Below are 56,736 nucleotides of genomic sequence, written 5' to 3'. Positions count from 1 at the left end.
AGCTGCTCGAGCACGAGCAGCAGCGGCTCGGCGTCGGCCGGGTGCAGACCGGCCGAGGGCTCGTCGAGCACGTAGATCACCCCGAACAGGCCAGAGCGCAGTTGGGTGGCGATGCGCAGCCGCTGCATCTCGCCCGGCGAGAGCGTGGGGGTCGAGCGGCCGAGGGCCAGATAGCCGAGGCCCAGTTCGAGCAGTACATCGATGCGGCGCAGCAGATCCCCGGCCAGGGTGACGGCCACCTCTGACACAGAGTCGCCCGACACAATCGGCCGCAGAACATCGGCCAGAGCCTTCATCGGCAGGGCGTTGAGCTCGGCGATCGAGTGACCGGCCACGGTGACGGCGAGGGCTTCCGGCTTCAGGCCACTGCCACCGCAGTCGGGGCACGGGCCGGTATCGACGTAGCGCAACACCCGCTGCCGCACGTTCGGGCTCTTGCTGTCGGCGAGGGTGTGCAGTACGAAACTCTTGGCGCTCCAGAACCGGCCCTGGTAGGGCTTGGCGATGCGGTCGCGCTGCGGCACGACCTCGACCACCGGCTGTTCCTCGGTAAACAGAATCCAGTCCCGGTCGGCTCTGGACAGGTCCTGCCAGGGCAGGTCGATGTCGTAGCCGAGCACCGCGACGATGTCCCGCAGGTTCTTGCCCTGCCAGGCACCGGGCCAGGCCGCGATGGCGCCGTCGCGAATGCTGAGGGTGGGATCGAGCACCATCGATGCTTCACTGACCGTGTGCGCCATACCCAGACCGTGGCAGCGCGGGCAGGCACCCATCGCGGTGTTCGGTGAAAAGGAGTCGGATTCGAGGCGACCGGCAGCATCCGCTGGATATATGCCGGCACGGGAATACATCATGCGGAGCGAGTTAGACAGCGTGGTGACCGTGCCGACGCTCGAACGGGAACTCGGTGTACCGCGTCGTTGCTGCAGGGCGACCGCCGGGGGCAGGCCGGTGATCTCATCGACGTGCGGGGTATGCCCTTGTTGAATGAGCCGACGGGCGTAGGGCGCTACCGACTCAAAGAAACGGCGCTGAGCCTCGGCAAAGATGGTGCCGAAGGCGAGCGAGGATTTGCCGGAGCCCGAAACGCCGGTGAAGGCCACGATGGCGTCCCGGGGCACATCGACGTTCACATTGCGCAGGTTGTTCTCGCGGGCACCGCGCACCCGCACGAAACCCTCGGATTGATTTTCACTAAGCATCCGAGCAAGTGTAGTTCGCTCGATTGGGAACCGCGCTGGTCAGATCGAGGTGGCGTCCTCGACCTGACCGACGAGCTCTTCGATGATGTCCTCCAGAAAGAGCACACCGGTCACGGTGCCGTTTGCGTCGAAGGACGTCGCTACGTGCGCTCCGAGGCGTCGCATCGACGCGAGCGCGTCTTCCAGCTCGCTGTCACACGACACGGATGCGAGACGACGCAGCCGTTTGCTCGGTACCGGCTGGGTGAAGGTGTCGCCGCTGGTGAGATCCATGACGTCCTTGAGGTGCAGGTAGCCGGTCGGCTGATCGTCGTCGTCGGTGAGGATGTACCGCGAGAATCCGTGCTGGCTGACGGCCCGCTGAATGTCGGCCGGTGAGGCCGTGGAGGGCAGGCAGACCATCGATTCGATCGGCACCTGCACGTCGGACACCTTTTTCGCCGTGAACTCGAACGCGGCTGTGAGCGTGCCGGAGGCATCCTGCAGCATGCCCTCGCGGGTGGACTGCTCCACGATGCTGGCGACCTCGTCGAGGGTGAACGCGCTCGTCGCCTCGTTTTTGGGCTCGACCTTGCACAGGCGCAGCACACCGTTGGCTAGCCAGTTCAGGCTGAAGATGATCGGGTTGAACACCCGAGCCACGAACACGAGTGGCGGCGCCAGAATGAGGGCGGCCTTTTCGGGAACGGAGAACGAGATGTTCTTCGGAATCATTTCGCCGAAGACAACGTGCAGAAAGGTCACCAGAATCAGCGCAAAGCTGAAGGCGATCGTGCTGATCATGCCCTCGGAGAGGCCGGTGCCCGCGAGCGGGTATTCGAGCAGACCGTGAATGGCCGGCTCGGAGACGTTCAGAATGAGCAGGGAGCACACCGTGATACCCAGCTGGCTGGTGGCGAGCATGAGTGTGGCGTGTTCCATGGCCCACAGGGTGGTCTTGGCGGCCTTGCTGCCCTGGGCGGCGAGCGGTTCAATCTGGGAGCGCCGGGCGGAGATGACGGCGAATTCGGCGCCGACGAAGAACGCGTTCACCACCAACAGGACGACGAGCCAGATCAGTCCGGGCAAGTACGCGGTTAAATCGGCGCTACTCATGGATCAGATCTTTCTGAATTTTATTGACGATGCGGTCGTGCGGGGTGGCGAGGCTCGGATCGGTCTCGGGGTCGACGGGCGTGTAGCGGACGCGGTGAACGCGTACGCCGTCAACGCGGTCGATGCGCAGCACGCCGCCCTCGATGGCGACCTCGTCACCGAGTTCGGGAATGCGATCGAGCTGATCGGCGAGGAATCCGCCGACCGTGTCGTAGTCGCCGTCGGTCGGGACGGTGACGCCGGCCCGGTCGAACAGCTCGTCGGGGCGCCAGGCCGCGTCGAACACGACCGACCGGCCGGAGCGGATGACGCCGGCCCTGGCCCGGTCATGCTCGTCTTCCAACTCGCCGACGAGTTCTTCGAGGGTGACGATGCCGGCGGTTCCGCCGTATTCATCGGCGACCACGGCAATCTGGAACCCCTGCTGGCGCAGAGCGGCGAGCAGGGAATCTACGCCCATGGTCTCGGGAACGCGCAGGGCCTCCACTTTCAGGTCAGCTGCCGTCACCGTGGCCCGCTCATCCAGTGCAACGGCGAAGGCCTGTTTCACGTGCAATACGCCGACGATGTCATCGGCGTTCCTGTCGATCACGGGGAACCGTGAGTAGCCGGTGCTGGTCGCAAGACGCACAACGGCCTCGGCCGTGTCGGTGACATGAACAGAGGCCATGCGCACCCTCGGCGTCATGACATCGGCAGCAGAATGGTCGGAGAACCGCAGGGTGCGGTGCAGCATGGCGGCGTGGTCGTCGTCCAGCACCCCCTCGAGGGCTGAGCGGCGCACCAGAAAGCTCAGCTCTTCGGCGCTACGGGCGCCGGAGAGCTCTTCTTTCGGCTCGATGCCGAACCGGCGAATGATCGCGTTGGCCGTGTTGTTGAACAGCAGAATGACGGGTTTGAACACGGCCGTGAACACGGTTTGGGCCGGCACGACGATTTTCGCGGTTGCCAACGGCACGGCCAGGGCGAAGTTCTTTGGAACGAGCTCGCCGACCACCATGGAGAACAGCGTCGCGAGCGAGATCGCGATTATCGTTCCCAGCAGCGGCACGATGCCGGCCGGTACGCCCGCACTTGTCAGCGGCCCGCTGAGCAGGGATCGAATGGCCGGTTCGAAGGTGAATCCGGTCAGCAGCGTGGTGAGGGTGATGCCCAGTTGGGCGCTCGACAGGTGCGTCGAGGTGATCTTGAGCGCCTTAATAGTCGGACCGAGTCGCTTTTCGCCGCGATCGCGGCGAGCTTCGAGCTCATTGCGGTCGAGCGTAACCAAGGCGAACTCGGAGGCTACGAAAATTCCCGTTCCGACGGTGAGTAGGAGTCCTACGCCCACCATGATCCACTCATACATGTTGTGCTCCTCTCAGATCGAGAGGCATGTCGGTGGTGGCGGGCGAGGGTTTATGCGAGGGAGGGTCTTCCATTGTGCGTCTAAACCTATAGGCAGATGCTGACAAAACGCCGGTTCGCCGCGTTTCGGCCGTGACAGGGCCTGGGTGCTGGGGCGGTCACCTCGGGCCCGGCCAGCCGGGAATTCAACGCGACGAGCACCCCGCCGGCCAGCGGAACGGCGTAGTGGGCGATTAGCATCTCGGGTATATTCGGCGCGAGGAATATAACCCGGTCGCCCGGCGTGATACGCGAGCGGATGGCGTGGGCCAGCTCCTCGGCGGCCTGCGCGAACTCCAGGTAGCTCTAGCGCCGAGCGCCGTAAACGATCGCATCCTTGTTTGGGAATACTTCGGCGCTGCGCTGGAGAAATCGCATCGGTGTGAGCGGTGAATCGTTGCGCGAGCTGGTCTTGGTATCAATCACGCGGGACTCCTGTGTCCGGAAAGATGCACCGAAGTGGGGCTAGTGGAAGGCGCTGACCCCGGTGAGGTCACGGCCGATGAGCAGCGACTGGATGCTCTCGGTGCCCTCATAGGTGTGGATTGACTCGATGTCAGCGAGGTGCCGAATAACGTGGTTTTCGAGCAGGATGCCGTTGCCACCGAGCATGTCGCGGGCTAGCGACGCGAGCGAGCGCGCCGCCCGGGTGTTGTGGAATTTTGCCAGGCTGGCCTGGATCGGGCGCAGCGTTCCGGCCGCGTCGAGTTCGGCCAGGCGCATGCAGTGCAACTGCATCGAGGTGAGTTCGGAGAGCATGAGAGTGAGGCGTTCTTGCACGATCTGAAAACCGGCGATCGGCTTACCGAACTGCACCCGCTGCTGGGCATAGTTGAGGGCGGCTTCGAACACCGCAGTGGCGTGTCCGAGAGCCGACCAGGCCACACCGAGCCGGGTCGCGAACAGTACGACAGCGGTGTCCTTGAAGGTGTGGGTGCCCGGCAGGACGGCGTCCAGCGGAATGCGCACGTCGGTCAGCGTGATGCGGGCCTGGTGCACGGCCCGCAGGGAGCCCTTACCGAGCATCGTCTCACCGTGGTAGCCCGGCAGGGACTGATCGACCAGAAATCCGCGCACGTTGCCGTCGTCGTCGCGGGCCCAGACCACGGTCACGTCGCCGACCGAGCCATTGCCGATCCACTTCTTCTCGCCGTTGATCACCCACTCGTCACCGTCTCGGTGGGCGGTGGTCTCCAAGGCCACCGAATCCGAGCCGTGGTCCGGTTCGGTCAGGGCGAAGGCACCGAGCTTTTCGGCCCGGGCCAGCGGCACCAGCCAGGTGGCCTTCTGCTCGTCGCTGCCGAACATGGCGATGCTGCGCAGGGCGAGCCCGCCCTGCACAGCCACGACGGTGCCCATCGAACCATCGCCGCGGGAGATTTCCATGTTGACCAGGCCCGCCGCGAGCGGAGACATGGGAGTGAGGCCCGGACCTTCGACGCCGTCCGTGAGCAGGTCAAGCGCGCCGAGGCGGCGAGCCAGGTGCAGCGGGTACTCCGCTTTGTCCCAGGCTTCGCTCAGCTCGTCGAGCGTCTCCACCGCAAAGGTACGTGCCCTGCCCCAGAAGGCCCGATCCGCCTCGGGAACATCGGCGAAGACGCCGTAATAGTCGGTGTCAAGCGGGGCGGACACATCGTAATCGGGCATCATTGCCTTTCGCAGCAGCGGGTGTGACTACAGTTCTACCTGACACTGAGTTTCAGGTCAAGTGACACTTAGTGTCACATGCCGCCCGATTGGTACCGGCCCGCGATCGCCCGGGCGACGTCGTCGGGCAGGGCGGAGGCCGGAAACACCGCGACCAGCAGCTCGCTGTCCGGGGTGGCCGCGGCCACGCCTCCGGGGGCAAAGCGAGTGCGTACCGCCTGCAGGTGGGCGGCCAGTCCTGCCGAATCCAGCATCCGTTCTGTTCCGGCAGCGCGAATCATGCGGCGCAGCTCATAATTGTGCGTGGCCGTCACTGCCGCAGCGAATTGAATGGCCAGCACCGGGTCGACCTGCGGCAGCCGTCGCCGCAGATAGGCCGAAAAGGTCTTCTCATAGCGCGACACCATGACCGTTTCCCGGTCGCGCAGAACGGATGTCTGGCGCACCACCCGGTCGCGCACCCGCACGACCTCGAGGCGCTCCCGAAATCGCTCGAAAACAAGCGCGGCAGCGTCGCACACGGCCAGCCACGGGTCATCGTGTTCGCGGGTGAAATACTCGCCGATCTGCTCGAGCAGCTCATCATGATCGGCGAAGATCACGTCGTCCTTCGACCGGAACTGTCGAAAAAAGGTGCTGCGGGACACCCCGGCGGCGGCGGCGATCTGGGCCGCGCTGGTGGCCTCGTATCCCTGGGTGTGGAACAGGCCGACGGCGATGTCGGCGACGGCGACGCGGCTGCGGGCATCCGCTTGCCGGGAGCCGGAAACCGGGGCGAGGGCGGTGAGTGCGGCTGGTGCAGACGGATCAGACATGGTCTGGCGAAATTAGCACGGAACGGTGGGCGGCCGCCGCGCCGCCGCGAGAAGACGGTCGGGGCCCGGGCCCGGAACGCGGGAGACGGTGGATGGACATACCGGCGTATGCACAAGGTTTCCATAAGGCCCGCACAGCACTCTTGCAGCGTTCGTCCATCCTGAAGAGATAGGTACGTCATGAGCAGGTTCGAAGGTAAGGGAATCGTTCGCAGCAACTGCAATTCCAGCGGAATGCGAGGTAATCCACCTTTCCAGGACAGTGCAAGACCCAAGCGGGTTCTCGGCAAGCCCATGCGCATACTCGCCGCCGGCATGGCTGCCGTGCTCTACACCGGACTCGGCCTGTCGGCCGCCCTCCCGGCCCAGGCCGCCGTCGCCCCGGTCGGCCAGGGATTCGCCGTGACGGCCTCTGACCTCGCCTACATTCTCAAGCAGATCAAGATTGCTGAAGCCCACGTGGCCAACACCACTTCGACCACCGGCCCCTGTGGCGCCCTGGTCGGAACGGGCCCCAACCAAATCGCCAGCCCGTTGCTCTCGCTCGGCCTGCGTACCGTCGACGGTTCCTGCAACAACCTGCAGCCCGGCCAGGATCAGTTCGGCGCCGCCGACCAGGTCTTCCCGCGCCTGGCGACGCCGGTCTTCTCCGCAGCGGATGTCACTCCCTCCGGCTTCGGACCGCCGAACCCGACCTCCTACGCCCAGAAAAAGGGCCTCGTCTTCGACTCGGAGCCGCGCACGGTCAGCAATTTGATCGTCGATCAGACCTCGACCAACCCGGCCGCCATCGCTGCCGCCGGAAACCCGGTGCGGACCCAGGGCAATGAGGGCGTTGTGGCCTGCACGACCGACCCGAGCCCGGACGTGCCGTTCGGCGTTCCCGCCGGCTGTATCCCCTCCCACGAGACGCTGTTCATGCCGAATGTGACGACCGACGTCGGCCTCTCGCCGCCATACAACTCCCTGTTCACCCTGTTCGGCCAGTTCTTCGACCATGGCATTGACCAGACGGTCAAGGGCGGCGGCACCGTCTTCGTGCCCTTGCAGGCCGATGACCCGCTGGTCGCCGGGCCGGACCACGTGTTCGGCAACGCTGACGACCTCGACCCGAACCTGCGCTTCATGGTGCTGACCCGCGGCCAGAACCAGCCCGGAGCCGACGGCGTCGCGGGCGATAACCCGTCCACCCCGGCCGATGAGAGCGCCGACGACATTCGGGATGCCCTCAACACCAACTCGCCTTGGATCGACCAGAGCCAGACCTACTCCTCGCACGCCTCGCACCAGGTATTTCTGCGCGAGTACGTCACCGAGGGAAATCGACCGGTTGCCACCGGCAAGCTGCTCGGCGGACCGGCCGGACCCACAGCTGGCGGTATGGCCACCTGGGCGACCGCCAAGGCCCAGGCCGCGAACGTGCTCGGACTCCTGCTCGTCGACCAGAACGTCACCAACATTCCGATGTTGGCAGTGGATGCCTACGGCAAGTTCATCCCGGGACCGCTGCGCGGAATGCCGCAGTATGCCACCGCGACCGGCCTGGTCGAGGGTGACCCGGCGAACCCCGTGGCCGTTCCGAGCAACGTCCTGTACTTCAACACCCCGTTCCTCACCGACATCGCGCACAACGCGGAGCCGAAAGCCGGACTGACCCCGGACGGTAACTCGACTGCATCCGCTGACTTCGCCAGCCAGCCGGCCGGAACCTACGACGATGAAATGCTCAACGCGCACTTCATCGCCGGAGACGGTCGCGTCAACGAGAACATCGGCCTGACCGCCATTCACCAGGTCTTCCACTCGGAGCACGACCGCCTGGTGGACGATATCGAGAACACCCTGACCAACGACACTTCTGCCAAGGGCGTTGCGGCCCTGGCCGAGTGGAAGCTGGCCAGCGGAGCCGCCGGCTGGAACGGTGAACGCCTGTTCCAGGCGGCCCGTTTCGTCACCGAGATGGAGTATCAGCACCTCGTGTTCGAGGAATTCGCGCGCAAGGTGCAGCCTGGTATCAACCCGTTCGAACCGTTCGCGTTCACCCAGACCGAGATCAACCCGGCGGTCAAGGCGGAGTTCGCCCACGCCGTGTACCGCTTCGGTCACTCCATGCTGACCGAGACGATTTCGCGTCGCAACGAGGACAAGCCCGGCGTTGACGGCCTGTTCGGTACTGGTGATGACGTTCTGGGCAGCCAGAACAACATCTCTCTGCTCGACGGGTTCCTCAACCCGCCTGCGTATACCGACGGCGGACCGGAGGGACAATTAACCTCGGAGCAAGCCGCCGGCAGCATCATCATGGGCATGAGTGACCAGGTTGGTAACGAGCTCGACGAATTCGTCACCGATACCCTGCGCAACAACCTGCTGGGACTACCGCTCGACCTGGCAGCGATCAACATGACCCGTGCGCGTTCTGAGGGCGTGCCGCGGTTGAACGTGTTCCGCCGCGACCTGTTCAACAGGACCAACGACGGGGCGCTCAAGCCCTACACGAACTGGATCGACTTCGGAGAGAACCTCAAGCACCCGGAATCGCTGATCAACTTCGTGGCCGCCTACGGTCAGTACCCCACCATCACGGGCGCGACCACGCTCGACGGCAAGCGCGACGCCGCACGACTGATCGTGAGCCCGGACGCCCTGGCCGGGGAGTTCTCTCCGGATGGCGCCATGGACTTCATGAACAGCACGGGAGCGTGGGCCAACTCGGGCACGCACTCGATCACCGGTCTCGACGAGGTCGACCTCTGGGTCGGCGGACTCGCAGAGATGACCACGCCGTTCGGTGGCCTGCTCGGCACGACGTTCAACTACGTGTTCGAGAACCAGATGACCGACCTGCAAAACGGTGACCGGCTGTACTACCTGGCCCGCACGCCCGGCATGAACCTGCGCACCCAGCTGGAGGGCAACTCGTTTGCTGAATTGATGATGCGCAACACGAACGCGCATTCGCTCAAAGCGGATCCCTTCGCCACGGCCGACTGCAAGTTCGAGCTGAAGAACCTGGCTGGAACCGTCGCAGGCTTCGCGGCTTCAGGCAACACCGTCGCCAACGACCCGCAGTCCGAGTGTGACGAGACAGCGCTGCTGATTCGCATGCCCGACGGCACGATCAAGTACCGTGCCCGCAACACGGTCGACCCGACCGGCATCAACGGCCAGGCGGTCTACAACGGCACCGCCCAAGTGGATCGGGTATTCGGCGGCAACGACAACGACACCTTTTGGGGTGGCCTCGGCAACGACGTCATCGAGGGTGGTGGCGGAGCCGACGTGGCTCTCGGCGGTGAAGGTGACGACATCATCACCGACCTTGCCGGAGACGACGTGCCCAAGGGTGGCCCCGGTAACGACGCGATCGACGCTGGTCCCGGACTCGACATCATCATGGGTGGCGAGGGCAAGGACTTCACCAACGGTGGAGCCAATGCCAACGAAACCTTCGGCGGCGCCGACGACGACTTCATCATTCTCGGTGAAAGCCTCGACGCGGCCTTCGGTGACGGTGGCGACGACTGGGAAGAGGGCGGCAACCAACCCGACCTCATGATCGGAGACAGTAGCAATCTGTTCTTCCTGGACGACTCACAGAAGCCCGGTCACGACTTCATGATCGGCCAGGGCGGCGATGACGACTACGACATGGAGGGTGGCGACGACATTGGCGTTGCCGGTCCGGGAATCGAAAAGAACGCTGGCGGGTCCGGCTACGACTGGTCGACCGGCCAGGGTGACCCGCAGGCGCAGGACGCCGATCTGGCCCTGCCGATCGCGCCCCTCGACATTCTGCAGGTCGGTGTGCGCGACAAGTTCAATGAAGTCGAGGCACTTTCCGGCTGGAAGCTGAATGACATCCTGCGTGGTGACGACATTGTTCCCGGTGCTGTGGGTGGCGGCGGCTTCATCGGCTGTGACGTTCTGGACCAGGCCGGAGTTGACCGCATTGCGGGCTTCGACGCGCTGATTCCGGAATTCACGACCACGCTGGCATCCGTTGTCGCACTGTCGGCACAGGGTGACTGCCCGATCCTGACCGGCCCGAACGTCTGGGGCGCCGGCAACGTGCTCCTCGGCGGCGGCGGAAGCGACCTGATCGAGGGACGAGGAGCCGACGACATCATCGACGGTGACGCGTACCTCAGCCTTCGACTGAGCGTTCGGACCAACCCGAACGATCCGGCGACGGAGATCGGCAGTGCCAGCATCAACGGCACGAACCAGAGTGCAATGACCAGCCAGTACCTCTCCGACGGCGCCGGTGGGCTCACCGGGCCGACGCTGCAGGAAGCTGTCTTCGCCGGCGCGGTCAACCCGGGCAACATCGTGGCTGTCCGCGAGATCCTGTACGGATCTGGCGGAACCGACACGGCGCAGTTCTCAGGACTGACCAGCGATTACGAAGTCACCACCACCGGCGGCGACGGCACGCTCGGGTCTGCCGGATCGACCACAACGGTGCACGACAACCGCGGTACCGACGGTACAGACACCCTGCGCAACATCGAACGCCTGCAGTTCAGCGACACCGTGGCTCCGGGAACCCCGACCATCGGTGCTGCCATTGCCGGCAACGGGCAGGCAACCGTGGACTGGACCGCGTCGCCGACCGGCATCGCCACCAGCTTCTCGGTGAAGGTGCTCGACGCGTTCGGAGACCAATTCGGTGCACTCCGCACCGCAGCCGGAACCGCGTTCAACCTGGTTGTCACCGGGCTGAACAACGGCTCCAGCTACACCTTCCAGGTATCGGCGACCAATGCGGAGGGGACGAGCGCATTCTCGGCACCGTCCAACGCGGTGACTCCGTCGGCACCGGTGGTGCAGGTGGTCGCCGATGCTCCGACGATCGGAACCCCGGTCGCCGGTAACGCCCAGGTGGCCGTGAACTGGACGGCCCCGACGCCGGTGGCCAACCAGGCGACAATCACGGGCTACCGGGTTCGCACCTACGAAGGAACGAGCGCCACGGTGTTCCGAACCTCGCTGGTCGCTGACGTCTCTACCGTCACGATTACCGCTCTGACCAACGGAACCGGGTACACCTTCGACGTCGCCGCGATCAACGCGGTCGGCACCGGAGCGGCCTCGGCCCGGTCAGTGGTAGTCACCCCGACCGCCCCGGTGGTGCAGGTGGTAGCTGGAGCTCCCGTGATCGGAACCCCGGTTGCCGGTAACGCATCGGCGACAGTGAACTGGGCCGCCCCGGCACCGGTGGCCAACCAGGCACCGATCACGGGCTACCGGGTGCGCACCTTCGTCGGAACGGGAGCAACGGCTGTTGCCACCGCGACGGTGGCCAACGTCACCAGCACGGTGATCGGGTCGCTGACCAACGGAACCGGGTACACCTTCGATGTCGCCGCGATGAACGCGGTCGGCACCGGAGCGGCTTCCGCTCGTTCGGTCGCGGTCACACCGCGCACGGAGTTCGTGCTCCCCACGGTGATCGCACGCACGCCGGCCTCCGGTGCTCGCTCGGTCAGCCAGACCGGCAATCTGACGGCAACGTTCAGTGAACCTGTCGCTGGGGTCAGCGGAACGACGTTCGTGCTGCGGCTCGGTACCACGGTGGTTCCGGCGCTGGTTTCGTACAATGCCACGACTCGGGTCGCGACGTTGAACCCGAGTGCGACTTTGCTCGCCGACCGCAGCTACACGGCTACTCTGTCGGGCATTCGGGACGCGGCCGGCAACACGATGGCGACAAGTACCTGGTCGTTCATCACCGGCCCGGCTCCGACGATCACCACGAGAACTCCCGCTTCGGGAGCCACCGGGGTGCGCCGGAACGCCAACGTGCTCGCGACCTTCAGCGAAGACATCACCGGAGTCAGCGCGACCACGGTTCAGATCACCCGGGTCTCCACCGGCGCGGTTGTCACATCGGCGGCGGCGTTCAACGCCACCACCAACGTGTTGACGATCAACCCCTCGGTGACCCTGACCTCCAATGTTCAATACCGGGTGACCATCACCGGTGGTACCACGAGCGTTCGAGATCTGATCGGAAACCCCCTGGTGACGAGTACGTGGACCTTCACGACCGGCACCGTGCTCTAAGAACGACCTGATCCGCTTCACCCGGCCGGCGACTGAATCCAGTCGCCGGCCGGTCCCACCACTACAGCTGAACAGCACAAAGCCTTGAGGAGAGAAATGACATCACGCAGGGAAGTTCTCCAGCTCGGCGCCTTCGGTGCGCTTGGTCTGGCCAGCATGGAAGGGAATGACAATGACGTTCCGATCGTGCCGCTGCCCACTCAAAGCCAGCTCGCCCCCGCGAATATGCCGGTGCCCTACGCCGGCGTCTTTCGCCGCCCGCCGGTGCTGGCCCCGTACCAAACCGGTTTCGACGAGGGTGACCCCGACCGCCCATTCGCCCGGTACGCACTCACCCAAAAACTTGGCCAGGCGCAGTTTGTGCCGGGCCTGTCGACCACGATCGCCGGCTACAACGGCATCTTCCCAGGGCCGACCATTCGGGCTAGGCAGGGCACCCGGTGCGAGGTGCGCATTCGCAACGCACTGCCGGCCAAAGGCCTGCTGCATCCCAGCGCCTTCCGTACCGTGACCCACCTGCACGGCTCGGCGTCGCTGCCGCAGTACGACGGCTATGCGAACGACTCGACGGCGCCCGGCAACGTCAAGACCTACCGATATCCGAACTGGCAGAATGCCCGCACTTTGTGGTACCACGACCATAATCAGCACCTCACCGCCCAGAACGTCTATTCGGGACTGGCCGCGTTCTACCCCCTGACCGACCGCTATGAGAGTGCGCAACTCCCCCAGGGGGAGTTCGACGTACCGCTGATGATCTCCGACGCCATGTTTAACGCCGACGGATCGCTTGGATACAACGACCGGCTGCACAGCGGCCTCTACGGCGACATCATTCTGGTCAACGGGGTGCCGTGGCCGACCATGAAGGTCAAGCCACGCATCTACCGCTTTCGCGTGCTGGTCGCCTCCATTTCGCGGTCCTATCGCCCAACCTTGTCGACCGGCGACCCGGTCTACATCGTCGCGACTGATGGCGGGATGGTGCCCATCGTGCAGCCCGTCGCCTCCTGGCGCCACGGCACGGCAGAGCGGTACGAGATCCTGATCGACTTTCGCAAGTATCGGGTCGGGCAAAAGATCGGCCTGCTGAATCTGAGCAACAAGAACAACGTCAACTTCGTCAACACCAACAAGATCATGCAGTTCGAGGTCGGTGCTGATTCCGGGTCGAACCTGGGCGGCATCACGTCGATTCCGGCAACGCTCGATGACGGCGGCTCTGTCAACCCGCACCAGGGCGGGATCGCCACGATGAGCCTCACCCCTGCCATGGCCAAAGTCAAACGCAGCCTCAAGGTGGAGAAGGTGAATGGCGTCTGGAAGATCAATGGCACGACCTGGGACGACGTCGTGGCTTCCCGCTTCACCCAGTTGTTCGCGAACCCGCAGCCTTACGATGTCGAGCAGTGGACCATCACCAACGGCTCCGGCGGTTGGTTCCACCCGGTGCACATTCACCTGATCGATGCCAAGATCGTCGGCCGAAACACCAACGGCGGCAAGCCGTTCGTCTGGGAAAACGGGCCGAAGGACGTCTTCTACGTCGGCGAGAACGAGTCGATCACGGCGCTCATGCAGTTCGACACCGGGCCGGAGGCCGGCGGCCGCTACATGATTCACTGCCACAACCTGGTGCACGAGGACCATGACATGATGGCGCAATTCGCGGTGGGAGACTCCCGGGTGAACGACCCGATCTACTCCGATCCCGCCTATTGGGACACGATGCCGATGAATGCCTACCCGCCGGTGTACCTGCCGGGGCTGCCAGCCGGCACCTGATGGTTCACGCGACCCGTCCGACCTCGGCGGTGCGGCTGCTCGCTCTGCTCAACGCTGGTTTACTGGCGGCTGGAGTGCTGAGTGGCTGCACGGCTTGGGCCTCGGCCCCGCCTGGCACGACCAGCACCTCGACTAGGCCAGCCGCGGCATCCGCTTCACGCAGCGAAATTGGCAATGGCCGACCCCTGGTCAACTACGACGGACCACTGGTGCAACGCCGGGTCGTACTCGCGATACATACGAAAGCGGATGCCGATCTGCCCACGTTGCGCGCCGGCGTGGACCAGCATGCCGACGGTGCCAACCTCAGGCTCGCCGAGATTTCCCCGGATGTGTTGCCGGCCGGGGTGCTGGAGCAGGCCGTGCCCCAGCTGACCCTGCTGCTGCCGGCGGGGTCGACCGAAGACGACGCGCGCGGCCTTATCGATGCATCGACGGCCACCCAACCCGCGCAGTACTTCGTGCTGACCGTTCTGGTGCACGATCTCGTCTTCGAGGTGGACGCGACCGACCCGGGGGCGTTGGCCGATGCTATTGCGCGTGAAGGCATCCTCTCTGATGCTCTGGGAAACTACGAGACCACGGCTGGCGCCGACACCTTGGGCGTGAGCTACCTCGGGACACTGTTGGGCGACGAAATGGTGGACTCCGTGCGCAGCGCGATGGCACGCCCGGCCGGCACCACACCCCGGCGGGTGGCTGTCCTGGCCGGCACTCCCGGCGGGGCGGGCGTTGACATCGCCGCCGAACCGATCCCACAGCCGGTGGTCTTGGCTGGCGGAACCTCGCATGAGGTGGTGAGCGATGCGCCGGTGGCCGGGGCCGAGGTTGACTCGACACCGTTGGGACCGTGGCTGGCCTACTGGATCGGACTCGCGGTGGTGCTGGGCGTGACGGTGCTGCTCGCCGGTTGGAGTCTGGTGCAGCGGCGGCGCGGGCTTCGGGCTAGCGCGTTCGAACCGGAACGACCCGATCCAGAGTAGCCATGACGGAGGTACCACCGCCCACCCAGGAGCGCACTTCGAGGGTGCCGCCGGCGACCTCGATGGTGTCGCGCATGATGCGCAGACCCATGTGATTCTCGGGTGCGTCCGCGGCCATGTCGAAGCCGCAGCCGTTGTCATGGATGAGCAGGATGGTGCGATCGGTATCTTGCATGAGCGTCAGCTCGACGGTGCCGGCCTTGGCATGCTTAAGGGTGTTGGCGAGCACCTCGCGGGCCACCCGATAGAACATCGCCGAGCGGTCCCGGTCGAGATCGCAGTCGGGGGGAATATGCAGTTTGACCTCGATGTCGTGCTCGAGCAGCGGGGCGGCCAGCCGGGTGAGGGCGGCCGGCAGTCCGAGTTCGGCCAGATCGGGTGGGTAGAGCTCGGTCGTCATAGCGCGCAGGGTGCGCACGTTTTTTTGCAGGATGGCCTTGGCCTGGCCGAAGAGCGCCCGATTCTCGGGGGTGGAATGCATTTCCTCGGCTTCGAGGGCGTAGGACAGGCCGGCCAGATCTTGAATGACTTCGTCGTGCAGATCACGGGCAATGCGCTGGCGTTCCAGGTCGGAGGCGTCGATCGCGTGCTGCAGGAGGCGGCGTTTCGTTGACTGGTGACCCTGGATGCGCCGGGCCAGCTGGATCGCCGGCACGAGCTGGGCCATTTGAAGGGCTCCAAGGGACAGCAGGAAGGTGGGAATCAGCCCGACCACGAGTGCGTTTTGCTCGTCACGGACCCCGTCGTCATTGAAGTACGCCTCCAAAATTACGACCTGACCGTTGGCCGCCGTGGTGCGCACGTGCACCTCGACCAATTCGCCGGCCTGGGATTCGTGCGCGTTCTCGGCGCCGTCCTGCACGCCGAGGTTTGCATGCCCCTTGCCTCCGGCCAGGAGTTCAGGGGCAAAGCTCGGCAGGTCGAAGACCTGGCCGACCAATGCCGGGAAGTCGGAGTACACGATTCGCCCCCCGGAATCCCAGACCTTGATGCGCACAATCGATCCGTCGGAGATGCGGGGAGCCAGGCGGTCGTCCAGCCGACGGGTCGATCCGGGCAACCCCGCGAGGAGGTCGTCGGTAATGAGCGGTCCGATGGAATAGTCGGCGAGGCGTTGAGCCTGTTGGATGGCGTTGTCCATGGCGTTGCTCATGGATTCAGCGCGAACCCAGAGTGCGGCCGGCACGGCGATGATCATCATGGCGATGACGCCGACGGTGATGAACCGACCCACCGCCGACCGCACCTCGGAACGTTCGTCCGACCGGGTTCGGTCGAGGCGGCTGGGCTTCGCCGCCGAGTTAGACATGCTGGGCGGGAACCAAGCCCAGTCGAGTGGCGATCACGACGGCCTCCAGTTGTGAGTGTGCGCCGAGCTTGCCGAGGATGGACTTGACGTAACCCCGGCAGGTGTTCTCCGAGATGCCGAGGGTCTTGGAGTTGGCCCGAACGTCGGAACCCTCTCCCATGAGGCGGAGCACGGCGAGCTCGCGCTTGGTCAGCTCGGGAAACGGAATCTCATCGTTGTGCTGTCGGCGTCGGGCGCTGAGCAGGCTCACGAGCGACGGATGCACGATGAATCCGCCAATCCGAGCGTGCCGGAGGGTATCGAGCACCGTGGCGAGCGAACCGTCCTTGGGCAGGAAGGCGCAGACGCCGATCGCCGCGGCCTGTTCGAGGGCCTCGAGGGCCGGGTCGCCGGTGAGGATGACGATGCGGGTCTGCGGGGCGCGCGCCAGGATGGCCGCGGCCGCGACGAGCCCACTGCCGTCGGGTAGGTGATAGTCCATGACGACGACGTCGGGGCGCAGCTCCAGACACGCGGCGATACCGCTTGCGACGTCGTTGGCTGATCCGACGCTGCACAGGTCAGGCTCGCGGTTGAGGGAATCGGTGAGCAGTTCAGCGAAGGTCCTGTGATCGTCGACGATGAGAATGCGAATCTGGGCGGGCGGCGGCGGTTGAACGGCCGTTCCCTGGAAGTAAGGTTCGAGGGGGGACATTTGCGTGGTCATCTGCGGAGACCTCTCTGCCCTGTCCCGAGCTGTGTTAGCTCGATAGACGAAACCAGCATCTGCAGAACCTGAAATTCCGTCGAGTCCCGCTGTTTTTGTCCCCCATGTGATACTACCCGGGAATCAGGCGCGAGCGACGGCGCGGCGCAGGAATGACGTGATGACATCAGTGGCCTCTCGGAGGGAATCCGGGACCGGCTCTGGTCGCGGAAGTGTGCTCGTGCGGGGGTGAGAATCGGGTGCTGGCACTCCCAGGTGTTCGTGCAGCACGAGAAAAGCCGAGAGCACGTCGGCAAGGTCGCCGTCTTCGGTGGCCGTCGCGTGCAGCAGACGCAGCTGGGCTGAGCGCAGAATCTGGCCGGGTGCGCAGCCCAGTTCGCTCTGCATGGCATGGCGGCACCGGTCATAGGCCTGCAGGCCCTGGGCGTGGCACCCGGCAGCCTCCAGCCCGAGGATGAGGGCCGTCCAGGCTCGTTCATTGAGCGGGTCATTGGCAATCGCGAGGTTGGCGAGATCGACGGAATCGTCGATCCGGTGCAGAGCAGCGGCGGTTTCGGACGCCAGAACGCGGGCGACGGTCAGCCGGGACTCGTGCAGGTCCCGCGCCTCCGATGCCCACGCTGCGACCAGTTCATCGCAGAGCAGTGGGGCTTGGGCGAGGTCGAGGGCGCGAAGTAAGAAGGGGTAAGCCAGCTCGGGATTGGTTTTCTGGGCTCGTTGCAGCAGATCGTCGAACTGTTCAAGGTCGACATCGACCAGGTCGCGGTCCAACACATAGCCGCCGGTCGTCGTCTGCAACGGCCCGAACTTTCCCGCACCGGGCTGCAGGTGGCGGCGCAGCACGCTGACATAACTTTCCAGGGTGGGCAGGGCTTCGGCTGGAGGGTTTGCTCCCCAGAGCAATTCGATCAGGTGGTCTTTCGACACCGGGAGGCCAACGTGTACGAGAAGAATCTCCAGGATCTGGCGTGGTTTCGGTCCGCCGAGTTCGTGGGCGTGCAGAACAACGGGGCCGCATCGAATGGTCAGGTTGCCGAAGAGTTGAACGCTGAGGTGTGCGACGGGCGCGCTGGCTGGCTGCACTCGGGTTTCCGATTCCATTGTCATAACGACCTCCACTGTTGGAATGCGACAATGATGCCTGTTTGCCCAAGCCGGGGTAAGCCGCGGGTGGACTAGGAAATTACCCCCAATTTCGGGGATCATTTCAGGAGTTGGTATGATGCCCGGTTCCGAGGGACAGGCTGGCCCCCTGAGGCCCGTCCAGGACGAGGGCAATGACCTGATTGGGGATTTCGAAAACGAGGGTCGCTTGAACGGATGCTCCGCTCTGCTCCGCCGGGTCGACCCAGAGCGCGGTGGACCGCGCGCCGAGTCCGGACAGGGAGTAGTCGGCGGCGCGAAAGGCGAGGCCGGAGGCATCCGTTTCGGTCAGTTCGAGCAGAATGCGCACGCGGTGGGCCCCGGGCTGCACCGGGCTGGAGAGCAGATCGGCGGCGGTCGCCGGCACCCAGCCATCGGTTTCGAGCGGGATGATCGCGCTGATGCGGGCGAGTCCGCCGGGCACGGCGGCCGTATCGCCGAACGGGGTGCTCGGCTTCGTACCGGTGAGCAGCAGCACGCCAGCCAGGGCAGCCATCACGAGCCAGGCGATGGCCAATGGGATCAGAATTTTGCGGCGGCGTTGGAACAGGGTGCGAGGCGAGGGACGCCTGTGCCGTGTGGTGCCCGGATGCTTCTCCCCGTCGTCGGGACGCACCAGACGCAGCGTTACATTCGCGGGAGTCATGTGCGGAATTCTGACCGCGGGACCATGGGAAAACCCTGCTCCGGTCTGGTTTGTCGCGGATGGGCTGGCGTGGGCGCGCCCGTCAAGGACGGCATCGAGGTGCTCGGCTACGAGCACTGGAGCGCCCTCGACAACTACGAGTGCGCGAGCGGATTCCGGCCGACATTAGGGCTCATCGAGGTCGACCACGAGACGTTCGTTCGCACGCCCAAGCCGAGCCTGGCCTGGCTGGCTGGGTCGCGCGGGCGAACGGGCTGGAGTAGCGAAGGTCCTTCGCGACCGGTCGTTCACAACTGCTCGCGGCGCCAGCGATCCGGGCACCGGCGACCCCGGAAGCGGCGACCGTGGGAGTGCCCGGTGGGCATCCGCTTGTCGAAAATGACCGTCATCAGAGCACCCGCGGCGGTAGATAGACCGAGCTGCCCAGACGGGTGAACTCGGCCGACTTCTCGGCCATTCCCGCCTCGATGGCCTCGAGACTGGTGAGGCCGTTCTCTTCGGCGTACACCCGAACATCCGCTGAAATACGCATGGAACAGAACTTGGGACCGCACATGCTGCAGAAGTGGGCGGCCTTGGCGGGGCCGGCCGGCAGCGTCTCGTCGTGAAAGCTCTGCGCGGTGTCCGGGTCGAGCGAGAGCGCGAACTGGTCGGTCCAACGAAATTCGAACCGGGCCCGACTGAGGGCGTCGTCGCGTTCCTGGGCGCGCGGATGCTGTTTGCCCAGGTCGGCGGAGTGCGCGGCGATCTTGTAGGTGATCACGCCGGTTTTCACGTCGTCGCGGTTGGGCAGGCCGAGGTGTTCCTTGGGCGTGACGTAGCAGAGCATGGCGGTGCCGGCCTGGGCGATGATGGCCGCGCCGATCGCGCTCGTGATGTGGTCGTAGGCCGGAGCGATGTCGGTGGCGAGCGGGCCGAGCGTGTAGAACGGGGCCTCCTCGCAGAGTTCCTCCTCGAGCGCCACGTTTTCAACGATCTTGTGCATCGGAACGTGGCCGGGGCCCTCGATCATCACCTGCACTCCGTAGGACTTCGCGACCTTCGTCAGCTCACCGAGGGTGCGCAGCTCCGCGAACTGGGCCTCGTCGTTCGCGTCGGCGATCGAGCCGGGGCGCAGGCCGTCGCCGAGCGAGAAGGTCACGTCGTAGCGGCGCAGAATCTCGCACAGCTCCACGAAGTGGGTGTAGAGAAAACTCTCCTGGTGGTGCGCGAGGCACCAGGCGGCCATGATCGAGCCGCCGCGCGAGACGATTCCGGTCACCCGGTTGGCGGTCAGCGGCACGTAGCGCAGCAGCACGCCGGCGTGCACGGTCATGTAGTCGACGCCCTGCTCGCACTGCTCGATCACGGTGTCGCGGTAGATCTCCCAGGTGAGTAGCGACGGGTCGCCGTTGACCTTTTCAACGGCCTGGTAGAGCGGAACGGTGCCCACCGGAATGGGCGAGTTGCGCATGATCCACTCCCGAGTGAGGTGAATGTCCTTGCCGGTGGAGAGATCCATCAGGGTGTCGGCGCCCCAGCGGGCCGCCCAGACCATCTTCTCGACCTCTTCGGCGATCGACGAGGTCACCGCCGAGTTGCCGATGTTCGCGTTGATCTTCACGGTGAAGGCCTTGCCGATGATCATCGGCTCGCTCTCCGGATGCTTGTGGTTGGCCGGAATGACGGCCCGGCCGCGCGCCACCTCGTCGCGGACGAGCTCGACCGAGACGCCCTCGCGCGCGGCGATGTAGGCCATCTCCGGCGTGACAATGCCGGCGCGGGCCCAGACCAGCTGGGTGGCAGCGCCATCGATGGGCAGCGGATGCTCCCACCCGGCCCGAGTCTGCGGCAGCCCCGTCTCGAGATCGATGGTGGCCGTCTCGTCGGTGTACGGGCCGGACGTGTCGTACAGGTCGAAGTGTTCGCCGTTGCTGAGGTTCACCCGGCGAACGGGAACTTCGAGTCCGGGCCAGTCCTTTACCGGTTCGTAGCGTTTGCTGCTGCCCTGGATCGGGCCGGTCGTGACCGTTTTTGACATGGTTGTTTCATCAATTGTGCGCATTGGTTTCGAACTTCCTACGCCGGCATTACCCGGACAGGTTCAACGGTCGACGGCCCTGGCCGTCCTCTCAGCTCGCTGGTGCGCGCTCCCGTGGTTGGTGTGTCTTCTGACTCCTTCACCCTAGCGCTGGTTGCGCGCTCGGGTCCTACCGGGGTCGCGGTCACCGCGCCCGTTGGGGGCCATCGCTCCGGGCATCGCTGGCGCTATGACCGGGAACTGGCGCCCGAGTCTGCGGGTGCCAGGCATAGCTGGCGCTGGGCATCCGCTTAGCGAGCGAGGGCGGCCAGCTCGACGCGGGTCGAGGCACCGACCTTGCGCAGCAGGTTGGCCACGTGAAACTTCACTGTGTTCTCGCTGATGGTCAGGGCCTGTGCGATGGCCTTGTTGCGCGCCCCAGAGGCGACGAGTTCGAGCACGCCGCGTTCGCGTGGGCTGAGGCCCCAGGCCGCGGCGGTGGTGACGGATGCCGTGGGCGCGTCGAGCGGCAGCGACACGGCCATCTCGGAGCCCCAGCCGGCGGTGGCCTCCACGTTGAGGGTGCCGCTGAGCGCGACGACGCGGGCGGCGAGCTGGCGCACGCTCGGAACCTCGGCATCGAGGTTGCCCGGACCGTCGTCCCGAATGCGGATGAGCAGGTTACTTCCGTCGCAGTCCCACTGCACGCGCACCCGCGCGACCCCGGCCTGTTCGACGAGGGCGAGTACGGCGCCGCGCACGATGGCGCGGGCTTCGTGGGCGACCTCGCCGGGCAATGCCCGACCGTTCACCGGCGGCTCGATGAACTGCACGTCGAGGTCGCCGAAGCGCACGAGCGGGCGCAGGTCGTTCCTTAGGCGTTCGAAGGCGCGGGCGACGGGTTCCTCGGTGAGACTGCGATCGAGGTCGCTCACCGCGCGCAGGGCGACCATCGCAGCGGCGGCGAGTTCGGTGGCCTTCTGTCGGGCGGCGGTGTCACTCGTGCTGCCGGAGCGCAGCACAGCGAGCAGGGATTCCAGCGTGGTGGCGTGTGCGTCGGTGAGGTCGGCGATGAGTTTGGAACGTTCGGCGGCTGCGCTGCGCGCTGTTTGAACCGGGGAGTTTGCGGGGAGCGTCGAGCGTTTTGCGGTCGTGGCGGATGACGCGGCCGGTTCGGCTGCTCCGGTACCAGCATCAGACCGGAGGGCGGCGGCCGTGCTGCCCGCAGCGGCCTCAGTGGCGGTGGCGCGCACGCCGGGGTTAGATGGAGCGGAAGTCATGCCCCCAGCCTACCCGGGCCATCCTCGGAGCCCACCCAGAGCCATCCGTTTGGGTAGGAAAACCGCTCGTTTGGCGGGCAGCATTCCCACTCGAAGGAGTGGAACATTGAATCATGACCGAAACGACAACCACCCCACTGGCAGCGGATGCCCTCGGCCTCATTTTCGCCGAAAACGGCCGCGTCGTCGAGGCGCTGCAATCGGCATCCGCTTCAGTACTGGATGAGGCGGCAACCCTGCTCGCCGCGGCACCCCGGGTATTTGTGCTCGGTGCTGGCCGCTCCGGGCTGGCACTGAAGATGACCGCGATGCGACTCATGCACCTCGGCCTCGACGTGCACGTGGTGGGCGAGGTGACCAGCCCGGCGATTGTGTCGGGTGACGTGCTGCTGGTGGCGAGCGGATCCGGAACGACGGGCGCCATTGTGCGTGCCGCCGAGACGGCTCACGGCGTGGGGGCGAGCATTCTCGCGCTGACCACGGCGCCCGAGTCGCCGCTCGGGCGGCTCGCCGCGGTGACCGTGGTCATTCCCGCGGCTGCCAAGCAGGACCACGCCGGGCAGGTGTCGGCCCAGTATTCGGGCGGCCTGTTCGAGCAGTCGGTGTTGTTCGTCGGCGACGCCCTGTTTCACACGCTCTGGAAGGCGAGCGGTTCCACGGCCGAACAGCTCTGGCCGCGTCACGCCAACCTCGAATAGAGCGCGCACCCTTTCCAAGAACTTTCCACTCTTAAACACTAATAGAAAGCAGAATCCCATGAAGCTTCAGGTAGCTATGGACGTACTGACCACCGAAGCGGCGCTCACGCTGGCTGCTCAGGTTGCACCGCACGTCGACATCATCGAGCTCGGCACCCCGCTGATCAAGGCAGAGGGCCTGCGCGCCGTCACCGCGATCAAGAACGCGCACCCCGACAAGATCGTCTTCGCCGACCTCAAGACGATGGATGCCGGCGAGCTCGAAGCCGACATCGCCTTCGCCGCCGGTGCAGACCTCGTCACCGTGCTCGGCACGGCCGGGGACAGCACCATTATCGGAGCCGTCGCCGCCGCGACCAAGCACGGCAAGGGCATCGTCGTTGACCTCATCGGCGTTGCCGACAAGGTCACCCGCGCCCGCGAGGTCACGGCGCTCGGTGCCCAGTTCGTCGAGATGCACGCTGGACTCGACGAGCAGGCCGAGCCCGGCTTCTCGCTCGCCACACTGCTCAACCAGGGCGAGACCGCCAAGGTTCCGTTCTCCCTTGCCGGCGGCGTGAACCTGTCGACCATCTCTTCGGTGCAGCGCGCCGGAGCAACGGTCGCCGTTGCCGGCGGAGCAATCTACGGCGCCGAAGACCCGGCCGCAGCTGCTGCCGCCCTTCGCGCCGCGATTATCTAGCCCAAGCGCTTAATCTGGTGCCGTCCCGCGTCTGCAGGGCGGCACTTTTGCGTTAGCGGCACTATCGCGTTAAGCGGATGTCCCTGCCCGGGTGACGGGAAATCCGACCGGGCCCGGGCCTGGTCGATGGGGCACTCCTGCACGCATGGGCCCACATTCCAAGCCCCGGCCTGTCGGTGGGCGCGGCTAGGCTGGTGGCGCCCAGACTAGTTGGCGGCATCGTCGCCGCGAGAGGACGCCACCCATGACCAGCAGCCACGCATGAATAGCACCATTTTCGACCGGGCCCGGCCAGCGGCATCCGTTGTTAAAGCCTCGCTCACGGGAACACGCCAAGGCTCGTTTTGGCTCGAGGAGCTCGAGCCGCGTACCGGCTATCCAGCGCTCACCGGCGACCTGCGCTGCAACCTCGCGATCGTTGGCGGCGGCTACCTCGGACTGTGGAGTGCGGTGCTGGCCAAGCAGCAAAACCCTGATGCGAGGGTGCTTTTGTTGGAGGCGCGCACGGTCGGCTGGGCGGCATCCGGTCGCAATGGCGGCTTCTGCGAGGCGAGCCTGACCCACGGTGACGACAACGGGCGCAGCCGCTGGCCGAAAGAGATCGACCGACTGACCGAACTGGGCAACGAGAATCTCGACGAGATCGAACGAGCGGTGGCAGACCTCGGCATCGACTGCGATTTTGAACGCACCGGATCCATCGACCTCGCCATCGAAGAGCATCAGATTGAGTGGCTGCGCGAAGAGACGATCGGCGAAAACGTGGTGTTTCTCGACGAGTCCGCAGTGCGGGCCGAGGTCGCGTCACCGACCTATCTCGCCGGCGTCTGGCACCGGCGCAGCACCGCCCTCGTGCATCCGGGCAAGCTCGCCGCCGAACTGGCGCGCGTGGCGACCGACCTTGGAGTGGAGATCTTCGAGCACTCGCTCGTGCAGAGCGTGGACACGGCCCGACGTCTGCCGGCCCAGGGCGCCCGGGTAGTGACCACGGGCGGCACCGTGACCGCGCAGAAGGTCGCGCTCGCCACCAATGTCTTTCCCTCGCTGCTCAAACGCAACAAACTCGCGACCGTTCCAGTCTACGACTACGTGCTAATGACCGAACCGCTCGATGCGAGCCAGCTCGCCGCGATCGGCTGGCAGAATCGGCAGGGCCTGAGCGACCTCGCCAACCAGTTTCACTACTACCGACTGAGCGCCGACAACCGCATTCTGTTTGGCGGCTACGACGCCGTGTACCACTACGGGCGAAAGGTGCGCAGCGGCTACGAGAACCGACCGGAGACCTTCGAGAAGCTCAGCAGCCACTTCTTCACGACGTTTCCGCAGCTGGCCGGCGTGCGCTTCAGCCACAAATGGGCCGGTGCGATCGACACGTCCACGCAGTTCTGCGCCTTCTTCGGGCAGGCTCGCGGCGGGCGCATCAGTTATGCGGCCGGCTTCACCGGCCTCGGTGTTGGTGCCACGCACTTCGCCGCCCAGGTCATGCTAGACCAGCTGGCCGGCCGCAGTACGGAGCGCACTGAACTGGCCATGGTGCGGGGCCGTCCGCTTTCGTTCCCACCGGAGCCGCTCGCATCCGCTGGAATTCAGGCCACGCGCTGGGCACTCAATCGTGCCGACCACAATCGGGGCCGCCGCAACGTGCTGCTCAAGGGGCTCGATGCGCTGGGCCTAGGCTTCGACTCGTAGCCGGGACCGACTATTTGCCGATGGGACCTGGCAGGCCCTTTTCGGCCAACACGGCGTCGGCCTCTTCCGGCCGACCGAGATCAGTGAGTATTTCGGCGCGCACTTCACGGGCATAACTGTAGAGTTCCGCGTCTGAGATTTCATCCTTCATCATTTACCCCTTCCAGGTGGCTGGCAAGCGAGCGACCACCAGCTGCGCCAGGTCCCTATCATCTTCTTTTGCTTCGTCTTCTTTCGCGAGCTTGCGCAGCGAAGCGAGGCCGGCGATGCAGGCAGCGACGAACGTTCCGTCCCAGGGAATGATCCCAAATAGGTAGAACTGCTCGGCTTCGAAGGTCATGGTCCAGAACATAGCGGTCAGCGACCGCGTCCAACAACAACGACCGGGTCATCCAGGCTCCGGTCCCGAAATGTCAGACAAGAGGATGCCGCACCTCGGCGGGCCTGGACCGACCAGCGGATGCCGCGCCGCGGCTAGTGCGGCGCGACTGCGGAGCTGCCGTCGAGCATCCGCTTGCGTGCCACGCTGCTGAGTCGCTCGGCCAAGAGGACGACGATGAGAATCATGACGATGATCGTCATCGCGGTGTCGAACTGGCGCAGTTGGAATGCCACGTTCAGCTCGACGCCGATGCCACCGGCTCCGACCAGGCCGAGTACCGCCGCGCCACGAATGGATTTTTCGAGGCAGTACAGGCTGGTGCCCGTGAACGACGGAAACGCGGTCGGGATGACCGCACAGGCCATGACGCTGATGCGGTTGGCTCCGGTAGAGCGCAACGCGTCGATCGGACCGCTGTCGAGCTCTTCGATGCGTTCCGCGAAGAAGCGGCCCGCGAAACCGATCGTATCGACCATGATCGTCAGGATTCCGGCGATCGGTCCGAGACCGACCGACACGACGAAAACCATGGCCCAGACCAAGTCGGGCACGCTGCGCATGACCGTGAGCAGTGATTTCGCGGCCACGTGAATCATGCTGTGTGGTGTGGTGTTTCGCGCAGCGAGCAGAGCGATCGGCAGGCTGAGGAGCACGCCGAGGGCCGTACCGATGATGGCCATCTCGATGGTTTCGAGCATGGCCTCCGCGAGGTTTGGCACGCGATCAGTCGCCGGTGGAAATCCGCGCGAGAGAAAATCCCACGTGCGCGCCGGGGCCATGAGTAGCCGTTCGAGGCTCAGATCGAGGCGGGACACCCCGTGAATGGCGAGTCCCGCGAGCACCAGCACGGCCAGAAATGCTCCGCCGTGGGGGCGCCGAAACCGGCTGGGTGGCGCGCTGGTGACGCGCGTCGGCCGGGTGGTCATGATCATCGATTCACTCCTGCTTCGTCGTGCTGCGAGTTCTCGGCGGAATCAGCCTGCTCTGAGTCCTCGGAATACAGCCCGGCCAAATCGGTCCGAGACAGATCACGCATGTGCCCATCGAGCAGCAATCGGCCGCGTTGCAGTGCGACCACGCGGTCGCCATACGCCTCGGCGAGTTCCAGCTGGTGCAGGGTACAGACGAGCGTCAGACTCTTTTCTGCCACGACCTGCCAGAGCACGTCCATCACTTCCCGCCCGGCCCGGGGGTCGAGGGCGGCCACGGGTTCATCCGCGAGCACGATCGTTGGGCGTTGCATCAGCATCCTGGCGATCGCGACGCGCTGGCGCTGCCCACCGGACAGCTGGTCAGCGCGGCGCGAGGCGAAGGGGGCCAGGCCCACGCGTTCCAGACAGACCATGGCCTCGTCTCGCACAGTGCTGGACGAGGTCCAGGCGAACCAATTTCGTGGGTTGTCGGTGCGCCCGAGAGAACCGTGTCCGACGTTCGACAACACGCTGACCTGGTCCACGAGGTTAATCGATTGAAAGACCGTGCCGACCCGCCGACGCACGTCGCGCAGTTCTCTCGCCGTGGCTCTGGTCACCGCCGTTCCATCGAGGGAAATAGCGCCGGCCGTTGGCTCAATCAGACGAGTCAGTGCCTTGAGCAAGGTCGACTTACCGGATGCGTTGTGCCCCAGCAGCACGATGGCCTCACCCTGGTCAACGGTCAGGTTGATGCCGTCGAGGGCTTCTGTTCCATCGGGATAGCGATGACTTAGATCGCGCACGCTGATCATGGGTGTGGCGTGGGGGACAGAGGTACTGCGTGGGCTGTGCTGCCGGCTCACTCGGGGAGCTCGGCGAAATCGGCGAATCCAGCCGCTTCGAAGGCCGCGCGCGTCGGGTCGTAGTCGGCATCCGTGGCGACCTGGAATTCGGATTCGAGGTACTTGTCACTCTCGCCGGTCGCGGTGATGGCGTCGAGAAGCACCTGCTGGTTTTCGGTCAGGGTCTCTTGAAGCCAGGTCGCGCATCCGCTGCCGAGAGCGCTGCGGGCCACGAACAGATCGTTGGGCAGGTCGGGTCCCTCGGCCAGCATTTTGATCGATCCGGCCCCCAGTTCCTCTTCGATCTCCGCGAAGTCGCTCAGGCCGGTGCCGAGCGCATCGCCCTCACCGGCGCCGAATGCCGCGATGCGGGTCGCGCCGAGCGGAACGACGTCGACGTTATCGCCAGCGACGAGGCCGGCGTTGGAGAGCATTTCCAGCGGGCCCAGGTGACCGGAGGTGGAACCGACCTCCTTGGTGATGACCGTGGAATTTTCGAGGTCGGCAAGCTCCGTCACGGTGGAATCGGCGCGGGTCACGATCATGGAGCGGTAGCCGGGGCGGGTGATACCGACAACCGGGATAGCGTCCGCTTCCTGCTTCAGAACGACATATTCGGCGGGACCAGTCAGGAGCAGGTCGATCTCGTCGAATTCCAGCGCGGTCGACGCTGCGGTGCGGCTGGAGATTGGGTAAAACTCAACGTTCTTGCCGGTGGCTTCTTCAAATGCCGTACGGAATCCCTCGAATTCGACGACGAGAGTTTCGAGTCCTTCCACGCCCGTGTCGCTGAATCGGAGCGTGTCGGGGCACGAGTCCGCGCCGGTCGCGGCGAGAGGCTGGTCACTCGCGGTACTGGTTGCGGCGCATCCGCTCAAGGCCAGAATGCTGACGAGGGCAAGGGCGGGAATGGACCTGTGGCTAGCTTTGGATCGCAAAAGATGGAGCCTAACTGGTTGTGACGCGGCGAGAATAGAAGAACCCGAGGGTATTCGCCGCTCGGGTTCTTCAACACGCTGTCATTCCCCGGTCACCAGCCGTTTACCTCCCGGTGAACACGAGGCAAATGCGAGGTGAACCGCGTGGGGGTTCCGCCTGGTTCGCGATGGCCTCAGCCGAGCAGCAGCTTGCGGAGCTGGTCGGTCGAGTGCACGACCGCGGTCGCCGCCTCGGCCTCGGCCGGCGAGCCGTAGCCCCACTCCACCAGAATCGCCGGAATGCCATTCGCCTGCGCGCCGATGGCGTCGTAGCTGCGGTCGCCGACCAGGACGGCGCCGCCGGTGTCTACGCCGGTCGCGGCCAGGCGGGCGAGCGCCTCTGCGACGATGTCGGCCTTGTTGCTGCGGGTGTCGTCGGCGGAGGCACCGACGGTAGCCGTGAAGTACTTGGCGAGGTCGAAGTGCGTGAGAATGGCGATCGCACTGAGCTCGGGCTTGCTGGTGGCCAGGGCGAGCGGAATTCCGGCCGCGTGGATACGTTCGAGCAGGCCGGCGACGCCGGGAAAGACAGCCGTGTCGAGCGCGGCGGCGCCGTGGTACTCGGCGCGGTAGACGGCGATGGCTTCGACGGCTTCGGCGGGGGTCATGCCGGCGTATTCCTGAAAGGCGTCGAACATGGGTGGGCCGACGTAGGCGAGCAGTTGGGCAGCGGAGGGCACCGGGCGGCCGAGCAGCGTAAACGTGCGGGCCAGAGAGCTGGTGATGGCCGGGGCGGAATCCGTGATGGTTCCGTCAAGGTCGAAGAGAATGGCGCTCCAGGTGCGCGTCAATGTTGCGTTCATTCGGCATAGCCTAGGCGGTCAGCCGAAAAAGTGTCCCATTTACCCATTTTCTCAGCATTCGTACGGTTAGTGAGGCGCTAGCCTTTTCGTTCCCTCTCACAAAGGAATCCCTATGACGCTGTCTCCGCCCGCCCGCCTCATCTACGGCTGCATGGGACTCGGCGGCGACTGGACGCCCGGGCCGGTCACCCCGGCCGCGATCGATCAGGCCGCCGCCGCGGTCGAGGCCGCGCTGTCCATCGGTATAACGGTGTTCGACCACGCCGACATTTACCGCTTTGGCAAGGCGGAGCAGGTGTTCGGTGAGGTTCTGAAACGCTCGCCGGGACTGCGCGAGCGCATCGAGATTCAGACGAAGTGCGGCATCCGCTTGGATGCAGAGCACGCTCCCTACGACCTCGGGGCGATCGTGGCGCGCGTCGACGACAGCCTCGCGCGCCTGGGCGTTGACTACGTCGACACGCTGCTGCTGCACCGGCCCGATCCGTTGCTCGAACCCGCCGTTGTCGCTGCGGCGGTGACCGACCTGCACGCCGCCGGAAAAATTCGCGCGCTCGGCGTCTCGAACATGTCGGGAGTGCAGATCGCGTTCCTCCAGCGCGAGATCGACCTGCCGATCGTGGTGAACCAGCTTGAGATGAGCCTGCTCAAGCGCGACTGGGTCGACAGCACGGTGCTGGTTAACCACCCGGACGGCGCCGACAACACCTTTCCGCACGGCACGCTGGAGTACTGCGCGAGTAATGGGGTGCGGCTGCAGGCCTGGGGCGCGCTCGCGCAGGGCCGGTATTCCGGGGCGCCGGGCGCGGCGGCCGAGGAGGCGGCATCCGCTTTGGTGCAGACGCTGGCCGAGGCGAAGAACACGACCCGCGAGGCCATCGTTCTCGGCTGGCTGATGCGACACCCCGCGCACATCGATCCCGTCCTCGGGTCGAGCGATCCGGCGCGCATTCGGGCCTGCGGGGATGCAGCCGCGCAGGCAGCGGCGATGACCCGCGACGAGTGGTTCGCGTTGTACCTTGCGGCCCGCGGGCGCCCGCTGCCCTAAAAGAGTTTCGAGGCCGTGTCGTCGAGGCCGCGCATGGCGTCGTAGTCGAGGAGCAGACAGCGGATGCCGCGATCCTCCGCCAACTTGCGGGCCTGCGGTTTGATCGTCTGCGCCGCAAAAACCCCACTGACCGGCGCCAAATGCGGGTCGCGATTCATGAGTTCGAGGTAGCGCGTGAGCTGCTCCACCCCGTCGATATCGCCATTTCGCTTGAGTTCTACCGCGACAGATCGGCCGGCGGCATCCTGCGCGAGGATATCGACCGGCCCGATGGCGGTCATGTACTCACGGCGCACGAAGGTGAAACCCTCGCCGAGCAGATGAATGTGCTCGGCCAACAGCTTCTGCAGGTGCGACTCCGCGCCGTCCTTGATCAGGCCGGGGTCGATGCCGAGCTCGTGCGCCGAGTCGTGCTGCACCTCGTACACGCTGACCACGAGCTGGTCGGCGGTCTTGCCGTGGGTGACCGTCCAGAGGGCGGTGATTCCGGCATCCGCTTGATCGCCGTCGGGCTCGGAGATGGCGATCGAGCAGGGTGGGCTCATCCAGTTCAGCGGTTTGTAGGAGCCGCCGTCGGAGTGCACGAGCACGCTGCCATCGGACTTGATCATCAGCAGACGGGTGGCCAGCGGCAGGTGCGCGCTAAGACGCCCGGCATAGTCAACGGAGCATTTCGCAATTACAAGGCGCACTGAACGAGTTTATCCTGGTCGCCTTCGGCCTCTCATCGGCACGGGCCTCGGCGACCGCGCTCACGGGCCTCGGCGACCGCGCTCACGGGTCGGGCGGCTCAGAAAACTCGCATTGCGATCTCGGCCGGGGCGGCGAGTAGTGCCGTTATCTCGTCGTCGAGTCGCACCAGCGTGATCGAGGCACCGGCCATGTCGAGCGAGGTGCAGTACTCGCCGACATAGTTACGTCCCACGGTCATGCCCAGCGCGGTGAGCCGCTTGTGGATGATCCCGTAGAGAATGTACAGCTCACTGATCGGCGTGCCGCCGAGGCCGTTCACCATCACGGCGACCCGGTCCCCGCTGACGAATGGCAGGTCGGGAACGATCGCGCTGAGCAGCTCGTCCACGATCTCGTCGGCGGGCATCCATTTGGCCCGGCGTCGCCCCGGTTCGCCGTGGATGCCGACGCCGATCTCGATCTCGTCGTCGCCGAGGGCAAACAGGGGTTCCCCCCGGGCGGGAGGAGTGCAGGCCGTCAGCGCGACACCCATGGTGCGGGTGACGGAATTGACCTTTTCGCCGATGCGCACCAGCTCGTCGAGGTCGGCACCGGACTCCGCCGCGGCTCCAACGGCCTTCATCACGAAGAAGTTGCCGGCCACGCCGCGGCGGCCGACGGTGTAGGTGGAGTCCTGCACCGACACGTCATCGTCGATGAACAGCGTGCGCACCTGGATGCCGTCGGCGCTGGATGCCTCCTCGGCCATCTCGAACGCCATCCGGTCTCCGGTGTAGTTGTTGACCAGGAGCAGCACCCCCTTGTCGGAGGCGAGGAGCTTGGTGGACTCGATAATGAAGTCGATCGGCGGGGCGGCAAAGACGTCTCCAGGGCACGCGCCGTCCAGCATCCCCTTACCGACCGTCATCACGTGGGCTGGCTCATGACCGGAGCCGGAGCCCTGAATGATGGTGACCTTGTCGTGGTTGGGGGCATCCGCTCGATGGATGAGGTGATACTCGGGAACGTAGCGCAGGGTGTCGGGGTTCGCGAGCGCGATGCCCTCGAGCATCTCGGGAACGAACTGCTGGGGGTCGTTGATGAACTTCTTCATGATGTCTCCACGTCGTTGTCGGGATCGGATGGTTATCGGTGGGCTAGTTGGCCCAGGTTCGGGCGAGGCGCTCGACCAGCACAGCAATGGCGATCGCGCCAGCGTCGGGCGATCCCACGCTGCGCTCGCCGGTGTAGCTCGCGCGCCCGCGCCGGGCCTGGAGCAGGCTCGTGGCTTGTGCGGCCTCCCGAGCGGAGACCGCCATCTTGCCCAGAGCAGTCTTGGCGTCGTCGCCGGCCGCAAATGCGGCCTCGAGCGTGTCGACGGCGGGCACAAAAGCATCGAGCAGGGTTTTGTCACCGACATCGGACTTACCGCGGTACTTGATCCCTTCGATGGCCGCGCGCAGCGCGGTGATGGTGTCCGCCGGGCTGATCTCGTTTCGGCCCTTGAGCGCGGTGCCGGCGCGCAGGAATGCCGTTCCCCAGAGCGGCCCCGACGTTCCCCCGATGGTGCTGGTGATGACAATCGCGATCTTGCTCAGGAATACCCCGGGGTCCGTGCGGTCAACGCCGTCCCAGCCGGAGAGCACAACCTCGAAACCGCGGGCCAGAGAGTAGCCGAAGTCCCCGTCACCGACAACTGAGTCAAGTTCGCCGAAGTATTTCTCGTTGACGAGGGCCTCCTCGGCGATGGAGCGCACCACGAATTCAGTCGCGTTCAGGGAACTGGTCATGATTCTTCCTCCTGGTTGGGGGCGCGCAGCAGCATCGAAAGGTCGCCCAGCGTCACGAAACCGTTCGGCACCACGCCGGCAGGAGAGCCCAGCACGGTTGCGAGTTCGCCATCCGGGTCGCCGAGCGAGGTGACGACGAGGGCAGCACCGTCAAAGTTCTCATCGACGGTGTAACTGCTCACTGTGACGAGGGTGCGCAACCCGGCAGCGCGGGCGGCGCGCAGGCCGTTGTTGCTGTCCTCGATGACGATCGCCTCGTCGGTGCTCACGCCGAGGTGCTCCAAGGCATAGGCGTAGATGTCCGGCGCAGGTTTCTTGGCGGCCACGATGTCTCCCGCGAATACTTGGAACTGCGCGGCCAGGGACTCGCCCACCGCGTGGGTCAGCACTGCCCGCACGGAGGGTTCGGCCGAGGTTGAGGCGACCGCGAGCATCCAGCCGGCAGCAGCCGCCTCGGCGACGATCCGGGCGATCCCCGGGCGGGCGGGCAGCGCTCCGACAGCGATCAGGTCGGTGTAAATCTGGGTCTTGCGCCGATGCCAGGTGGCGACGGTTTCTTGTTGCCGGGCCGGATCGGCGGGAAGATGGGCCGCCTGAACGAAGTCCGGCGTGAGCAGGCTCGTAAGGCGTTCCTTGCCACCGCCGATCAGCAACTTCTCGGCGTAATCCTCCTCGCTCCAGTGCACGGGCAGTCCGAACTCCGCGAAGCTGGCGTTGAAGGCGGGCAGGTGTCCGTGGCGTTCGGTGTCGGCGAGTACGCCGTCGCAGTCGAAGATCAGTGCTGGCATCGCTTACCAGGCCTGGCCGGCCGAGCCGAACGTGCGGGCCAGGCCCGTTGTGAGGTCGACGACATCGCCACTCACAGCGCGAAAAAGCGTCGGCGGGTCCCATTTGTCGGCCTCTTCGGCGAACCGCAGGTTGGCCAGGGTGGATTGCAGATAGGTCACCTTGAGGGCGGTAGAGATGTTCACCTTGGAACAGCCGCGCTGGATCAGGTCGTGGAATTGGGCGTCCGTCATTCCGGTGCCGCCGTGCAGGGCGATGGGTATTGGATGCGCCGCCACCAGATCGCTGACCCGGTCGAAGTCCAAAACGGGTTTCGATTTGTAGACGCCGTGGGCGTTGCCGATGGACGGAGCGAAGACATCGACGCCGGTCGCTTCAATGAACGCGAGGGATACGTCAAGGGTCTGCCGCGCCGCGGTCTGATCGGAGCCGACACCGTCTTCGACGCCGGTGATGGATTCAATCTCACCCTCGACATGGGCTCCGTAGCCTCGGGCCTCCTTGACCACCTCAATGGTTTGGCGCTGGTTCTCGGCCACGGGCAGCTGGGACGCGTCGAAGAGCACCGAGTTCCAGCCGATGGCCAGGCACTCGCTGATCACGTCACGGTCGGGGCAGTGGTCGAGGTGCAGGGCGACGGGCACGTCGATGTCGGCGGTCATGGATTGCCACATAGCGAACAGCACCTTCGCGCCGATCGAGCGCACGGTCTTGACCGACGTCTGCACGATGATCGGCGAGCGAACTTCGACTGCGGCAACCAGCACCCCCTGCATGGTGAGGTCGTTGAACACGTTGACAGCAGGCACGCCGTAGCGGGCATCGAACGCCCGGTCGACGATTTCCTTCAGGGAAACAACTGGCACGACGGCCTCCTTTGGCTTCGTCCCACGTTAAACCGGCACGCGCATCGCGCGCTATCGGGGAGTCCCCCCATTCGCTTTGGGGGAAATCCCTGGTCGTCGTCGGCATCCGTTCAGGAATGATGCGGATGGGCCAGCCCGGCCAGCATTGTGCGGTTGGCTGCTCCCGTCTTCCTGAGGATCGTGCCGACGTGTTTTTCGACGGTTTTTACCGAGATGCCAAGTTCCGTACCGATCTGCTTGTCCCGGAGTCCGCCCTCCACCAGCCGGCGCACCTCCCGCTCGCGGGACGTGAGGAGGGCGGGATCGGCCGGTTCGCCCCACATTTCCAGTAGGGAGCGCGACAGAACAGCATCGCCGGCAACGGCCGAGTCGACCGCTCGCACGAGCGAATGCCCCTCGGCGGATCGGTTCAGGAACCCGCGGGCGCCAGAGTGGGCCGCGCGCCGGATTCGTTCGTCGTGTGGGTCTCCGACCAGGAGCACGACGGCCGTGCCCGGACTGGTGCGAGCCAGCGCCTCGATCAGGTCGGTGTCTGGCAGGTCGGTGCCTGGCAGGTCGACCAGATCGATGTCAGTGACCACGACGTCGGGCTGCAGATACCGTGCCGCAGCGAGGGCGCCAGCAGCGTCGCCGCACTCGGCGATCACCTGGATGCCCGTCCCCTCCTGCGTGAGCAGGTGCACCAAGCCGGCGCGGATCACCGGTCGTTCGTGCATGACGAGCACCCGAGGGGGGTGTGTCTCGGTCAGGCGCCCGATCGATACGTGCGTCGGTCTGCACGGATCGTCGCCGCCCGGCAGCCCGAATCTGTGGGCCAGCGCTGCACGCTCGGACGTGTGAAACTCGGCCAGATTGATGTTGACCTCGATGGCCACGGTGTGCAGACGGAAGTCGGCGATGGCGGCGGCCGCCTGAGCGGCGAAACGTTCGAGTATCCGGGCGTCCTGGCTGGTGAAGAGGCGCTCGGAGGTATTGGCAAAGACCACGCAGGCGCCGATGACCCCGGAAGGAAGCCTGATCGGCACGCCGATGACTGGGCGCTGGTAGCGGGCGTCGTCCCGGCCGAGATGACCGCCCGGCACTTTGGAGTACTCACTGAACACAACGGATCCACCGGCTCGCACGACTGCTCCGGTGACGCCTTCATCCAGTGAGAAGACTTGGCCAGCCCGGCATTCGTCGCCGAGGTCGACCTCTTTGCGGTAGACCTGAGCGGTCTCATCAATAGTGCAGATCGATCCCATGGCGCATCCCAGCAACTGGGCGGCGCGCAGCAGGATCCGTTCCAGCAGAGGTCCGAGCCCCGTATCACCGGCCGGCCCCGTAGCCAGGAACAGGGCTACTTCATCGCCGGGCTCATCGGTCTGCGATCGAGGGGCATTACGAGGGGTCGGCAGGTGAGTCGGGGTCGGGCCCATCGTCTTCTCGTCTCTGAGTGTGCAAGCCAGCCTGGTTCCGTAGACAGCACTTCACCCTATGGGTCTGTCCCCCCTTGGCGCTAGCGGCGGGTGCTTCGATGTGGCGAGGAACCACACCAGCCGACGTAGCCTTCTGTGCCGTGACTCACGCGGCGTGGGGCCGTGCCGCCGGGGCGGCCAGCCCGGCCAGCACCATCAGCACCAAAACCAGGTACAGCGCGTTGAGGATTCCCCAGGCTTCGCCGAGCAGTCCGAGCACGGGCGGTCCGACCAGAAAAGCACCGTAGCCGATGATGGCGACGGCGCTCACCCGCGCCGCAGCGTTCTTGGTGTCGTCCGCGGCCGCCGACATGCCCACCGGAAAACCGAGCGAGGCGCCGATACCCCAGAGGATTGTACCGACAAAAACGAGCGGGGTGTTCGGCGCGAGGATGAACAGTACGAGCCCCGCGATGCCGATTCCGGCGCAGGCCCGCAGCACGAGCACCCGGCCGAACCGGTCGAGCAGGGGGCCACCGATCACGCGGCCCACGGTCATCGCGGCCACGAATACCCCGAACACGATGGCGCCGTCGGTGTTGCTGAGGCCGTGTCCATCGACCGAGGCGAGGGCCAGCCAGTCGTTCGCCGAGCCCTCGGCGAATGTCATGCCGAGCACGATCAGCCCGATCAGCAGCAGTTTGCGATCACGCCAGACGGCGAGGCTGCCCTGCAGGCGCGCGCGCCAGGCGAGGCGCGGGGCATCCGCTTCAGTATCGATTTCGATGGCAGCCGGCAGGAACCGCACGGCCACGAGAACGGTGCCCAGAACGAGTGCGGCCATGACCAGCAGATGCCAGAACACCGAAACCTGCCAAGCGGATGCCGCGGCGCCGCCGAGCGCGCCGACCACCGTGCCGAGGCTGAAGCAGGCGTGCATGAGTGGCATCAGAGTGCGGCCGATGGCCCGCTCGGCGGCCGCGCCCTCGACGTTCATCATGACGTCGAGGGATCCCATGCCCACGCCGAACACGGCGAGGGCAGCGAACACGAACGGGGCCGAGGGCGCGAGGCTGACGCCGACGCCCATGAACACGAGTCCGGTCGCCGACAGCGAGATGCTGACCAGCATGGCGCGGCGTGCGCCGAGGCGGGCGAGCAGGCCGGCTGCGATCAGCAGTCCGACGACCGAACCGGCCGAGAGGCCGAAGATGAGGATGCCGACCTGCGCGGTGTCGAGGCCCAGGCCGTCGCGGACGGCGGGAACCCGCGCCATCCAGCTGGCCAGGCCCAGTCCGGAGACGAAGAACGCTGCGAACACGGCGTTGCGCCAGCCGATCAGGCCCGAGCGTGTGGCGGTGGTAATCACGGGGGAGTTGGTCATCGGGCTCCTCAAGTGGCGGGCGGGAGGCCTCGACAGCGGGTGGGTGGGAACCTTAACGCTACAACGAGAAGTTCCCACAGAGGGTGGAGATGGCACTGAATGCTCAGGGTGACCTCGCTTGCGGTGGTTCTCGTTTAGGACCTGCCTGACACCGGCGCATGACGCCCGAAGGCCCCGCCGATTGGCGTTGCTCAGCGGGTTAGCGTAGCCTTACCTTAGTCAATCAAACCCCGTCCTTGGAGTCACATGCGCATCCCGCTCTCCCTCGCCGCCCTCGTTGCCGGCGCCACCGTTCTTGCCCTCGCCGGGTGCACCCAAGCCGCCGAGCCAACGGCAGAAGGGGCCACGAGCGACGGAGCCTTCACGCTCTACTCCGGTCGCGACGAAGCGCTCATCCAGCCGCTCATCGATCAGTTCGAAGAGACCAGCGGCATCAGCGTCGAGGTTCGTTACGGCAACACCGCCGAGCTCGGCGCGTTGCTGCTCGAGGAGGGCGACGCCACGCCCGCCCAGGTCTTCCTCGCGCAGGACGCCGGAGCGCTCGGTGCTCTCGCCAACGCCGACCTGTTTGCCACGCTTCCCGCCGAGACGACCGACGCGGTCCCGGTCGGATTCACCTCGACCGACGACACCTGGGTCGGCGTCACCGGCCGGGCCCGCGTGATCGCCTACGATAGCGAGGCGATGAGCGCGGCCGAGGTGCCAACATCCGTTGACGCCTTCACCGACCCGGCGTGGGCCGGAAAATTCGGAATCGCGCCGACCAATGCGAGCTTCCAGGCCTTCGTCACCGCCTACCGTGTGCTGAACGGCGAAGAAGCAGCCGATGAGTGGGTCGCCGCCATCGCCGCGAACAGCCCGGTCATCTTCGACAACAACCGCGCCATTCTCGCCGCCGTCAATGACGGTGTGATCGAGGCCGGACTGCTCAATCACTACTACTGGTTTGCCATGGCCGCCGAGACCGGCGAAGAAAACATGCGTGCTCAGCTCTCTTACCCCGAAGCTGGAGACGCTGGATCCATCGTGAACGTGGCCGGGGCCGGCCTGCTCGCCGGAGCAGCCGAAGACGCCGACGCGCTCGAATTCATCGACTACCTGGTCGGCGCGAAGGCGCAGCAGTACTTCGTGGATGAGACATTCGAGTACCCGTTGATCGCTGGCATCGACGCCCCGGCTGGCCTGCCGGCGCTCGACTCGCTGGTCAACCCCGACCTCGACCTCGCCGACCTCGACACCCTCGAAGACACCCAGACCCTGCTGGGCAAGCACGGCCTGATCTAATATTAAAGCAGTGAAGGCGCGGTTGCGGGCTCAGGTCGGCAGCCGCGCCCTACCCTTTACCAAAGCGGATGCCCCGGCGCCTGCCCGGTCTCGGAGCGCCAGCCGCTGCGGAGAGCTGCGCCCGACCCCACCGGTGGCCGCTCCCCGAGCCGCCCGATCACCCGGGCCGCGCGCATGACCGAACTACTGATCCCGCCGCCGGAAACGGCCGCGACCCGCGCGCCAGCCCGGTACCGCTTCGGTGCCCCGCCCTGGCTGCTGGCCGTCGCTGCGCTCTGCGCCGCAACGGCCGCCATCCCGCTGGTCTACCTGGTGGTGCGCACGACCGAGGCCGGTCTGACCGAACTTCTCGATACCCTCGTGCGCCCGCGAGTGCTGCAGCTCACGATCAACACCGTGCTGCTCGCCGCCGCCGTCACCCTGTCCGCTCTCGTGCTCGGCACGATCTGCGCCTGGATCCTCACTCGCATTCGCTTGCCGTTCCAGCGCACGCTCCTGCTGGTCTCGGCGCTGCCGCTCGCGGTGCCGAGCTACCTCGCCGCCTACGGCTGGCTGGTGTGGTTTCCGCACCTTAACGGCTTCTGGGCCAGCTGGTTCGTCATGACCATGGTCTGCACCCCCTACGTGACGCTGCCGGTCGCGGCGGCGCTGCGCGGGGCATCCGCTGATCTGGAATTGGTGGCCCGCACCCTGGGTCGCGGTCCGCTGCGGGCCTTTGCGGCGGCGACCTGGCCGCAGATTCGCCCGGCCGCGATTGCCGGCGCGCTGTTGGTCTGCCTCTACTCACTGAGCGATTTCGGGCTCGTCTCGATGCTGCGTTTGCAGACGCTGACCTGGGGAATCAACGCCGCCTACGGCGCAAGCTTCGACCGCAACCAGGCCGCGCTGCTCGCCCTCGTGCTCGTGGTGCTCGCCCTCGTGGTCGTGGCCGGCGAACGCCGCAGCCGCCGTCAGGTCGCCAGCGTTCCCGGCCGCAGCACCATGCCTTCCCGCGCGCCCGGCCGCAATGGGCCCTTCTACGTGGCAGTGCTCGTTGCCGCGCCGCTGGCCGGGGTCGTGGTTCCCGTGGTCGGGCTGCTCAGCCGGCTGATCGAGGCCGAAACCCTGCGCGCCATCGACGTTCCCCGGCTGCTCGAGGCCGTCGGTTCGACCCTCGGGATCGCCCTCGCTGCCGCCGTGGTCGCCGTGCTCGTGGCGCTGCCGATCGCGGCGCTCGCGGCCCGCTACTCCGGTCGCCTGGTCGCCGTGATCGAGGCCGTTGGGTTTCTCGGCCACGCCCTGCCAGGCATCGTCGTGGGTCTCTCGCTCGTATTCTTCGCGCTCGCCGCGGTTCCGATGTTCTACCAAACCTCCGTCGTGCTCGTCTTTGCCTACGTCGTTCTGTTCATGCCGCGGGCGATTGGCAGCGTGCGCAGCGGCATCGCGGCGGTGCCGACGAGCCTCGGCGACGTCTCCCGCATGCTCGGCCTGTCACCGTTTCAGGCCTGGTGGCGGGTCACCGCGCGCCTCGCCCTGCCCGGCATCGCGATCGGTGCACTGCTTGTGGCCATCTCGGCCATGAAAGAATTACCAGCGACGCTGCTGCTGCGGCCGACGAGCGTGTCCACGCTCGCCACCGAGTTGTGGAGTCGCACGGCACTGTTCGAGTTCGGCGCTGCGGCGCCGTACGCTGCGGCGCTCGTGCTCGTGGCGATGGTGCCCGCGGTGCTGCTTAGCGGCATCCGCGGCACAGCAAGGGAGAACTAGTGGGCTGGGTAACGATCGAAGCGCTCCGCGTCGCCTACGGTGACCGCCGAGTGCTTGACGACGTCAGTTTGCGCATTCCGCGCGGCTCGCTCGTGGCCGTTCTCGGTCCAAGCGGATGCGGCAAGACCACGCTCCTGCGCGCCGTCGCGGGTTTGTTGCCGGTCGCCTCCGGCACCATCAGCGTCGGTGGACGCCTCGTCACCGGCCCCGGCGTGCAGCGGGCGCCGGAGAAACGCGGAATGGGCTGGGTCCCGCAGGATGCCTCGCTGTTTCCGCACCTCACTGTCGGCGAGAACATCGGCTTCGGGCTGCCGCGCACGAAGCAGAACGACGATCTCTACTGCGAACCGGGCGAGGCTCCGAGCCGAGTCGCCGGGCTCCTTGCCGGACTCAGGCAGCGGGGGCGCGCGAACCGCACACGACCGGCCTCGCTGAGGGCCGGTGCGGCGCTGCCCGCGAACCCGCGCACAGTTTCGTTGGCGCACCATCCAGTCGCGCCGGGGCACAACCACCTCGCACCCGCACCGATCACACCCGACCGCGATCGCCAGACCAGCCGCGCGGCCCGCATTGCAGAGCTCGCCACCCTCGTTGGCCTGGCCGAACTCGTCGATCGCGCCCCCTCCCAGCTCTCCGGCGGGCAGGCCCAACGGGTCTCGCTGGCACGGGCGCTCGCCCCGCGGCCCGACCTGATGCTGCTCGACGAGCCGTTCGCCGCCCTCGACCCGCTGCTGCGCTCCGCCCTGCGCACCGAGGTCGCGGCACTGCTGCGCGGCCAGCACAACACGAGCCTGCTCGTGACGCACGACCAGGAGGAGGCGCTGTCGCTGGCCGACTTCGTCGCCGTGATGTGCGGCGGCGAGATTTTGCAGTTCGGCACGCCAGCGGATGTCTACGAGCGCCCGGTCAATCCGTGGGTCGCCGGCTTCGTCGGCGATACCGTCGAGCTCGACGGTTTGTGGCGGGGCGGCCGGGTCGAGTGTGCCCTCGGCTCGCTCGCGGCGGACTGGATGGGCGCGCAGGCAGTGCCAGCGCAGTCGTCGGGTGCGCCGAGGGGTGAGCGGACCGCAGCATCCGCTCCCGCCGACGGAACGGGCGTGTGCGTGCTGCTGCGTCCGGAATGGCTGACCCTGGGCGCGCGGGGTTCGGCCCAGCCAACAACGGATGCCGACGTCGTGGCCATCGCCTACGCCGGCCACGATGCCCTGGTCACTTTCGCCCTCGCTAATTCGGAGAAAACGGTGGTGCGCGCGCGCATTGCAGCGCCCGACCTGCCCCAGCTCGGCGACCGCGTGACGCTCGGTATCTGCCAGAACGCCCTCGCCTACCCCCTTTTTAGGTAGATATAACCCCCGTTCCGGGGCGCATCGCCACTCGCTCAGGGCGCTGCTGATTCGTGCATGCGGGCTTGCCGTACCGCGCGCGCGAGCAGGAAGCGTGCGCGGCAGGCGGTTAGTGGGCCCCGACGACCATCCAGGCCAGGCTGCGGGCGCGCAGCGACAGCGTCACGGCACGGGCACCGAGGTAGCCGAGCGCGAACGCGGCCATGAGCAGCGCGAGCCCGACCTCTCCCGCCGGAGCCCAAACCAGCACCGCCGCGGCCAGTGGCACGAACACGGCGAGGTTGAGCAGCCCGGTCAGGGCGAGATAGCGGGCGTCGCCGGCGCCGATGAGCACGCCGTCCAGCACGAACACGACCGCACACAGGGGAACGGATGCCCCCAGCACGATGAGGGTCAGCGGCAGCAGCGAGGTCACGGCTGAGGCATTCGTGAACGCGTGCCCGAGCACCCCGCTCGTGCCGATGACGCCCAAGGCGAGGACGAGTCCGGCCAACACGCCCCACTCCAGGCAGCGGCGCAGCACGTCGCGAACCTGTGCCACATCCCCGGCGCCGAGGCCGCGGCCGACGAGGGCCTGGGCCGCGATCGCGAGGGCGTCGAGGGCGAAGGCCAGGGCCGCGAACAGCGTCATCGCAATCTGAAAGGCCGCGAGTTCGGGGGAGCCGAGTTGGGCGGCAACGAACACGGCGAGCAGCATGGCGGCGCGCAGGCTCAGCGTGCGCACAAACAGCCAGCCGCCGCTCCTGGCACCCAGCAGAAGCCCAGCCCGGTGCGGGCGAAGAGGGGCGCTGTGGCGTCGGGCATGCCGGGTGACCACGACGAGGTACACAGCGACCATGCCCCACTGCGCCACAACGGTGCCGACGGCTGACCCGGCGATGCCCCAGCCGAGCAGGTAGATGAACACGTAGTTCAGTGCGATGTTCGCGCCGAAACCGATGCCGGCCACATAGAGCGGGGTGCGGGTGTCCTGCAGGCCGCGCAGCAGGCCGGTTGCCGCGAACACCAGCAGCATGGCGGGCAGGCCGAACATGGAGATGCCGAGGTAGGTGGCGGCATCCGCTGTCACGGCGGATTCAGCGCCGAACGCCCCGACCAGCGCCGGGGTGGCGAGCAGGCCGCCAGCCGCGAGCGCCACGCCGAGGCCGAGGGCGAGCCAGAGCCCGTCGATGCCGACCGACACCGCCCTCTTGGAATCGCCCGCACCGAGCCAGCGAGCCACGGCCGGGGTCGTGCTGTAGGCGAGAAAAACCATGAGACCGATGATGGTCTGCAGCACCGCGCTGGCCAGGCCGAGTCCGGCCAGCGGAGTGGTGCCGAGGTGCCCGACCATCGCCGAATCCGCCAGCAGAAACAGCGGCTCGGCCACGAGCGCGCCGAGCGCGGGTACGGCGAGACGCAAAATGTCCCGGTCTATGGGCTGCGTGCGCAAAATATTGATGCTTCGACTCTACGGCGGTCCGCGCATACGCCACCCGCGCATACGCCACCCGCGCATACGCCACCCGCGCATACGCCACCCGCGCATACGCCACCCGCGCATACGCCACCCGCGTATGACCGCGCCCGAAATCGGTGTGCGCTACGCCGGTTACCGTAGCGCTCACCTGGATCGGGCGCGGTCATCCCGGCCCTTCCAAGAACGCCCACAGTGCTCCACGGATGCTGACTGCTCAATGTGCGAAAACGTCTCAAGTCAGCCCCGGCAACCCGCTGCATTGTTAAGAAAGCCGAATCTTTCATCAACGGCGACCACTTATCGGGCCTCTCCCGCGCCCCATCCCGCTATGTTCGTCCCAGGAGCTTCTGCCGACCGTGGACGCTTCGGGCACGCGCCGGGAACATCATTTTTGGCCCAGGTGCCCGCGTCCACCCCGCAAGGATGTTTGCCGCCTCAGGACGATCGTGCGGACATCCGCTTCGAAAGGCCCCACCATGCCGAATCCCCAACCGCACCCCGAAACACCCAGTATCGGCGTCGTCCGCGAAAGCGGGGCGGATGAGCGGCGAGTTGCCCTCGTGCCGCGCGCCGTCGCGTCCCTCGTCGCGAAGGGACTCGACGTTGTCGTTGAATCCGGCGCGGGGGCAGAGGCCCTCATGGGTGACGACCTCTACCTCGAAGCCGGTGCCACCCTGGGCGACGCCTGGAGCGCCGACATCGTGCTCAAGGTCGCCCCGCCCACCGACGCCGAGATCGCTCGGTTGAAGACGGGCGCGACCCTGATCGGGTTCCTGGCACCGCGCAATGCGGAGAACAAAATCGCCGCCCTGCAGAACGCCGGCATCGTTGGCTACGCGGTCGAGGCGATCCCGCGCATCTCCCGGGCTCAGGTCATGGACGCCCTCTCGTCGCAGGCGAACGTCGCCGGCTACAAGTCGGTTATCCTCGCGGCGTCGCTCTCCACGCGGTTCTTCCCGATGCTCACCACGGCCGCCGGCACGGTCAAGCCGGCGAGCGTGCTCGTGCTCGGCGTTGGCGTGGCCGGGCTGCAGGCTCTTGCGACCGCCAAGAGGCTCGGCGGTCGCGCAACCGGCTATGACGTGCGTCCGGAGGTCGCCGACCAGGTGCGTTCGGTCGGAGCCCAGTGGCTCGACGTGGGTATCTCAGCTGCCGGTGACGGCGGCTATGCCCGCGAACTCACCGCCGACGAGGGCGCCGAGCAGCAAAAGGCGCTCGAGGCCGCGATTTCCACCTTCGACGTCGTGATCACGACGGCGCTGGTTCCGGGACGCCCGGCACCGCGGCTCGTGACCGCTGCCGCCGTGCACGGCATGAAAGCGGGCAGTGTCGTCATCGACATGGCCGGGGAGACCGGCGGCAACTGCGAGCTCACCGTTCCCGGCGAGACCGTCGTCATCAATGGTGTCACGATTGCGTCCCCGCTCAACCTGCCCTCGACCATGCCCGAGCATGCGAGTGAGCTCTACTCGAAGAATCTCACCGCCCTGCTCGAATTGCTCGTGCCGGGCGGCCGACTCGACCCCGACTATTCCGACGACGTGGTGGCGCTCTCCTGCGTTACACGTGACTCAGTCTCGAACAGGAACTAACCCATGGACTCCTTTCTGGCGAACATCGCCATCCTCGTGCTCTCGGGCTTCATCGGCTTCGCGGTCATCTCCAAGGTTCCGAACACGCTGCACACCCCGCTCATGTCGGGAACCAACGCCATCCACGGCATCGTCGTGCTCGGCGCCCTTGTCGTGCTCGGCACCGCGCACAACCCGGGCCTTCCGCTGCAGATCATCTCCTTCGTGGCCATCGTGTTCGGAACCGTCAACGTCATCGGCGGCTTCGTCGTGACCGACCGGATGCTCGCCATGTTCAAAACCCGCCCAGTCGACACCAACACCAGCACCGCGACCGACGGGAAGAACTGACCATGGACATCCTCGTCTACGCCCTCTATATCGTCGCTTTCGCCATGTTCATCCTCGGGCTCTCCGGGCTGACCGCCCCGAGGTCCGCGGTGCGCGGCAACAAGATCGCTGCGGCCGGCATGGCCGTCGCCGTCGTCGCGACACTGATCCACATCCGCGAGACCAGCAGCTGGCTGATCATCGTCGCGGCTCTAGTGGTGGGCGTGATCCTCGGCATCCCGCCCGCGCGCAAGGTGAAGATGACGGCAGTACCGCAGCTCGTCGCGCTGTTCAACGGAGTCGGCGGCGGAACCGTCGCGCTCATCGCCTGGGGCGAGTTCATCGAAAGCGACGGCTTCACCGGCCTGCACGCGGCCTCCGGCCCGGTGCTCCCGCTCGTCATCGCCTCCCTGTTCGCGGCGATCATCGGCTCACTGTCGTTCTGGGGTTCGATCGTCGCCTTCATGAAACTTCAGCAGATTCTCCCAGGGCACCCCCTGTCGGTCGGCCGCCTGCAACAACCGCTCAACGCGATGTTGTTTCTCGGCGCCACCCTCGCGGCCGTCATCGTCGGGATCGGCTCAACCACCACCGGCGCTGACCTGGTTTGGTTCGTGGCGATCCTCATCCTGGCGGGCATCCTCGGGGTTATGACCGTGCTCCCGATCGGCGGCGCCGACATGCCCGTGGTCATCTCGCTGCTCAACGCCCTCACCGGTCTCTCCGCGGCGGCGGCCGGGCTCGCGCTCAACAACATCGCGATGATCGTCGCCGGCATGATCGTCGGAGCATCCGGTACCATCCTCACCAACCTCATGGCCAAAGCCATGAACCGGTCGATTCTGTCCATCGTCGCCGGCGGCTTCGGCGGCGGCGGCTCCAAGGGTGTTTCGGCCACGAGCACCGGTGACCAGCACGCGAAGTCCACTTCTGCAGCGGATGCCGCCATCAAGCTGGCCTACGCCAACCAGGTCATCGTCGTGCCCGGCTATGGGCTCGCCGTCGCCCAGGCCCAGCACGCCGTGAAGGACATGGCCAAGGTGCTCGAGTCCCGGGGTATCGAGGTCAAGTACGCGATCCACCCGGTGGCCGGGCGTATGCCGGGGCACATGAACGTGCTCCTCGCCGAGGCCGACGTCTCCTACGACGCCATGAAGGAAATGGACGACATCAACGGCGAGTTCTCACGCACGGACGTCACCATCGTCATCGGAGCCAACGACGTCACGAACCCGGCGGCGCGCAACGACCCGAACTCGCCCATCTTCGGCATGCCCGTGCTCAACGTGACCGAATCCCGGTCGGTGATCGTGCTCAAACGTTCCATGAGCTCGGGCTTCGCCGGCATCGAGAACCCCCTGTTCTTCGCGGCCAACACCACGATGCTCTTCGGCGACGCGAAGAAGTCCGTCGCCCAGGTGACCGAGGAACTCAAGGCGCTGTAGGGGGCTCTTGTTGCATGACGGGGCCCAATGCTGAAATCACGCGCTACCGTGCCAGGATCGCCAGTCCTGCCAGAGTTGAGCCGTCCACCAGTGCACGAGCGCGAAACAGGTGATCGGCGGCCGCCAACCCGGGTGCCGCGCGCATCCACTCGTAGAAATCGTCTTCGCCGAGCGGATGCCTGCGCGCTCGCCCATCACAGCCCACACGATCCCGCTATACGGCTGCCTGTCACCCCGCCCGGATAGGCTGGAGGCATGACTGAGCTGGCGACTGCATCCGGAATCAACAGACACGAACTTGACCCGGAGGTGCGCCCGCAAGACGACCTCTTTCGGCACGTGAACGGCCAGTGGATTGCGCGCAGCGAAATTCCCGCCGACAAGGCCCGCTGGGGCTCCTTCATGATGCTCGCCGAAGACGCCGAAAAGGCCGTGCGCGAGATCATCATCGAGGCGCAGACCGCGCCGGAGGGCAGCCTCGAACGCAAGTTCGGCGACCTCTACACAAGCTTCCTCGACGAAGAGCGCATCGAAGCGCTCGGCGCGACACCCCTGCACAAGGACCTGGCAGCGGTCGATGCCGTCACCACCATCTCCGAATTGCTCGCCACCCTCGGCCGCCTCGAGCGTGGCGGAGTCGCCGGAGCCTTCCACCTCTACGTCGACAACGACCCGGGCAACCCCGAACGCTACCTCGTCTTCATCGCGCAGGGCGGCATCGGCCTGCCTGACGAGTCCTACTACCGCGAAGAGAAGTTCGCTGATATTCGCGCCAAGTACCAGCAATTCCTTGAGCGGATGTTCACCCTCGCCGGTTTCGCCGACGCCGCCGGCCGCGCCGCGCGCGTCTTCGAGCTCGAGACCGAACTCGCCTCGCACCACTGGGACAAAGTCAGCACGCGCGACAGTGAGAAGACCTACAACCTGCGCACCTGGGACCAGGTCTCGGCGCTCGCTGCCGGCGCCGACGTCGACCTCTGGTTGGACGGCCTCGACGGCCCGTCCGGTGCTCTCACCGAGGTCGTCGTGCGCGAACCGAGTTACATTGTCGGACTCGCGGCGACGCTCACCGAGGACCGTCTGGAGGCCTGGCAGGACTGGCTGCGGTGGCAGGTCATCCGCTCGAGTGCTGCGTATTTGTCCAGTGAATTTGTCGAGGCGAACTTCGACTTCTACGGTCGCACCCTAAGCGGCACCCCGCAGCTGCGCGAGCGCTGGAAGCGCGGTGTCTCGCTCGTCGAGGGTGCCCTCGGTGAGGCCGTCGGTCGCATCTACGTGGAGCGCCACTTCAAGCCGAGCGCCAAGGCGAGCATGGACGTGCTGGTCGCGAACCTCGTCGCCGCCTACGAGAACAGCATCAGCACCCTCGACTGGATGACCGAGGAGACCCGCGGGAGGGCGCTCGAGAAACTCAGCAAGTTCACGCCGAAGATCGGCTACCCGGTGAAATGGCGCGACTACTCGAGCCTGGAAATCAGCGCCGACGACCTGATCAGCAATGTCAAGGCCGCTGGCGAGTTCGAGTTTCAGCGCGAGCTCGGCAAGATCGGCAAGCCGCTCGACCGCGACGAATGGTTCATGACGCCGCAGACCATCAACGCCTACTACAACCCCGGATTCAACGAAATCGTCTTTCCGGCCGCCATTTTGCAGTTTCCGTTCTTCGACGAGGATCGCGACCCAGCCGCCAACTACGGCGCGATCGGCGCGGTCATCGGCCACGAGATCGGCCACGGCTTCGACGACCAGGGCTCCAAGTACGACGGCGACGGCCGCCTCACCGACTGGTGGACCGCCGACGACAAGGCCGCATTCGAGCTGCGCACGACCGCACTCATCGCCCAGTTCGAGGGCCTCGAACCGCAGGCCATCCCCGGAAACACCGTGAACGGCGCGCTCACGATCGGCGAGAACATCGGCGACCTCGGCGGGCTCTCCATCGCCTGGAAGGCCTACCTGCTCTCGCTCGATGGCCAGGACAGCCCGGTCATCGACGGCCTCACCGGGCAAATGCGCTTCTTCCTCTCCTGGGCCCAGGCCTGGCAAATGAAATTACGCGACGCTGAGGCCATCCGCTTGCTGGCCATCGACCCGCACTCGCCGAACGAGTTTCGCTGCAACCAGATCGTCAGCAACATTCCCGCGTTCTATGAGGCGTTCGACGTTTCCGAAGCGGATGCCCTCTGGCTCGCCCCCGACAAGCGCGTCACGATCTGGTAGCGGTACTGTCCGCGGCGGGCATGCCGAGGCCCGAGTGGGGTGTCATGATCTGGCCTTCTCGCCTCGGCCAGTTCGCGCGTCCCCCGTCTGGGTTAGGGTTGGCCGTGCGCCTTGATCGGCCAGAGGCTGGCCTTGCGCCGTTTGCCGCTGTAGTCGCTGGCTGAGCAGAGTGACTCAGAGCAGATTGACGCAGTCCGGGTTTGTAGCGATCGGCAGCACCGAGGGAGGAATGAGCCAACGATGGTCTTGTCCAGCGGTTCTGGTTCGAGCGGCGGCGGGCATCGGTCCGGCCCGAATGCGGGCGATACCGTCGCCTCAGGTTTGATGCGTTCCCGCCACGCCGCAGCGCCCGGCGGCAAACACCGCGGCGCCGAGACTCCAGAAAGCTTCGCTCGCGGCTTCGCCGCCCTCGGCGACCTCGCCCTGAACGGTGTGCAGGTTTCGGCCCGGGCGACCGACCTCGCGACCGGGCGGGTCTTGTTCTCGGTCGACGACCACGTTTCCATGCCGACCGCGAGTATCGGCAAGGTGCTGCTGCTGATTGAGGTGGCCGCGCGGCTGAAAGACGCCGAGTTCGGTATGGCCACGATGCTCGAGCGTACGAATGTCGATGCCGTGAGTGATTCCGGCGTCTGGCAGCACCTGCAGGTGGCCCGATTGGGCGTCGCGGATCTCGCCGCCCTCGTCGGGTCGACGAGCGACAACCTCGCGACGAACGTGCTCATTCGCGCCGTCGGGCTGCACTCGGTGCGTGCCCGCACCGAGCAGCTCGGCCTCAGCCGCACGGCGCTGCTCGACCTGGTGCGCGACAAACGTGGCCCCGATGACGCACCGCAGCTGTCAGTGGGCAGCGCCAAGGAACTGACCTGGCTGTTCACCGCGCTCGCCCGCGGCGAGATCGTGGACGCCGAGACGAGCGCGCGCGTGATTGGCTGGCTGTCGCTCAACACCGACCTGTCGCTGGTCGCGAGCGCCTTTGGGCTCGACCCCCTGGCGCATCGGGAGAGCGATCACGGTCTGCTCATGGTCAACAAGACCGGCACGACCGCCGGGGTGCGCAGCGAGGTGGGTATCCTGCGTGGTCCTCGGGCCGGTGCGACCTACGCCGTGTCGATGGCATTCGACGACGCCCTGCTGATGACCCGCCTCGCGGTGCTCGAGGGGATGCGCGCGGTCGGGGCGGACCTGCTGGAGTACGTGCACTAGCTCCCGCCAAGTTGTGCCATCGTGTACGGGACGGGCATTGACGCCCGTCACCGGAGCGAAGGAGCTATGCCATGGCGGTTATCGGATGGATTGGACTCGGACACATGGGCGGCCCCATGACGGCGAACCTGGTGAAGGCGGGGCACAGCGTGCGCGGCTTCGACCTCAACGCCGAGGCCCTCGACGCTGCGGTCGCTGCCGGCGTCACCCGCGCGACCAGCATCCAGGACGCCGTTGACGGCACCGACGTCGTCTTCACCATGCTTCCCAAGGGTGAGCACGCCCGCGCGGTGTACTTCGGCGAGGCGGGAGTCTTCGCCCATGCCGACCCGAAAACGCTCCTGGTGGAGTCGTCGACGATCGACATCGAATCATCCCAGGCCCTGCACGACGCGGCGAAAGCTGCGGGTTTTCGCCTTGTCGACGCCCCGGTCTCGGGTGGCATCACCGGTGCTGAGGCCGGCACGCTCACCTTCATGATCGGTGGCGAAGCGGATGCCGTCGCCGACGCGACCACCTACATCCAGCCAATGGCGGCGCACATTATTCCGACCGGCGGGGCCACGACCGGCCAGGCGGCGAAGATCTGCAACAACCTCATGCTGTTCATCAACCTGGCCGCGACGTCCGAGGGGGCAGTTTTGGCCGATCGGCTGGGACTGGACCCGCAGGTTTTCTGGGATATCGCATCCGTTTCATCGGGCGACAGCTGGGCGCTGCGCACCTGGTATCCCGTGGCTGGCGTCGTGCCGTCAGCGGCCGTGAACCGCGACTTTTCGCCGACCTTCACCGCCGAACTTGCCAATAAGGACATCGGTCTCGCAATCGCGGCGGCGGAAGCCACCGACACGCCGCTCGAGATTGGCAAGCACGTCGCCGAGCTGTTCCAGCGCCTGGTCGATCAGGGGCAGGGCGGCAAGGACTGCTCGATGATCGTGAAGCTCGTCGACGGCACCCTGGCCTGACGCTTGCGCCGAGCCGTGAGTTTCATACCCCTTCAAACGCTTCCACGCGTTGAGACCCACGGGGCGGCGGGTTGACCGTGGCGCATAAGTGTATCTGGGTTCGTTCAGGTGTTGAGCGCATGGAAGCCTTCCAGAAAGCCGAGAAAGGAACTCAGGCCGACGACGACGGTCAACGTGGTCAGCACCGCGGCGGCCATGGCCCAGTCGGTGCGGGTGAGGGGAATACGCCGCCAGGTGCTGCGCGGGGTCAGGCCGAGGCCGCGCGACTCGAGGGATTGCGCCATCCGCTCGCCCTTGCGAATCGATAGCACCAGCAGGGCGAAGGCTGCCCGACCGTATTGACGGTGGCCGCGAGGCGGCTTGCCATGGGGGCGGAGGGGAGCGCGCACCGCGTGTGCCTGGCGGATGGTCTGCCACTCGCGCGGCAACTCTTCGAGCATACGGTAGCCGGCGAGCACGGCGTAGGTGAGGCGGGAGCCGAGCCGGGCGTGCTTGTGCAGGCTGGTCATGAGGGCCACGCCGTCGGTCGAGAGCACAAAGCCGATCGAGAGCACGCCGATGACGAGGGTGCGCAGGGCGAGGGCAGCCCCCACGAGCAGTCCCTCGGTGGTGATCCGCAGCACCCCGGACTGCCAGAGTACGTCCCCCGGCCGGCTGAGCGCGTTCACGATCAGAAGGCCGAGAGCAAATGCCAGAAATGGAATATGTGCGAGAACGAATACTTTCACGGGAATGCGAGCCGTGACAGCGACCGCGCCGAGGGCGAGCAGGTACAGCACCAGTGGCGTGATCGGATCGAAAACAAACATCAGCACGAGGGAGACGACGAACAGAAGCGCGAGTTTGACGGTCGGGTTGCGCCTGGCCAGGGCGCTGACGGGCCGTCGTGTCGGGGGAGCATCGATGTCGATGAGTTGAGCAGTCATGTCGTCGCGCCCACGGCAGCGTCGAGCTGACCCAGCACGCGGCGAATCCGCGCGTCAGAATCGAATTCCTTGAGCAGGTGCCGAATCAGCGTGGGCAGCTCGAGCCCGGCCTGCTTCAGTACCTCGTCCCACCGCAACACCTCGAACACGGGCCCGTCGGCGATCACCGTATGGTCGGCCAGCACGATCACCCGGTCGGCGAGGGTTGCCACGGTTCGCAGATCATGACTGGAGAAAAGGATGCTGCGGCCCGCGTCGGCCGCCTGGCCGAGCGCTGCCAGGGTGGCGATGGTGTCCCGGCGATCGAGGCCGAAGGTGGGTTCGTCGGCGAGCAGCACCGGCCGATCGTGCGCGAGCATGGCGGCGACGCTGAGCCGCCGCTTCTCGCCGCCGCTCAGTCGATACGGGCTTTGATCGGCGAGGTGGGTCAACCGGTGCCGGTGCAAAATGGCCTGAAGCTCGTCATCGCTCAGGCTCGGCAGCCCATGCCGAATCTCGCCGCGCACGGTGTGCTCGACGAATTGGTGCTCGGCATTCTGAAAGATCATGCCGGGTCGGGCGCCGGTCACGGTGCCGACCGATGGCCGGTGCAATCCCGCCAAGGTCAGCAGCAACGAGGTTTTGCCCGTTCCATTGCCGCCGAGCAGGGCCACGATTTCGCCGCCCCGCAGGGTGAGGCTGACGCCGGCGAGAACCGTTGTGGCGGTCCCGTTCGGCGCGCCAACCCCGCGATCAATGACCACATCCGTGGCGGTCAGAACGATCCGGCCGAAGTCCTGCCGTCGCCCCAAGGCTCCGGCCGGCTCGCCGAGTGACCGGAGGCCGGCGCGCACGCCCGCTTCGCCGAGCCCGCCGGCGCACCCGGTCACGGCAAGCAATTCGGTTTCGAGCGGAAGCCAGCATCCGTTTTGATTGAGCGAGCGCCCATGCTGGGCGAGCACGTCGACCGTGGGACCATCGGCAATGACGGTTCCGGCCTCGCCGAGCACGAGTGCGCGTGGCGGCAGCCCGGCGATTCCCGCCGTGCCCGTGAACTCGTCGATGCGGTGTTCGACCAGCACGACGGCCGGCCGGTAGGTGTCGACGGCCGAACGGATGGCGCGGCGCACGGCGCCCAATCCCGCCGCGTCGAGCATCGAGGTGGGTTCGTCCAGCAGGAGCACGGCCGGTTCGGCGATGAGGGTGGCGGCGAGGGCCACGCGCTGGCCTTCGCCGCCGGACAGCTGCCCGGTCGACCGATGTCGCAGCATCCGTGCCTGAACAGCGTCAAGGGCGCGATCGATGCGCGCCGAGATAAGTGCCGGGTCGACACCGCGGTTTTCGAGCGGCAAGGCAAGCTCCTGTTCGACGTCGGGCAGACAGACCGACGACGCGGGGTCCTGCGCGACCACGCCGACGAGCCGGGACAGCTCGACGACGGAGGTTTCGATGCTGAGCGTCCCTCCCATGCGCACACTGCCGCCGAGCGAGGATACGACCGAATGCGGAATGACGCCGGTGATGGTCTGCAACAGGGTGGATTTGCCCGAACCGGAGGCGCCGAACACGATGAGCTGCTCGCCCGGCGCGAGGCGCACCGACACGTCGCTGAGCACGGCCTCGGGCCGACGCGGGAATCGCACCGACACGTCCTGCAGTGTCAGGATGTCGGTCTCAGGCACGGGCGAGGCGATCGCGGCCGATCGCGAAGTTGTCGACGACGCCGGTTTTGTCGAGGGCATCGACGATGAGTTTGGCCAGCAGCCCGCCGAGAATCACGCCGGAGATCAGCTGAATAGCGAGGCGCAGCAGAAAGATCTCCTGGCCGTACCAGCCGGAGCGAAATGCCGAGTAGAAGAACACCAGCCCGGCGCCGAGCAGCCCCGAAAGTGCGTAGGTCAGCCAGCTGTAGTTGCGGTAGCGAGTGAGGGCGAACGGAATCTCGCTGCCCGCGCCTTGAATGGCGGCGGCGACGAAGAGCAGCGGCCCGACCATGGAGCCGAGAAAGACGACCTCGATCACCGACGCGATAACCTCCGCAAAGATGCCGGCGAACGGCCGTCGCACGATGGCGATCGCGATCGGGGCGACGAGCAGCCAGGAGCCGAGCAGAAAGTGCTGCGCGAGGTCGCCGGCCGGACCCATCGTGATCGACAGGGCGGTCCAGGCCTGCACGAATATCCAGTACAGAAAGCCGAACACGACACCGAGCACGACGACAAGCACGAGGTCTTTGAGGCTCCAGTGCCTTTTCTTGGCGGATGCTGTGGGCATGGCTGTTTCCTTCTGGTCGGCGTCAGGGCGCATGGGAGTTCAGGCTCGGGCTGTTGAGGGACAGGGTCGCGTGCGTCGCCACGTGCTGCACCGTTCGGCCGGCCACGATCCAGCCGGCGGCGATGACCTGCAGCACGAGGGCGAGGTCGCCCTCGAGCCGGGTGACGAAGTGCTCGCTGTGTACCGTGAGCCCGGAGGCCTTGGCGGTCTCGATCGCGGCGTAGATGTCGCGCATGTGATCGGCTGAAGCAGAACCGGTGCCGTCATCCAGTGGATACAGTGCCCATTCTGCGACGGCGTGTACGCCGGTGGGGGTGAGGTTCACGACCTCGGCGAACAGCCGGCGGTGGGTGGCAGCGTGCAGGTGACTTCGCCGGGGCAGCCGCGGGAGAATTGCACGGTTGCCGTGACGTGGGCTCCGCTGCGGCTCGCACCGGCGACGACCTGGCTGACGTAGCGCAGCAGGTCGGGTTCGGCGCCGGACAGGTAGGTGCTGACGACGCCGGTTTGAAGTGCGAGCCCGGTCGAATCTGCCTGCTGGAGCGCGTCGAGAATGACGGCGGCGTAGTCGTCGCGCATGACGGCGAGGGTGAGGCGCGCGCCAATGCCGAATTCCGCCGGTGTGGCTGTGAAGGTTTCTGGAATGATCGTGCCCATTTCTTTCGTGGGGGCACGGGAAAGACGAGTCAGCCTCCCTGCGCTGGCATGATCCAGATCAGGTTCGACGGTCGAAGCCTCTGCAGCTTCCTCTCAGCCCGATTAATCGGACTCCCGTGTTGATACAACGAAAGTATGGCATGCCCGTGGCTGCCCGATCCTCGAGTAGACAGTCTGGCTAACTAGGGAGACTATGTAGTCATGCAACCAAAAACCTGGCCAGCCGAGTGGATGCGCGCCGCCCTCGGCCTCTGCGTGCTCCGCACGCTCGCGCCGGGCCCGACCTACGGCTACGCGATCGCATCGGCGCTCGAATCCGCCGGCTTCGGTGCCATCAAGGGTGGCACGCTTTATCCGCTGCTCACCCGCTTCGAAGCCGCCGGCTGGATCGCCGCCGAATGGCGACCGGGCGCCGGGGGTCCGGGCCGCAAATACTTCTCGCTCACCGACGCCGGACGGCAAGAGCTCACCGAGCAGGCCGCCCAATGGCAGCGCTTCTCCACCACCGTGCACGACCACCTGCAGAAAGGGCCGGCCGAATCATGATGACCAGCAACCCGCGCGATCACGACTCCAGCCCGGCTGCCTCCGGCAGCGCCGAAGCGGATGCCCGCGCCGCCGGCATCCGCTTGGCTGACACTGCACGCGAGGCCGACACCGCCGCCTGGCTTGAGCAGTTCACCATCGAACTCCGCCTGCTCGACGTGCCCGGCGACGCCATCGGCGATGCCGTGGCGAGCGCTCGGGAGTTTCTCGCCGACTCCGGTGCGCGCGCCGACGAATCGTTCGGCAGCCCCAAAAGCTACGCCGCGGAACTCGACCTGCCGACCGTACCGTTGTCTCAGGGCTCGAAAGGCGATCTGCTGCTGAACAGCGGAATCGGGGCGATCGGGCTGGTCACGCTGGCGCAAGCGGTCCTTCCCCTCGCGGGTGGCGACGACCTTCTGGTCGTGAAGGTGTGGATGCTATTCTCGCTGGCCGGGATGATTCTGGCGCTGGCGCTGGTCCCGCGACTCATACCCGTGCTGGTGCGCGCGCGTCCAGCACGGGTGTGGCTGATCGCGCTCGGGTTGATGATTGTCGGCGGCGGTCCCTTTGCCCTCATCGTCTGGCAGGGCCAGGCGGTGTTGTTCAATGTTCCGGCGCTGCCGATCGCCATCGGAGCCGGAATTCTGCTGATCGCACCGCCCATCTGGAACGAGGTGCACCATACCCTGCGGCCTGACCCGATCGTTGAGCCGGGTGCCGAGCCCGATCCGCGCCCCTCGCTGAAAGTGCGCCTTTCGATCATCACCATCAACTGGATGCTGGTGTTCTACGGCGCGATCAGCGTCGTGCTCACCTTCGCCCTCTACCCGGGCAAGTAATGCGAAATCTCGTTCAGCAAGGTGAAAGGCTCGCCATGATGACCAGCAACCCGCGCGATCCCGACAATGGAAGCACCGACATCCGCTCTAAAGCGACCGACGACGCCACCAGGTTCGATGAATTCACGATCGAGCTGCGGCTGCTCGGGGTACCGGGTGACGCAATCGGCGATGCCCTGGCCAGCGCCAGAGAGTTTCTCGCCGATTCCGGTACGAGTGCGGAGCAGTGCTTCGGCAGCTCCAAGCGCTATGCAGCCGAACTGAACCTGCCGACCATCCCGCTGCGCACGGTGAACGCTTTGAACCTGCGGGCTAGCCTCGGCGTGTTCGGACTCTTCGGCTTTCTGCTCTCGGCGCTGCCGCTCGTGCACGGAGCGGCGGTGTAGATCGACCTGAAAACACTCGTGGTATTCGTTGCCGGGGGCATCGTCGTGGTGCTCGTACCGACATGTCTCCAGGCGCTCGCACGCCTGCGTCCGCGCGCCTGGATGATCGTGGTTGCGGCACTGTTGGGGTTCGGTACGTCCATCGGCCTCAGTCTGTGGAGCGGCACGAGGGAGCTCTTCGCCCTGCCGGCGCTGCCGATCGTGATCGTCTCCGCGCTGCTCGTGCTCGTTCCGCCGATCTGGAGCCAGGTGCGCCGCTCGCTGCGCGACGATCCGATTGTCAACCTAGGCGGTTCACCCGAGGTTCGTCCGTCCATCTCTACCCGACTGTTTTTGGGCGCGATGACCTGGGGGATGACGATCCTGTCGATCGTGGTCTGGCTGTTCGCACTGTTCGGCGAGCCGCTCGAGCGCTAATCGGCCGCGGCCACGGCTCTCGCCCTCGAACCGTGAGTTTGACCCTGGCGCGGCCGCCGAGCCGTGAGTTTGACCCCGATTCCGGCGGCAAAGTCAAGTGGTCAGGGCAACGCGGGGGTTTTTGCTTCGAGAAGTAGCTGGTTGAGGCGGTAGGCGGGGGTTT

52 protein-coding genes, 1 pseudogene and 2 riboswitches (1 of these 55 only partly in view) are annotated in these 56,736 nt (G+C 66.1%); of the genes and pseudogenes, 22 read left to right on the top strand and 31 right to left on the bottom strand.

The genetic code is table 11. The features are described from left to right. The 6 genes from CXY80_RS14730 to CXY80_RS14705 form a co-directional block, all read right to left on the bottom strand. On the bottom strand, positions 1-1,202 hold the 5' end (the start) of the coding sequence (locus CXY80_RS14730; RefSeq protein ID WP_104132937.1) for an excinuclease ABC subunit UvrA. 1,267 nt of this gene lie to the left of the window's left edge; only the first 1,202 of its 2,469 coding nucleotides appear in the window; its start codon is at positions 1,200-1,202; its stop codon lies off the left edge, out of view. A 39-nt stretch (positions 1,203-1,241) separates the two neighbouring features. Continuing rightward, entirely contained in the window at positions 1,242-2,297 is a 1,056-nt protein-coding gene (locus CXY80_RS14725; protein ID WP_092448079.1) for a hemolysin family protein, read from the bottom strand. Continuing rightward, complete coding sequence (locus CXY80_RS14720) at positions 2,290-3,645, bottom strand: hemolysin family protein (RefSeq protein ID WP_104132936.1); 1,356 nt, start codon at positions 3,643-3,645, stop codon at positions 2,290-2,292. Before CXY80_RS14720 ends, CXY80_RS14725 begins: the two co-directional genes overlap by 8 nt. 86 nt (positions 3,646-3,731) lie before the next feature. Further along, entirely contained in the window at positions 3,732-3,983 is a 252-nt protein-coding gene (locus CXY80_RS20290; RefSeq protein ID WP_255411859.1) for an AMP-binding protein, read from the bottom strand. Between the two features lie 165 nt (positions 3,984-4,148). Beyond that, positions 4,149-5,330, bottom strand: coding sequence for an acyl-CoA dehydrogenase family protein (locus CXY80_RS14710; protein ID WP_233195402.1), 1,182 nt, complete (start codon positions 5,328-5,330; stop codon positions 4,149-4,151). Positions 5,331-5,404: 74 nt separating this feature from the next. After that, the gene (locus CXY80_RS14705) at positions 5,405-6,145 is read right to left on the bottom strand and encodes a TetR/AcrR family transcriptional regulator (protein WP_104132934.1); all 741 of its coding nucleotides are present in this window, start codon (positions 6,143-6,145) and stop codon (positions 5,405-5,407) included. 180 nt (positions 6,146-6,325) lie between these two features. Here CXY80_RS14705 and CXY80_RS20820 point away from each other — a divergent pair. The 4 genes and pseudogenes from CXY80_RS20820 to CXY80_RS14690 all read left to right on the top strand — a co-directional run. Then, positions 6,326-9,574: pseudogene (locus tag CXY80_RS20820) on the top strand (peroxidase family protein); the annotation flags it as partial. Between the two features lie 807 nt (positions 9,575-10,381). After that, entirely contained in the window at positions 10,382-12,214 is a 1,833-nt protein-coding gene (locus CXY80_RS20815; RefSeq protein WP_369828704.1) for a fibronectin type III domain-containing protein, read from the top strand. Between the two features lie 96 nt (positions 12,215-12,310). Further along, positions 12,311-13,999 (top strand): multicopper oxidase family protein, encoded by a 1,689-nt coding sequence (locus tag CXY80_RS14695; RefSeq protein ID WP_104132933.1) that lies wholly within the window; start codon positions 12,311-12,313, stop codon positions 13,997-13,999. Further along, on the top strand, positions 13,999-14,982 hold the full coding sequence (locus CXY80_RS14690; RefSeq protein WP_104132932.1) for a hypothetical protein: 984 nt from the start codon (positions 13,999-14,001) through the stop codon (positions 14,980-14,982). The genes CXY80_RS14695 and CXY80_RS14690 overlap by 1 nt, the downstream gene beginning before the upstream one ends. Here CXY80_RS14690 and CXY80_RS14685 read toward each other — a convergent pair. The 4 genes from CXY80_RS14685 to CXY80_RS20285 form a co-directional block, all read right to left on the bottom strand. Beyond that, on the bottom strand, positions 14,945-16,291 hold the full coding sequence (locus CXY80_RS14685; protein ID WP_104132931.1) for a sensor histidine kinase: 1,347 nt from the start codon (positions 16,289-16,291) through the stop codon (positions 14,945-14,947). The two genes, CXY80_RS14690 and CXY80_RS14685, sit on opposite strands and share 38 nt — an antisense overlap. Then, complete coding sequence (locus CXY80_RS14680; protein WP_104132930.1) at positions 16,284-16,997, bottom strand: response regulator transcription factor; 714 nt, start codon at positions 16,995-16,997, stop codon at positions 16,284-16,286. The genes CXY80_RS14685 and CXY80_RS14680 overlap by 8 nt, the downstream gene beginning before the upstream one ends. A 123-nt stretch (positions 16,998-17,120) precedes the next feature. Next, positions 17,121-18,104: a BTAD domain-containing putative transcriptional regulator gene (locus CXY80_RS14675; RefSeq protein ID WP_158251666.1), complete on the bottom strand. Its 984-nt coding sequence runs from the start codon at positions 18,102-18,104 to the stop codon at positions 17,121-17,123. A gap of 100 nt (positions 18,105-18,204) precedes the next feature. Beyond that, a complete protein-coding gene (locus tag CXY80_RS20285) occupies positions 18,205-18,786 on the bottom strand; it encodes a hypothetical protein (protein WP_233195401.1) in 582 nt (193 codons plus the stop codon). Between CXY80_RS20285 and CXY80_RS20810 the strand changes: the two genes are divergently transcribed. Further along, positions 18,730-19,221 (top strand): family 1 glycosylhydrolase, encoded by a 492-nt coding sequence (locus tag CXY80_RS20810; RefSeq protein WP_369828700.1) that lies wholly within the window; start codon positions 18,730-18,732, stop codon positions 19,219-19,221. The genes CXY80_RS20285 and CXY80_RS20810 overlap by 57 nt on opposite strands. Here CXY80_RS20810 and thiC read toward each other — a convergent pair. After that, positions 19,175-20,830, bottom strand: a complete 1,656-nt coding sequence (gene thiC / locus CXY80_RS14665) for a phosphomethylpyrimidine synthase ThiC (protein ID WP_092448089.1) — start codon at positions 20,828-20,830, stop codon at positions 19,175-19,177. The genes CXY80_RS20810 and thiC overlap by 47 nt on opposite strands. Next, positions 20,825-20,932: riboswitch (TPP riboswitch) on the bottom strand. It overlaps the preceding gene by 6 nt. A 164-nt stretch (positions 20,933-21,096) precedes the next feature. Beyond that, on the bottom strand, positions 21,097-22,065 hold the full coding sequence (locus CXY80_RS14660; protein ID WP_104132928.1) for a response regulator transcription factor family protein: 969 nt from the start codon (positions 22,063-22,065) through the stop codon (positions 21,097-21,099). Positions 22,066-22,178: 113 nt separating this feature from the next. Between CXY80_RS14660 and hxlB the strand changes: the two genes are divergently transcribed. The 3 genes from hxlB (at position 22,179) to CXY80_RS14645 (ending at position 25,137) form a co-directional block, all read left to right on the top strand. Beyond that, complete coding sequence (gene hxlB / locus CXY80_RS14655) at positions 22,179-22,763, top strand: 6-phospho-3-hexuloisomerase (protein ID WP_092448091.1); 585 nt, start codon at positions 22,179-22,181, stop codon at positions 22,761-22,763. Between the two features lie 58 nt (positions 22,764-22,821). Further along, positions 22,822-23,445, top strand: a complete 624-nt coding sequence (gene hxlA, locus CXY80_RS14650; RefSeq protein ID WP_092448092.1) for a 3-hexulose-6-phosphate synthase — start codon at positions 22,822-22,824, stop codon at positions 23,443-23,445. 261 nt (positions 23,446-23,706) lie between these two features. Then, positions 23,707-25,137: an FAD-binding oxidoreductase gene (locus tag CXY80_RS14645; RefSeq protein WP_104132927.1), complete on the top strand. Its 1,431-nt coding sequence runs from the start codon at positions 23,707-23,709 to the stop codon at positions 25,135-25,137. A gap of 10 nt (positions 25,138-25,147) precedes the next feature. On the opposite strand, the gene CXY80_RS19555 is transcribed toward CXY80_RS14645, so the two are convergent. The 6 genes from CXY80_RS19555 to CXY80_RS14620 all read right to left on the bottom strand — a co-directional run bounded on the left by CXY80_RS19555 (position 25,148) and on the right by CXY80_RS14620 (position 29,055). After that, positions 25,148-25,291 carry a hypothetical protein gene (locus CXY80_RS19555; protein WP_166787536.1) on the bottom strand — a complete coding sequence of 48 codons (144 nt, stop codon included), beginning with the start codon at positions 25,289-25,291 and terminating at the stop codon, positions 25,148-25,150. Continuing rightward, positions 25,292-25,477 (bottom strand): hypothetical protein, encoded by a 186-nt coding sequence (locus CXY80_RS14640; protein WP_134477857.1) that lies wholly within the window; start codon positions 25,475-25,477, stop codon positions 25,292-25,294. It lies immediately after the preceding gene. A 134-nt stretch (positions 25,478-25,611) separates the two neighbouring features. After that, on the bottom strand, positions 25,612-26,451 hold the full coding sequence (gene phnE, locus CXY80_RS14635) for a phosphonate ABC transporter, permease protein PhnE (RefSeq protein ID WP_199182279.1): 840 nt from the start codon (positions 26,449-26,451) through the stop codon (positions 25,612-25,614). Continuing rightward, positions 26,448-27,245 carry a phosphonate ABC transporter ATP-binding protein gene (locus CXY80_RS14630; RefSeq protein WP_104132926.1) on the bottom strand — a complete coding sequence of 266 codons (798 nt, stop codon included), beginning with the start codon at positions 27,243-27,245 and terminating at the stop codon, positions 26,448-26,450. Before CXY80_RS14630 ends, phnE begins: the two co-directional genes overlap by 4 nt. 47 nt (positions 27,246-27,292) lie before the next feature. After that, on the bottom strand, positions 27,293-28,213 hold the full coding sequence (locus CXY80_RS14625) for a PhnD/SsuA/transferrin family substrate-binding protein (RefSeq protein WP_158251664.1): 921 nt from the start codon (positions 28,211-28,213) through the stop codon (positions 27,293-27,295). A 173-nt stretch (positions 28,214-28,386) separates the two neighbouring features. Further along, positions 28,387-29,055 carry an HAD hydrolase-like protein gene (locus CXY80_RS14620; RefSeq protein WP_092448097.1) on the bottom strand — a complete coding sequence of 223 codons (669 nt, stop codon included), beginning with the start codon at positions 29,053-29,055 and terminating at the stop codon, positions 28,387-28,389. A 112-nt stretch (positions 29,056-29,167) separates the two neighbouring features. Here CXY80_RS14620 and CXY80_RS14615 point away from each other — a divergent pair, with 112 nt between their 5' ends. Beyond that, positions 29,168-30,103, top strand: coding sequence for an aldo/keto reductase family oxidoreductase (locus CXY80_RS14615; protein WP_233195400.1), 936 nt, complete (start codon positions 29,168-29,170; stop codon positions 30,101-30,103). Here CXY80_RS14615 and nucS read toward each other — a convergent pair. From nucS to CXY80_RS14580, 7 genes are all read right to left on the bottom strand, one after another. Further along, the gene (gene nucS / locus CXY80_RS14610) at positions 30,100-30,795 is read right to left on the bottom strand and encodes an endonuclease NucS (RefSeq protein ID WP_092448099.1); all 696 of its coding nucleotides are present in this window, start codon (positions 30,793-30,795) and stop codon (positions 30,100-30,102) included. The two genes, CXY80_RS14615 and nucS, sit on opposite strands and share 4 nt — an antisense overlap. A gap of 98 nt (positions 30,796-30,893) precedes the next feature. Continuing rightward, the gene (gene dhaK, locus CXY80_RS14605; protein ID WP_092448100.1) at positions 30,894-31,889 is read right to left on the bottom strand and encodes a dihydroxyacetone kinase subunit DhaK; all 996 of its coding nucleotides are present in this window, start codon (positions 31,887-31,889) and stop codon (positions 30,894-30,896) included. A 43-nt stretch (positions 31,890-31,932) separates the two neighbouring features. Next, on the bottom strand, positions 31,933-32,565 hold the full coding sequence (gene dhaL, locus CXY80_RS14600; RefSeq protein ID WP_092448101.1) for a dihydroxyacetone kinase subunit DhaL: 633 nt from the start codon (positions 32,563-32,565) through the stop codon (positions 31,933-31,935). Further along, positions 32,562-33,353, bottom strand: a complete 792-nt coding sequence (locus CXY80_RS14595) for an HAD-IA family hydrolase (RefSeq protein WP_092448102.1) — start codon at positions 33,351-33,353, stop codon at positions 32,562-32,564. The genes dhaL and CXY80_RS14595 overlap by 4 nt, the downstream gene beginning before the upstream one ends. 3 nt (positions 33,354-33,356) lie before the next feature. Beyond that, positions 33,357-34,217 carry a class II fructose-bisphosphate aldolase gene (locus CXY80_RS14590; protein WP_092448103.1) on the bottom strand — a complete coding sequence of 287 codons (861 nt, stop codon included), beginning with the start codon at positions 34,215-34,217 and terminating at the stop codon, positions 33,357-33,359. A gap of 110 nt (positions 34,218-34,327) precedes the next feature. Further along, a complete protein-coding gene (locus CXY80_RS14585; protein ID WP_092448104.1) occupies positions 34,328-35,635 on the bottom strand; it encodes a GAF domain-containing protein in 1,308 nt (435 codons plus the stop codon). 145 nt (positions 35,636-35,780) lie between these two features. Next, on the bottom strand, positions 35,781-36,998 hold the full coding sequence (locus CXY80_RS14580; protein ID WP_092448105.1) for an MFS transporter: 1,218 nt from the start codon (positions 36,996-36,998) through the stop codon (positions 35,781-35,783). Between the two features lie 246 nt (positions 36,999-37,244). On the opposite strand from CXY80_RS14580, the gene CXY80_RS14575 reads away from it, so the two are divergent. The 3 genes from CXY80_RS14575 (at position 37,245) to CXY80_RS14565 (ending at position 41,371) form a co-directional block, all read left to right on the top strand. Continuing rightward, on the top strand, positions 37,245-38,282 hold the full coding sequence (locus CXY80_RS14575) for an extracellular solute-binding protein (RefSeq protein ID WP_092448106.1): 1,038 nt from the start codon (positions 37,245-37,247) through the stop codon (positions 38,280-38,282). Positions 38,283-38,456: 174 nt separating this feature from the next. After that, positions 38,457-40,028, top strand: a complete 1,572-nt coding sequence (locus CXY80_RS14570; protein ID WP_104132924.1) for an iron ABC transporter permease — start codon at positions 38,457-38,459, stop codon at positions 40,026-40,028. Then, positions 40,028-41,371, top strand: coding sequence for an ABC transporter ATP-binding protein (locus CXY80_RS14565; RefSeq protein WP_104132923.1), 1,344 nt, complete (start codon positions 40,028-40,030; stop codon positions 41,369-41,371). The genes CXY80_RS14570 and CXY80_RS14565 overlap by 1 nt, the downstream gene beginning before the upstream one ends. A gap of 109 nt (positions 41,372-41,480) precedes the next feature. Here the strand turns inward: CXY80_RS14565 and CXY80_RS14560 are convergent, their stop codons facing one another. Continuing rightward, positions 41,481-42,803, bottom strand: a complete 1,323-nt coding sequence (locus tag CXY80_RS14560) for an MATE family efflux transporter (protein ID WP_104132922.1) — start codon at positions 42,801-42,803, stop codon at positions 41,481-41,483. 503 nt (positions 42,804-43,306) lie between these two features. Here CXY80_RS14560 and CXY80_RS14555 point away from each other — a divergent pair. The 6 genes from CXY80_RS14555 (at position 43,307) to mmsB (ending at position 50,567) form a co-directional block, all read left to right on the top strand. After that, positions 43,307-44,422 carry an NAD(P) transhydrogenase subunit alpha gene (locus CXY80_RS14555; RefSeq protein ID WP_104132921.1) on the top strand — a complete coding sequence of 372 codons (1,116 nt, stop codon included), beginning with the start codon at positions 43,307-43,309 and terminating at the stop codon, positions 44,420-44,422. Between the two features lie 3 nt (positions 44,423-44,425). Beyond that, positions 44,426-44,752: an NAD(P) transhydrogenase subunit alpha gene (locus tag CXY80_RS14550; protein ID WP_092448111.1), complete on the top strand. Its 327-nt coding sequence runs from the start codon at positions 44,426-44,428 to the stop codon at positions 44,750-44,752. 2 nt (positions 44,753-44,754) lie between these two features. Beyond that, positions 44,755-46,176 carry an NAD(P)(+) transhydrogenase (Re/Si-specific) subunit beta gene (locus tag CXY80_RS14545; protein ID WP_092448112.1) on the top strand — a complete coding sequence of 474 codons (1,422 nt, stop codon included), beginning with the start codon at positions 44,755-44,757 and terminating at the stop codon, positions 46,174-46,176. A gap of 255 nt (positions 46,177-46,431) precedes the next feature. Next, positions 46,432-48,396, top strand: coding sequence for a M13 family metallopeptidase (locus CXY80_RS14540; protein ID WP_104132920.1), 1,965 nt, complete (start codon positions 46,432-46,434; stop codon positions 48,394-48,396). Positions 48,397-48,720: 324 nt separating this feature from the next. Then, entirely contained in the window at positions 48,721-49,602 is an 882-nt protein-coding gene (locus CXY80_RS14535; protein ID WP_092448202.1) for a serine hydrolase, read from the top strand. Positions 49,603-49,673: 71 nt separating this feature from the next. After that, entirely contained in the window at positions 49,674-50,567 is an 894-nt protein-coding gene (gene mmsB, locus CXY80_RS14530; RefSeq protein WP_092448114.1) for a 3-hydroxyisobutyrate dehydrogenase, read from the top strand. Between the two features lie 104 nt (positions 50,568-50,671). Here mmsB and CXY80_RS14525 read toward each other — a convergent pair whose 3' ends face one another. Genes CXY80_RS14525 through CXY80_RS20270 form a run of 5 tightly spaced genes read right to left on the bottom strand, consistent with a single transcriptional unit; the run spans position 50,672 to position 54,403 of the window. Next, positions 50,672-51,493: an energy-coupling factor transporter transmembrane protein EcfT gene (locus CXY80_RS14525; RefSeq protein ID WP_104132919.1), complete on the bottom strand. Its 822-nt coding sequence runs from the start codon at positions 51,491-51,493 to the stop codon at positions 50,672-50,674. Continuing rightward, positions 51,490-53,154 (bottom strand): ABC transporter ATP-binding protein, encoded by a 1,665-nt coding sequence (locus CXY80_RS14520; RefSeq protein ID WP_158251663.1) that lies wholly within the window; start codon positions 53,152-53,154, stop codon positions 51,490-51,492. The genes CXY80_RS14525 and CXY80_RS14520 overlap by 4 nt, the downstream gene beginning before the upstream one ends. After that, on the bottom strand, positions 53,147-53,746 hold the full coding sequence (locus CXY80_RS14515) for an ECF transporter S component (RefSeq protein ID WP_104133006.1): 600 nt from the start codon (positions 53,744-53,746) through the stop codon (positions 53,147-53,149). Before CXY80_RS14515 ends, CXY80_RS14520 begins: the two co-directional genes overlap by 8 nt. Positions 53,747-53,768: 22 nt before the next feature. Next, positions 53,769-54,071 (bottom strand): Ykof family thiamine-binding protein, encoded by a 303-nt coding sequence (locus CXY80_RS20275; RefSeq protein ID WP_233195398.1) that lies wholly within the window; start codon positions 54,069-54,071, stop codon positions 53,769-53,771. Then, a complete protein-coding gene (locus tag CXY80_RS20270) occupies positions 54,068-54,403 on the bottom strand; it encodes a Ykof family thiamine-binding protein (RefSeq protein WP_233195397.1) in 336 nt (111 codons plus the stop codon). Before CXY80_RS20270 ends, CXY80_RS20275 begins: the two co-directional genes overlap by 4 nt. A 17-nt stretch (positions 54,404-54,420) precedes the next feature. Beyond that, positions 54,421-54,531, bottom strand: a riboswitch (TPP riboswitch). A 73-nt stretch (positions 54,532-54,604) separates the two neighbouring features. On the opposite strand from CXY80_RS20270, the gene CXY80_RS14505 reads away from it, so the two are divergent. Genes CXY80_RS14505 through CXY80_RS14490 form a run of 4 tightly spaced genes read left to right on the top strand, consistent with a single transcriptional unit; the run spans position 54,605 to position 56,573 of the window. After that, positions 54,605-54,949 carry a PadR family transcriptional regulator gene (locus CXY80_RS14505; protein WP_104132917.1) on the top strand — a complete coding sequence of 115 codons (345 nt, stop codon included), beginning with the start codon at positions 54,605-54,607 and terminating at the stop codon, positions 54,947-54,949. Then, complete coding sequence (locus tag CXY80_RS14500; RefSeq protein WP_146070746.1) at positions 54,946-55,770, top strand: hypothetical protein; 825 nt, start codon at positions 54,946-54,948, stop codon at positions 55,768-55,770. The genes CXY80_RS14505 and CXY80_RS14500 overlap by 4 nt, the downstream gene beginning before the upstream one ends. 35 nt (positions 55,771-55,805) lie before the next feature. Then, complete coding sequence (locus tag CXY80_RS14495) at positions 55,806-56,156, top strand: hypothetical protein (RefSeq protein WP_104132915.1); 351 nt, start codon at positions 55,806-55,808, stop codon at positions 56,154-56,156. An 18-nt stretch (positions 56,157-56,174) separates the two neighbouring features. After that, complete coding sequence (locus CXY80_RS14490) at positions 56,175-56,573, top strand: hypothetical protein (RefSeq protein ID WP_104132914.1); 399 nt, start codon at positions 56,175-56,177, stop codon at positions 56,571-56,573. Positions 56,574-56,736 lie beyond the last annotated feature (163 nt).

The sequence above is a fragment of the Cryobacterium sp. M91 genome (assembly GCF_002929615.1).
In the GTDB taxonomy this organism is placed as follows: Bacteria; Actinomycetota; Actinomycetes; order Actinomycetales; family Microbacteriaceae; genus Cryobacterium; species Cryobacterium levicorallinum.
This window is presented reverse-complemented; position numbering and strand designations above follow the sequence as displayed.

What these genes read in the sequence shown, in the direction of transcription:
- CXY80_RS14725 (WP_092448079.1), bottom strand. Translation starts at nt 2,297, where the DNA reads ATGAGTAGCGCCGATTTAACCGCGTACTTGCCCGGACTGATCTGGCTC.
- CXY80_RS14720 (WP_104132936.1), bottom strand. Translation starts at nt 3,645, where the DNA reads ATGTATGAGTGGATCATGGTGGGCGTAGGACTCCTACTCACCGTCGGA.
- CXY80_RS14710 (WP_233195402.1), bottom strand. Translation starts at nt 5,330, where the DNA reads ATGCCCGATTACGATGTGTCCGCCCCGCTTGACACCGACTATTACGGC.
- CXY80_RS14705 (WP_104132934.1), bottom strand. Translation starts at nt 6,145, where the DNA reads ATGTCTGATCCGTCTGCACCAGCCGCACTCACCGCCCTCGCCCCGGTT.
- CXY80_RS20815 (WP_369828704.1), top strand. Translation starts at nt 10,382, where the DNA reads ATGACCAGCCAGTACCTCTCCGACGGCGCCGGTGGGCTCACCGGGCCG.
- CXY80_RS14695 (WP_104132933.1), top strand. Translation starts at nt 12,311, where the DNA reads ATGACATCACGCAGGGAAGTTCTCCAGCTCGGCGCCTTCGGTGCGCTT.
- CXY80_RS14690 (WP_104132932.1), top strand. Translation starts at nt 13,999, where the DNA reads ATGGTTCACGCGACCCGTCCGACCTCGGCGGTGCGGCTGCTCGCTCTG.
- CXY80_RS14685 (WP_104132931.1), bottom strand. Translation starts at nt 16,291, where the DNA reads ATGTCTAACTCGGCGGCGAAGCCCAGCCGCCTCGACCGAACCCGGTCG.
- CXY80_RS14680 (WP_104132930.1), bottom strand. Translation starts at nt 16,997, where the DNA reads ATGACCACGCAAATGTCCCCCCTCGAACCTTACTTCCAGGGAACGGCC.
- CXY80_RS14675 (WP_158251666.1), bottom strand. Translation starts at nt 18,104, where the DNA reads ATGACAATGGAATCGGAAACCCGAGTGCAGCCAGCCAGCGCGCCCGTC.
- CXY80_RS20810 (WP_369828700.1), top strand. Translation starts at nt 18,730, where the DNA reads ATGCTTCTCCCCGTCGTCGGGACGCACCAGACGCAGCGTTACATTCGC.
- CXY80_RS20285 (WP_233195401.1), bottom strand. Translation starts at nt 18,786, where the DNA reads ATGACTCCCGCGAATGTAACGCTGCGTCTGGTGCGTCCCGACGACGGG.
- thiC (WP_092448089.1), bottom strand. Translation starts at nt 20,830, where the DNA reads ATGCGCACAATTGATGAAACAACCATGTCAAAAACGGTCACGACCGGC.
- CXY80_RS14660 (WP_104132928.1), bottom strand. Translation starts at nt 22,065, where the DNA reads ATGACTTCCGCTCCATCTAACCCCGGCGTGCGCGCCACCGCCACTGAG.
- hxlB (WP_092448091.1), top strand. Translation starts at nt 22,179, where the DNA reads ATGACCGAAACGACAACCACCCCACTGGCAGCGGATGCCCTCGGCCTC.
- hxlA (WP_092448092.1), top strand. Translation starts at nt 22,822, where the DNA reads ATGAAGCTTCAGGTAGCTATGGACGTACTGACCACCGAAGCGGCGCTC.
- CXY80_RS14645 (WP_104132927.1), top strand. Translation starts at nt 23,707, where the DNA reads ATGAATAGCACCATTTTCGACCGGGCCCGGCCAGCGGCATCCGTTGTT.
- CXY80_RS19555 (WP_166787536.1), bottom strand. Translation starts at nt 25,291, where the DNA reads ATGATGAAGGATGAAATCTCAGACGCGGAACTCTACAGTTATGCCCGT.
- CXY80_RS14640 (WP_134477857.1), bottom strand. Translation starts at nt 25,477, where the DNA reads ATGACCTTCGAAGCCGAGCAGTTCTACCTATTTGGGATCATTCCCTGG.
- phnE (WP_199182279.1), bottom strand. Translation starts at nt 26,451, where the DNA reads ATGATCATGACCACCCGGCCGACGCGCGTCACCAGCGCGCCACCCAGC.
- CXY80_RS14630 (WP_104132926.1), bottom strand. Translation starts at nt 27,245, where the DNA reads ATGATCAGCGTGCGCGATCTAAGTCATCGCTATCCCGATGGAACAGAA.
- CXY80_RS14620 (WP_092448097.1), bottom strand. Translation starts at nt 29,055, where the DNA reads ATGAACGCAACATTGACGCGCACCTGGAGCGCCATTCTCTTCGACCTT.
- CXY80_RS14615 (WP_233195400.1), top strand. Translation starts at nt 29,168, where the DNA reads ATGACGCTGTCTCCGCCCGCCCGCCTCATCTACGGCTGCATGGGACTC.
- dhaK (WP_092448100.1), bottom strand. Translation starts at nt 31,889, where the DNA reads ATGAAGAAGTTCATCAACGACCCCCAGCAGTTCGTTCCCGAGATGCTC.
- dhaL (WP_092448101.1), bottom strand. Translation starts at nt 32,565, where the DNA reads ATGACCAGTTCCCTGAACGCGACTGAATTCGTGGTGCGCTCCATCGCC.
- CXY80_RS14595 (WP_092448102.1), bottom strand. Translation starts at nt 33,353, where the DNA reads ATGCCAGCACTGATCTTCGACTGCGACGGCGTACTCGCCGACACCGAA.
- CXY80_RS14585 (WP_092448104.1), bottom strand. Translation starts at nt 35,635, where the DNA reads ATGGGCCCGACCCCGACTCACCTGCCGACCCCTCGTAATGCCCCTCGA.
- CXY80_RS14580 (WP_092448105.1), bottom strand. Translation starts at nt 36,998, where the DNA reads ATGACCAACTCCCCCGTGATTACCACCGCCACACGCTCGGGCCTGATC.
- CXY80_RS14575 (WP_092448106.1), top strand. Translation starts at nt 37,245, where the DNA reads ATGCGCATCCCGCTCTCCCTCGCCGCCCTCGTTGCCGGCGCCACCGTT.
- CXY80_RS14570 (WP_104132924.1), top strand. Translation starts at nt 38,457, where the DNA reads ATGACCGAACTACTGATCCCGCCGCCGGAAACGGCCGCGACCCGCGCG.
- CXY80_RS14555 (WP_104132921.1), top strand. Translation starts at nt 43,307, where the DNA reads ATGCCGAATCCCCAACCGCACCCCGAAACACCCAGTATCGGCGTCGTC.
- CXY80_RS14550 (WP_092448111.1), top strand. Translation starts at nt 44,426, where the DNA reads ATGGACTCCTTTCTGGCGAACATCGCCATCCTCGTGCTCTCGGGCTTC.
- CXY80_RS14545 (WP_092448112.1), top strand. Translation starts at nt 44,755, where the DNA reads ATGGACATCCTCGTCTACGCCCTCTATATCGTCGCTTTCGCCATGTTC.
- CXY80_RS14540 (WP_104132920.1), top strand. Translation starts at nt 46,432, where the DNA reads ATGACTGAGCTGGCGACTGCATCCGGAATCAACAGACACGAACTTGAC.
- CXY80_RS14535 (WP_092448202.1), top strand. Translation starts at nt 48,721, where the DNA reads ATGCGTTCCCGCCACGCCGCAGCGCCCGGCGGCAAACACCGCGGCGCC.
- mmsB (WP_092448114.1), top strand. Translation starts at nt 49,674, where the DNA reads ATGGCGGTTATCGGATGGATTGGACTCGGACACATGGGCGGCCCCATG.
- CXY80_RS14525 (WP_104132919.1), bottom strand. Translation starts at nt 51,493, where the DNA reads ATGACTGCTCAACTCATCGACATCGATGCTCCCCCGACACGACGGCCC.
- CXY80_RS14515 (WP_104133006.1), bottom strand. Translation starts at nt 53,746, where the DNA reads ATGCCCACAGCATCCGCCAAGAAAAGGCACTGGAGCCTCAAAGACCTC.
- CXY80_RS20270 (WP_233195397.1), bottom strand. Translation starts at nt 54,403, where the DNA reads ATGGGCACGATCATTCCAGAAACCTTCACAGCCACACCGGCGGAATTC.
- CXY80_RS14505 (WP_104132917.1), top strand. Translation starts at nt 54,605, where the DNA reads ATGCAACCAAAAACCTGGCCAGCCGAGTGGATGCGCGCCGCCCTCGGC.
- CXY80_RS14500 (WP_146070746.1), top strand. Translation starts at nt 54,946, where the DNA reads ATGATGACCAGCAACCCGCGCGATCACGACTCCAGCCCGGCTGCCTCC.
- CXY80_RS14495 (WP_104132915.1), top strand. Translation starts at nt 55,806, where the DNA reads ATGATGACCAGCAACCCGCGCGATCCCGACAATGGAAGCACCGACATC.